At 72.3% G+C, this 57,267-nt stretch carries 53 protein-coding genes (1 of these 53 only partly in view); 11 read left to right on the top strand and 42 right to left on the bottom strand.

Annotated features, from left to right (window positions below):
• The 9 genes from trpA to hisI form a co-directional block, all read right to left on the bottom strand.
• Window positions 1–338, bottom strand: the 5' portion of a protein-coding gene (trpA, locus tag ACFF45_RS01330) for a tryptophan synthase subunit alpha (protein WP_381340705.1). It extends 481 nt beyond the left edge of the window; 338 of the gene's 819 nt are visible here — the first part of the coding sequence; it begins with the start codon at window positions 336–338; its stop codon lies beyond the left edge, outside the window.
• Window positions 335–1,621: a tryptophan synthase subunit beta gene (gene trpB, locus ACFF45_RS01325; protein ID WP_381340703.1), complete on the bottom strand. Its 1,287-nt coding sequence runs from the start codon at window positions 1,619–1,621 to the stop codon at window positions 335–337. Before trpB ends, trpA begins: the two co-directional genes overlap by 4 nt.
• Window positions 1,622–1,679: 58 nt before the next feature.
• Window positions 1,680–1,898: a tryptophan biosynthesis modulator TrpM gene (gene trpM / locus ACFF45_RS01320; protein ID WP_381340700.1), complete on the bottom strand. Its 219-nt coding sequence runs from the start codon at window positions 1,896–1,898 to the stop codon at window positions 1,680–1,682.
• Window positions 1,899–1,920: 22 nt separating this feature from the next.
• Complete coding sequence (gene trpC, locus ACFF45_RS01315; protein WP_381340697.1) at window positions 1,921–2,730, bottom strand: indole-3-glycerol phosphate synthase TrpC; 810 nt, start codon at window positions 2,728–2,730, stop codon at window positions 1,921–1,923.
• Window positions 2,731–2,920: 190 nt separating this feature from the next.
• Window positions 2,921–3,343, bottom strand: a complete 423-nt coding sequence (locus ACFF45_RS01310; protein WP_381340694.1) for a DUF2752 domain-containing protein — start codon at window positions 3,341–3,343, stop codon at window positions 2,921–2,923.
• A gap of 97 nt (window positions 3,344–3,440) precedes the next feature.
• A complete protein-coding gene (locus ACFF45_RS01305; RefSeq protein ID WP_381340692.1) occupies window positions 3,441–3,719 on the bottom strand; it encodes an HGxxPAAW family protein in 279 nt (92 codons plus the stop codon).
• Between the two features lie 213 nt (window positions 3,720–3,932).
• Window positions 3,933–4,586 (bottom strand): TIGR02234 family membrane protein, encoded by a 654-nt coding sequence (locus ACFF45_RS01300; RefSeq protein ID WP_381340689.1) that lies wholly within the window; start codon window positions 4,584–4,586, stop codon window positions 3,933–3,935.
• Between the two features lie 25 nt (window positions 4,587–4,611).
• Entirely contained in the window at window positions 4,612–6,117 is a 1,506-nt protein-coding gene (locus ACFF45_RS01295; RefSeq protein ID WP_381340686.1) for an anthranilate synthase component I, read from the bottom strand.
• An 11-nt stretch (window positions 6,118–6,128) separates the two neighbouring features.
• On the bottom strand, window positions 6,129–6,521 hold the full coding sequence (hisI, locus tag ACFF45_RS01290) for a phosphoribosyl-AMP cyclohydrolase (protein WP_381340683.1): 393 nt from the start codon (window positions 6,519–6,521) through the stop codon (window positions 6,129–6,131).
• A gap of 82 nt (window positions 6,522–6,603) precedes the next feature.
• On the opposite strand from hisI, the gene ACFF45_RS01285 reads away from it, so the two are divergent.
• The gene (locus ACFF45_RS01285; RefSeq protein ID WP_381340680.1) at window positions 6,604–7,239 is read left to right on the top strand and encodes a TIGR03085 family metal-binding protein; all 636 of its coding nucleotides are present in this window, start codon (window positions 6,604–6,606) and stop codon (window positions 7,237–7,239) included.
• 18 nt (window positions 7,240–7,257) lie between these two features.
• Here the strand turns inward: ACFF45_RS01285 and hisF are convergent, their stop codons facing one another.
• The 8 genes from hisF to hisD are packed head-to-tail and all read right to left on the bottom strand — an operon-like array spanning window position 7,258 to window position 12,975.
• Window positions 7,258–8,013 carry an imidazole glycerol phosphate synthase subunit HisF gene (gene hisF / locus ACFF45_RS01280; RefSeq protein WP_381340677.1) on the bottom strand — a complete coding sequence of 252 codons (756 nt, stop codon included), beginning with the start codon at window positions 8,011–8,013 and terminating at the stop codon, window positions 7,258–7,260.
• Window positions 8,010–8,414, bottom strand: a complete 405-nt coding sequence (locus tag ACFF45_RS01275) for a RidA family protein (RefSeq protein WP_381340674.1) — start codon at window positions 8,412–8,414, stop codon at window positions 8,010–8,012. The genes hisF and ACFF45_RS01275 overlap by 4 nt, the downstream gene beginning before the upstream one ends.
• Window positions 8,415–8,430: 16 nt before the next feature.
• Window positions 8,431–9,153 carry a bifunctional 1-(5-phosphoribosyl)-5-((5-phosphoribosylamino)methylideneamino)imidazole-4-carboxamide isomerase/phosphoribosylanthranilate isomerase PriA gene (gene priA / locus ACFF45_RS01270; RefSeq protein ID WP_381340672.1) on the bottom strand — a complete coding sequence of 241 codons (723 nt, stop codon included), beginning with the start codon at window positions 9,151–9,153 and terminating at the stop codon, window positions 8,431–8,433.
• Window positions 9,154–9,157: 4 nt separating this feature from the next.
• Entirely contained in the window at window positions 9,158–9,799 is a 642-nt protein-coding gene (hisH, locus tag ACFF45_RS01265; protein ID WP_381340669.1) for an imidazole glycerol phosphate synthase subunit HisH, read from the bottom strand.
• Window positions 9,796–9,960 carry a CG2302 family histidine operon protein gene (locus tag ACFF45_RS01260; RefSeq protein ID WP_381340667.1) on the bottom strand — a complete coding sequence of 55 codons (165 nt, stop codon included), beginning with the start codon at window positions 9,958–9,960 and terminating at the stop codon, window positions 9,796–9,798. Before ACFF45_RS01260 ends, hisH begins: the two co-directional genes overlap by 4 nt.
• On the bottom strand, window positions 9,957–10,550 hold the full coding sequence (hisB, locus tag ACFF45_RS01255; RefSeq protein ID WP_381340664.1) for an imidazoleglycerol-phosphate dehydratase HisB: 594 nt from the start codon (window positions 10,548–10,550) through the stop codon (window positions 9,957–9,959). The genes ACFF45_RS01260 and hisB overlap by 4 nt, the downstream gene beginning before the upstream one ends.
• On the bottom strand, window positions 10,547–11,653 hold the full coding sequence (locus ACFF45_RS01250; protein WP_381340661.1) for a histidinol-phosphate transaminase: 1,107 nt from the start codon (window positions 11,651–11,653) through the stop codon (window positions 10,547–10,549). Before ACFF45_RS01250 ends, hisB begins: the two co-directional genes overlap by 4 nt.
• The gene (gene hisD, locus ACFF45_RS01245) at window positions 11,650–12,975 is read right to left on the bottom strand and encodes a histidinol dehydrogenase (protein ID WP_381340658.1); all 1,326 of its coding nucleotides are present in this window, start codon (window positions 12,973–12,975) and stop codon (window positions 11,650–11,652) included. Before hisD ends, ACFF45_RS01250 begins: the two co-directional genes overlap by 4 nt.
• Before the next feature lie 185 nt (window positions 12,976–13,160).
• On the opposite strand from hisD, the gene ACFF45_RS01240 reads away from it, so the two are divergent.
• The 3 genes from ACFF45_RS01240 (at window position 13,161) to ybaK (ending at window position 16,127) form a co-directional block, all read left to right on the top strand.
• Window positions 13,161–14,741: an oxidoreductase gene (locus tag ACFF45_RS01240; RefSeq protein ID WP_381340655.1), complete on the top strand. Its 1,581-nt coding sequence runs from the start codon at window positions 13,161–13,163 to the stop codon at window positions 14,739–14,741.
• A 113-nt stretch (window positions 14,742–14,854) separates the two neighbouring features.
• A complete protein-coding gene (locus ACFF45_RS01235; RefSeq protein ID WP_381340653.1) occupies window positions 14,855–15,595 on the top strand; it encodes an LON peptidase substrate-binding domain-containing protein in 741 nt (246 codons plus the stop codon).
• A gap of 28 nt (window positions 15,596–15,623) precedes the next feature.
• Complete coding sequence (gene ybaK / locus ACFF45_RS01230) at window positions 15,624–16,127, top strand: Cys-tRNA(Pro) deacylase (protein ID WP_381340650.1); 504 nt, start codon at window positions 15,624–15,626, stop codon at window positions 16,125–16,127.
• Window positions 16,128–16,173: 46 nt separating this feature from the next.
• On the opposite strand, the gene ACFF45_RS01225 is transcribed toward ybaK, so the two are convergent.
• The 4 genes from ACFF45_RS01225 to ACFF45_RS01210 form a co-directional block, all read right to left on the bottom strand.
• Window positions 16,174–16,851: an AAA family ATPase gene (locus ACFF45_RS01225; protein ID WP_381340647.1), complete on the bottom strand. Its 678-nt coding sequence runs from the start codon at window positions 16,849–16,851 to the stop codon at window positions 16,174–16,176.
• Between the two features lie 34 nt (window positions 16,852–16,885).
• A complete protein-coding gene (locus ACFF45_RS01220; RefSeq protein WP_381340644.1) occupies window positions 16,886–17,707 on the bottom strand; it encodes an ABC transporter permease in 822 nt (273 codons plus the stop codon).
• 79 nt (window positions 17,708–17,786) lie between these two features.
• Entirely contained in the window at window positions 17,787–18,761 is a 975-nt protein-coding gene (locus ACFF45_RS01215; RefSeq protein ID WP_381340935.1) for an ABC transporter ATP-binding protein, read from the bottom strand.
• A 136-nt stretch (window positions 18,762–18,897) separates the two neighbouring features.
• Window positions 18,898–20,115 (bottom strand): NYN domain-containing protein, encoded by a 1,218-nt coding sequence (locus ACFF45_RS01210; RefSeq protein WP_381340642.1) that lies wholly within the window; start codon window positions 20,113–20,115, stop codon window positions 18,898–18,900.
• Window positions 20,116–20,346: 231 nt separating this feature from the next.
• Here ACFF45_RS01210 and ACFF45_RS01205 point away from each other — a divergent pair, with 231 nt between their 5' ends.
• Window positions 20,347–20,508: a hypothetical protein gene (locus tag ACFF45_RS01205; protein ID WP_381340640.1), complete on the top strand. Its 162-nt coding sequence runs from the start codon at window positions 20,347–20,349 to the stop codon at window positions 20,506–20,508.
• 128 nt (window positions 20,509–20,636) lie between these two features.
• Here ACFF45_RS01205 and dnaE read toward each other — a convergent pair whose 3' ends face one another.
• Complete coding sequence (gene dnaE / locus ACFF45_RS01200) at window positions 20,637–24,176, bottom strand: DNA polymerase III subunit alpha (protein WP_381340637.1); 3,540 nt, start codon at window positions 24,174–24,176, stop codon at window positions 20,637–20,639.
• Window positions 24,177–24,422: 246 nt separating this feature from the next.
• Between dnaE and ACFF45_RS01195 the strand changes: the two genes are divergently transcribed.
• The 4 genes from ACFF45_RS01195 (at window position 24,423) to ACFF45_RS01180 (ending at window position 29,395) form a co-directional block, all read left to right on the top strand.
• Window positions 24,423–25,775 carry a DUF2252 domain-containing protein gene (locus ACFF45_RS01195; RefSeq protein WP_381340634.1) on the top strand — a complete coding sequence of 451 codons (1,353 nt, stop codon included), beginning with the start codon at window positions 24,423–24,425 and terminating at the stop codon, window positions 25,773–25,775.
• Between the two features lie 79 nt (window positions 25,776–25,854).
• The gene (locus tag ACFF45_RS01190; protein ID WP_381340632.1) at window positions 25,855–26,550 is read left to right on the top strand and encodes a hypothetical protein; all 696 of its coding nucleotides are present in this window, start codon (window positions 25,855–25,857) and stop codon (window positions 26,548–26,550) included.
• A gap of 146 nt (window positions 26,551–26,696) precedes the next feature.
• On the top strand, window positions 26,697–27,497 hold the full coding sequence (locus ACFF45_RS01185) for a DsbA family protein (protein WP_381340629.1): 801 nt from the start codon (window positions 26,697–26,699) through the stop codon (window positions 27,495–27,497).
• A 236-nt stretch (window positions 27,498–27,733) separates the two neighbouring features.
• Window positions 27,734–29,395 carry an alkaline phosphatase D family protein gene (locus ACFF45_RS01180; protein ID WP_381340627.1) on the top strand — a complete coding sequence of 554 codons (1,662 nt, stop codon included), beginning with the start codon at window positions 27,734–27,736 and terminating at the stop codon, window positions 29,393–29,395.
• A 21-nt stretch (window positions 29,396–29,416) separates the two neighbouring features.
• Here the strand turns inward: ACFF45_RS01180 and ACFF45_RS01175 are convergent, their stop codons facing one another.
• Window positions 29,417–29,986, bottom strand: coding sequence for a dienelactone hydrolase family protein (locus tag ACFF45_RS01175; protein WP_381340624.1), 570 nt, complete (start codon window positions 29,984–29,986; stop codon window positions 29,417–29,419).
• Between the two features lie 107 nt (window positions 29,987–30,093).
• Between ACFF45_RS01175 and ACFF45_RS01170 the strand changes: the two genes are divergently transcribed.
• Window positions 30,094–31,215, top strand: a complete 1,122-nt coding sequence (locus tag ACFF45_RS01170) for a mechanosensitive ion channel family protein (protein ID WP_381340621.1) — start codon at window positions 30,094–30,096, stop codon at window positions 31,213–31,215.
• A gap of 316 nt (window positions 31,216–31,531) precedes the next feature.
• Here the strand turns inward: ACFF45_RS01170 and ACFF45_RS01165 are convergent, their stop codons facing one another.
• From ACFF45_RS01165 to ACFF45_RS01145, 5 genes are all read right to left on the bottom strand, one after another.
• On the bottom strand, window positions 31,532–33,118 hold the full coding sequence (locus tag ACFF45_RS01165; protein ID WP_381340619.1) for a Na+/H+ antiporter: 1,587 nt from the start codon (window positions 33,116–33,118) through the stop codon (window positions 31,532–31,534).
• Window positions 33,119–33,233: 115 nt separating this feature from the next.
• Entirely contained in the window at window positions 33,234–33,755 is a 522-nt protein-coding gene (locus ACFF45_RS01160; protein WP_381340616.1) for a GNAT family N-acetyltransferase, read from the bottom strand.
• Complete coding sequence (locus ACFF45_RS01155; protein WP_381340613.1) at window positions 33,752–34,696, bottom strand: RluA family pseudouridine synthase; 945 nt, start codon at window positions 34,694–34,696, stop codon at window positions 33,752–33,754. Before ACFF45_RS01155 ends, ACFF45_RS01160 begins: the two co-directional genes overlap by 4 nt.
• Window positions 34,697–34,760: 64 nt before the next feature.
• Window positions 34,761–35,432 carry a signal peptidase II gene (gene lspA, locus ACFF45_RS01150; protein ID WP_381340611.1) on the bottom strand — a complete coding sequence of 224 codons (672 nt, stop codon included), beginning with the start codon at window positions 35,430–35,432 and terminating at the stop codon, window positions 34,761–34,763.
• Between the two features lie 97 nt (window positions 35,433–35,529).
• Window positions 35,530–37,011 carry a TraR/DksA family transcriptional regulator gene (locus ACFF45_RS01145; protein ID WP_381340608.1) on the bottom strand — a complete coding sequence of 494 codons (1,482 nt, stop codon included), beginning with the start codon at window positions 37,009–37,011 and terminating at the stop codon, window positions 35,530–35,532.
• 599 nt (window positions 37,012–37,610) lie between these two features.
• Here ACFF45_RS01145 and ileS point away from each other — a divergent pair.
• Window positions 37,611–40,742: an isoleucine--tRNA ligase gene (ileS, locus tag ACFF45_RS01140; protein ID WP_381340605.1), complete on the top strand. Its 3,132-nt coding sequence runs from the start codon at window positions 37,611–37,613 to the stop codon at window positions 40,740–40,742.
• Between the two features lie 201 nt (window positions 40,743–40,943).
• Here the strand turns inward: ileS and ACFF45_RS01135 are convergent, their stop codons facing one another.
• From ACFF45_RS01135 to ACFF45_RS01070, 14 genes are all read right to left on the bottom strand, one after another.
• Entirely contained in the window at window positions 40,944–42,179 is a 1,236-nt protein-coding gene (locus ACFF45_RS01135) for a DivIVA domain-containing protein (RefSeq protein WP_381340603.1), read from the bottom strand.
• Window positions 42,180–42,232: 53 nt separating this feature from the next.
• Window positions 42,233–42,517 carry a YggT family protein gene (locus ACFF45_RS01130; RefSeq protein ID WP_007448661.1) on the bottom strand — a complete coding sequence of 95 codons (285 nt, stop codon included), beginning with the start codon at window positions 42,515–42,517 and terminating at the stop codon, window positions 42,233–42,235.
• Window positions 42,518–42,597: 80 nt separating this feature from the next.
• Complete coding sequence (locus ACFF45_RS01125; RefSeq protein ID WP_381340600.1) at window positions 42,598–43,239, bottom strand: cell division protein SepF; 642 nt, start codon at window positions 43,237–43,239, stop codon at window positions 42,598–42,600.
• Between the two features lie 129 nt (window positions 43,240–43,368).
• Entirely contained in the window at window positions 43,369–44,088 is a 720-nt protein-coding gene (locus ACFF45_RS01120; protein WP_381340598.1) for a YggS family pyridoxal phosphate-dependent enzyme, read from the bottom strand.
• 6 nt (window positions 44,089–44,094) lie between these two features.
• The gene (pgeF, locus tag ACFF45_RS01115) at window positions 44,095–44,826 is read right to left on the bottom strand and encodes a peptidoglycan editing factor PgeF (RefSeq protein WP_381340595.1); all 732 of its coding nucleotides are present in this window, start codon (window positions 44,824–44,826) and stop codon (window positions 44,095–44,097) included.
• Window positions 44,823–46,013, bottom strand: coding sequence for a cell division protein FtsZ (gene ftsZ, locus ACFF45_RS01110; protein ID WP_381340592.1), 1,191 nt, complete (start codon window positions 46,011–46,013; stop codon window positions 44,823–44,825). Before ftsZ ends, pgeF begins: the two co-directional genes overlap by 4 nt.
• A gap of 277 nt (window positions 46,014–46,290) precedes the next feature.
• A complete protein-coding gene (locus ACFF45_RS01105) occupies window positions 46,291–47,085 on the bottom strand; it encodes a cell division protein FtsQ/DivIB (RefSeq protein ID WP_381340590.1) in 795 nt (264 codons plus the stop codon).
• A gap of 26 nt (window positions 47,086–47,111) precedes the next feature.
• Window positions 47,112–48,209, bottom strand: a complete 1,098-nt coding sequence (murG, locus tag ACFF45_RS01100) for an undecaprenyldiphospho-muramoylpentapeptide beta-N-acetylglucosaminyltransferase (protein WP_381340587.1) — start codon at window positions 48,207–48,209, stop codon at window positions 47,112–47,114.
• A 6-nt stretch (window positions 48,210–48,215) separates the two neighbouring features.
• Complete coding sequence (gene ftsW / locus ACFF45_RS01095; protein WP_381340584.1) at window positions 48,216–49,571, bottom strand: putative lipid II flippase FtsW; 1,356 nt, start codon at window positions 49,569–49,571, stop codon at window positions 48,216–48,218.
• A 103-nt stretch (window positions 49,572–49,674) separates the two neighbouring features.
• On the bottom strand, window positions 49,675–51,105 hold the full coding sequence (gene murD, locus ACFF45_RS01090; protein WP_381340582.1) for a UDP-N-acetylmuramoyl-L-alanine--D-glutamate ligase: 1,431 nt from the start codon (window positions 51,103–51,105) through the stop codon (window positions 49,675–49,677).
• The gene (gene mraY, locus ACFF45_RS01085) at window positions 51,087–52,157 is read right to left on the bottom strand and encodes a phospho-N-acetylmuramoyl-pentapeptide-transferase (protein ID WP_381340932.1); all 1,071 of its coding nucleotides are present in this window, start codon (window positions 52,155–52,157) and stop codon (window positions 51,087–51,089) included. The genes murD and mraY overlap by 19 nt, the downstream gene beginning before the upstream one ends.
• Window positions 52,157–53,560 (bottom strand): UDP-N-acetylmuramoyl-tripeptide--D-alanyl-D-alanine ligase, encoded by a 1,404-nt coding sequence (locus tag ACFF45_RS01080; protein ID WP_381340578.1) that lies wholly within the window; start codon window positions 53,558–53,560, stop codon window positions 52,157–52,159. Before ACFF45_RS01080 ends, mraY begins: the two co-directional genes overlap by 1 nt.
• Before the next feature lie 28 nt (window positions 53,561–53,588).
• Window positions 53,589–55,244 carry a UDP-N-acetylmuramoyl-L-alanyl-D-glutamate--2,6-diaminopimelate ligase gene (locus ACFF45_RS01075; protein ID WP_381340576.1) on the bottom strand — a complete coding sequence of 552 codons (1,656 nt, stop codon included), beginning with the start codon at window positions 55,242–55,244 and terminating at the stop codon, window positions 53,589–53,591.
• Window positions 55,245–55,271: 27 nt separating this feature from the next.
• On the bottom strand, window positions 55,272–57,227 hold the full coding sequence (locus ACFF45_RS01070) for a peptidoglycan D,D-transpeptidase FtsI family protein (RefSeq protein ID WP_381340574.1): 1,956 nt from the start codon (window positions 57,225–57,227) through the stop codon (window positions 55,272–55,274).
• Window positions 57,228–57,267 lie beyond the last annotated feature (40 nt).

Raw genomic sequence — 57,267 nt, 5'->3', positions numbered from 1 at the left:
CCGTAGCGGTCGATGGGGTTCCAGTAGGTCATGACGAGGATCGGCTTGCCGGTGGCCTCGAAGGCCTCGCGGACCGTGCGCATCACGTCCGCGATCTTCACGCCGCCGCGCAGCGCGATGTCGTCCGCGGTCTGGATGACCGGGCCGTCCAGGACGGGGTCGCTGTGCGGCAGCCCGACCTCCATGACGTCGGCGCCGCCGTCGAGCACGGCCCGGATCGCCTCGATGCCGCCGTCCACGGTCGGGAACCCGGCCGGGAGGTAGGCGATGAGGGCGGAGCGGCCCTCGGACCGGGCCGCGGCGAGGGTGTCGCCCAGCAGCTGGATGTTCCCGCTCACTTGGCGTCCCCCTCGATCTCGGCGGTGTCGGTGTCCGCGTCGGCCGCGACCTCGGCGTCGGTGTCGTACAGGTCGAAGTAGCGGGCGGCGGTGTCCATGTCCTTGTCGCCGCGGCCGGACAGGTTGACCACGATCAGCCCGTCGGGGCCCAGTTCCCGGCCGACCTCCAGGGCACCGGCGAGCGCGTGGGCGCTCTCGATGGCCGGGATGATCCCCTCGGTCTGCGACAGCAGGCGCAGGGCCTGCATCGCGGCGTCGTCGGTGACCGCGCGGTACTCCCCGCGGCCGGTGTCCTTGAGGTAGGAGTGCTCGGGGCCGATGCCGGGGTAGTCGAGTCCGGCCGAGATCGAGTACGGCTCGGTGATCTGGCCCTCCTCGTCCTGAAGGACGTAGGACCGCGAGCCGTGCAGGATGCCGGGTTCGCCCGCGGTCAGGGTGGCCGCGTGCTCACCGGTCTGCACGCCGTGTCCGGCGGGCTCGCAGCCGATGAGGCGGACGTCCGGGTCCGGGATGAAGGCGTGGAACAGGCCGATGGCGTTGGAGCCGCCGCCGACGCACGCGACGGCGGCGTCCGGGAGGCGGCCGGCGCGCTCCAGGAGCTGGCGGCGCGCCTCGACGCCGATCACGCGGTGGAAGTCGCGGACCATGGCCGGGAAGGGGTGCGGGCCGGCGACGGTGCCGAACAGGTAGTGGGTGCGGTCGACGTTGGCGACCCAGTCGCGGAAGGCCTCGTTGATGGCGTCCTTCAGGGTGCGGCTGCCGGACTTCACGGCGATGACCTCGGCGCCGAGCATCCGCATCCGGGCCACGTTGAGGGCCTGGCGCCGGGTGTCGATCTCGCCCATGTAGATGGTGCACTCGAGGCCGAAGAGCGCGCAGGCGGTCGCCGTGGCGACGCCGTGCTGGCCGGCGCCGGTCTCGGCGATCACCCGGGTCTTGCCCATGCGCCTGGTGAGCAGGGCCTGGCCGAGCACGTTGTTGATCTTGTGGGAGCCGGTGTGGTTGAGGTCCTCGCGCTTGAGGAACACCCGGGCGCCACCGGCGTGCCGGGCGAACCGGGGCACCTCGGTGAGGGCGCTGGGGCGGCCGGTGTAGTGGACGAGCAGGTCGTCGAGCTCGCGCGCGAACTCGGGGTCGTGCTTGGCCTTGTCGTACTCGACGGCCACCTCGTCCACGGCGGCGACGAGCGCCTCCGGGATGAACTTGCCGCCGAACGCGCCGAAGTAGCCGTCGGCGCTGGGGACCCGGCCCTCCGGGTCGGGCACGAAGAACTCGCTGGGCATGCGGAAACCTCACGGTGAGTGTGGGGAACGACACTGTGCGCCGTGGGGGACGGGGAGGTCAGCCGGCCGCGGGCCGTGTGCGGCCCGTCGGGCGGCTCCCCGCGCCCCCGAGGGGGCGCTGCCATCGACGGCCGTTCACCTGCCCGGGTTCGTCACCGATGACGTACCGGACCCGGCGGCCGTGCACCCGGCGGGCGGGCGCGCGGCAGCCCCGGGGGCGGCAGCCGCGCGCGAGGCGGGCGTGCCGGTCCGGGGCGGAGGTCGTGGTCGGTGTCATCGCGGCCAAGCCTACCGGCGTGTCAGCTCCGGCCGTGCCGCAGTGCGGGGTGGGCGCCCGCGGCCACCAGATCGGACACCGCCGTCCTGGGGTCCTTGCCGGTGACGAGGGACTCGCCGACCAGGACGGCGTCGGCGCCCGCGTTGGCGTAGGCGATCAGGTCGTGCGGGCCGCGGATGCCGGACTCGGCGACCGTGACGATGCCCTCGGGGATCTCCGGGGCGACCCGCTCGAAGGTGCCGCGGTCGACCTCCAGCGTCTTGAGGTTACGGGCGTTGACACCGATGAGCTTGGCGCCCGCGTCGACCGCGCGGTCGACCTCCTCCTCGTCGTGCACCTCGACGAGCGGGGTGAGCCCGATGGACACCGCCCGCTCGATCAGGGACTCCAGGGCGGGCTGGTCGAGGGCCGCGACGATCAGCAGCACGAGGTCGGCGCCGTATGCCCGGGCCTCCCACAGCTGGTACGAGGTGACGATGAAGTCCTTGCGCAGCACGGGGATGTCCACCCGCGCGCGGACCGCCTCCAGGTCGGCGAGGGAGCCGCCGAAGCGGCGCTGCTCGGTGAGGACGGAGATGACGGCGGCGCCGCCCGCCTCGTAGTCCGCCGCCAGGCCGGCCGGGTCGGCGATCGCCGCCAGGGCGCCCTTGGAGGGGCTGGACCGCTTGACCTCGCAGATGACCTTGACACCGTCGCCGCGCAGGGCGGCCAGTCCGTCCTTGGTCGCGGGGGCCTTCGCCGCGCGCTCCTTGAGCTCGTCGAGGCTCACGCGCGCCTGCCGCTCCGCGAGGTCGGCACGGACTCCGTCGATGATCTCGTCGAGCACACTCACGCGAGTGGCCCCCTTCCAGACGGTTGACTGCTACAGCGCTTCGGCCTCGATCCGCGGGCCGCTCCCCCGGCCGGGGCCGGGGCGGGAACCGGGAACGGGAACCGGTGGTCACTGCGATGGTATCCGGAGCGGGGCGAAGGCCTCGCATCCGGTCGACGCCGATCCCACTACCTGGACCGCCGCCAGTTGATCAAGGATGGAGCCGGCCACCGAAGGGCAGGTTCCGGACAACGGTGAAGAGCAGCAGCAACGCGCCCGCCGTCCACAGGGACGCGGGCGGCGGGTCCAGGCGCAGCGGACGGCCGCGGACGGCGCGGACCACCCAGACGGTCCACACCACGGCGAAGCACACGTACCCGGCGACGGCCAGGGCGTTGGCGTGCAGCGCCGCCGGGAGGTCGCCGTGCACGACGGCGTGCGCGCTGCGCAGCCCGCCGCAGCCGGGGCAGTACAGGCCGGTGAACCGCAGCAGCGGGCAGACCGGGTAGTGGCCCGGTTCCTTGGGGTCCACGGCCCCCACGTAGGCGAAGGCGGCGGCGACGGCCGCGAGGACACCGGCCGGGGCGGCCAGCCGGCGTGCGGGGGTGCGGCGGTCGGGGTTCATGCCCCGCATTGTGCCGGGCCCGGGCCCGGGCACGCGCGAGGGGCGGCCCGGCGTCGCGCCGGGCCGCCCCTCGACGAGGTCGCGGCGGAAGGCCGTACGGGCCGGATCAGCTCTCGGCGGCGACCGGCTCGCGGGCGGTCACGGCCCGCGCGGGCTGCGCGCCGGAGGTCATCCTGAGGGGCTGCGCCTTGGGCGCGCCCAGGCCCATCGCGCGCATCACGCCGCCGACGACACCGCCCAGGACCACGATCGCCATGCCTGCCCAGAAGCCGAGCGGGAGGGCCATCACCATGAAGGCGCCCGCGACGCAGAAACCGATGAAGACGATGATGACACCGGTCCAGGCGGCGGGGGTGTGACCGTGCCCGTGGCTGCTGTCCGCCATTGCTTGCTCCTCGTTGCCGTATGCGTGGTCGAGCCTGACGCTCGTCGTCCCATTGTCCCGTACGCGTGCGCGTGCCCCGCGCGGGGGGCTGATGCCGGGTGCGTCTGTTTCGCCACACCGCGGCAGCCGGCCCCGGCCCGTCGCCAGGGGGCCGTCCCGTCGATCATGCCGGGCTCGCGGTGTCCGGATCCGGCCGGATCGACCGGAGGCCCCCTAGGCGGGTCCGGTGCCGGTCGGGTCCTCGCCGCGGTCCAGGGCCTTCCAGAGGTCCTCGGGCCGGTCGGGGTCGACGGCGGGTGCGCCGCCGCGGCGGGCGCTCGGGGCGACGTCCCGCTCGTAGCGGCCGGACATCGCGGGCCACAGGCGGCCGTAGCGCAGGGCGAGGAGCCCGGCGAGCAGGAGCAGGGCGCCGCCCGCGGCCGCGGCGTACGGCCACGCGGTGTGGGTGAGGGCCGCCACGGTGGCGGAGGTGTCGCCGGAGGCCTGCGCGGCCTTCTCGTCGAGCGCGGAGCGGTCGGAGGCGCCGGACAGCGCGGCGGCGACGGTGCCCGCGCCGCACAGCGCGAGCAGCCCGGCGACCAGCAGGCGGCCGGCCCGGCGGACGGCGAAGACGGCGACGAGCGCGGCCAGGCCCACGACGGCGAGGGCGGCGGGGACGCCGGTGACGTCGCTGCCCCGGGCGGTCAGCGGGAAGGCGCCGCCGGCCACCGACGCGGTGCCCTGCGACCACTGCTGTCGGGTGGCCAGCAGCGCCACGGCCGCGCCGAGCGCGCCGCACAGCAGGGCCAGGGCGAGACTCCGCCGCCCGGCGCGCGCGGAGGCGGGGGCTTCGGAACGGGGGTGAGGAGCAGCAGTCACGTACTCCACTATCGCCTGCCCCGGGGGTGCGGTGTCACCCGGGGTTCACGTGAGAAGCGCCCCATTGTCCGAGCCGGTTGGCCGTGTGCACCGCGCGCAGCACCGCCGCCGCCTTGTTGCGGCACTCGGTGTCCTCGGCGAGCGGGTCGGAGTCGGCGACGACGCCCGCGCCCGCCTGGACGTAGGCGGTGCCGTCGCGCAGCAGGGCGGTGCGGATGGCGATGGCGGTGTCGGAGTCGCCGGCGAAGTCGAGGTAGCCGACGCAGCCGCCGTACAGGCCGCGCCGGGACGGCTCCAGTTCGTCGATGATCTGCATCGCGCGCGGCTTGGGCGCGCCGGAGAGGGTGCCCGCCGGGAAGCAGGCCGTCAGCACGTCGAAGGCGGTGCGGCCCGCCGCGACCCGGCCGGTGACCGTGGAGACGATGTGCATCACGTGCGAGTACCGCTCGACGGACATGAAGTCGACGACCTCCACCGAGCCGGGCTCGCAGACCCGCCCGAGGTCGTTGCGGCCGAGGTCGACCAGCATCAGGTGCTCGGCGCGCTCCTTGGGGTCGGCCAGCAGCTCGTCGGCCAGCGCCTGGTCCTCGCGCGGGGTCGCCCCCCGGGGCCGGGTGCCGGCGATGGGGTGCAGCAGCGCCCGGCCGTCCTCGACCTTGACCAGCGCCTCGGGCGAGGAGCCGACGATGTCGAAGCCGTCGAGGCGGAGCAGGTACATGTACGGCGACGGGTTGGTCGCGCGCAGCACGCGGTAGACGTCCAGCGCGCTCGCCGTGCACGGCGTCTCGAACCGCTGCGAGGGCACGACCTGGAAGGCCTCGCCGGCCCGGATGCGCTCCTTGACGTCCTCGACGGCCGCGTGGAAGTCGGGGCCGCCCCACAGCGCGCTGTACTCCGGCAGCTCGGAGGGCGGCAGCACGGCCGGCGGCTGGGCCACCGCGCGCGTGAGGTCGGCCTCCATGGCGTCCAGGCGGGCCACGGCGTCGGCGTAGGCCTCGTCGACGCCGGTGTCGAGGTCGTTGTGGTTGATCGCGTTGGCGATCAGCAGGACGGCGCCCTCCCAGTGGTCCATCACCGCGAGGTCGCTGGTCAGCAGCATGGTCAGCTCGGGCAGCCGCAGGTCGTCCCGCTCGCCGGGGCCGATCTTCTCCAGGCGGCGGACGATGTCGTACCCGAGGTAGCCGACCATGCCGCCGGTGAACGGCGGCAGGCCCTCCTGGTGGGGCGTGTGCAGCGCCTCGACGGTGGCGCGCAGGGCGGCCAGCGGGTCGCCGTCGACGGGCAGGCCCACCGGGGGCCGGCCCAGCCAGTGCACGCGGCCGTCCCGTTCGGTGAGCGTGGCGGCGCTGCGGACGCCCACGAAGGAGTAGCGCGACCAGGAGCGGCCGTTCTCCGCGGACTCCAGCAGGAAGGTGCCGGGGCGCTCGGCGGCGAGCTTGCGGTACAGCCCGACCGGGGTGTCGCCGTCGGCCAGGAGCTTGCGGGTGACGGGGATGACGCGGCGGTCGGTGGCCAGCTTGCGGAACGTGTCGAGGTCCATGGCGGCCGCCCCTACCGGTCCCGGGCCGGTGTGCCGGGCCCGGAGTCCTTCAGCAGCACGTCGGCGTCGAAGCAGGTGCGCGCGCCGGTGTGGCAGGCGGCGCCGACCTGGTCGACCTGGACCAGGACGGTGTCGGCGTCGCAGTCGAGGGCGACGGACTTCACCCACTGGACGTGCCCGGAGGTGTCGCCCTTGACCCAGTACTCCCGGCGGCTGCGCGACCAGTACGTGCAGCGGCCGGTGGTCAGGGTGCGGTGCAGGGCCTCGTCGTCCATCCAGCCCAGCATCAGCACCTCGCCGGTGTCGTACTGCTGGGCGATGGCGGGCAGGAGTCCGTCCGCGCTGCGCCTGAGGCGCGCGGCGATCTCCGGGTCGAGGCTGCTGGGCGGCGGCGTACTGGTCATGCGTCTCATTGTGCCGCGCCGCACCGGCAGTCCCCCTGGCCGTCCACTGTGCGGTACGCGCCCCCGGTCGTAGGCTGACCCCATGTCGACCTTTGCCAAGCGTGAACGGCTTCTGCTCGCCGACCTCTTGGAGACCGCCGGGCCGGAGGCCCGCACCCTGTGCGAGGGCTGGCTGACCCGCGACCTGGCCGCGCACGTGGTCGTGCGCGAGCGCCGCCCGGACGCGGCCGGGGGCATGCTGATCAAGCAGCTCGCGCCACGCCTGGAGAAGGTGATGGAGGAGTACGCGGGGAAGCCGTACGAGGAACTGATCCAGCTGATCCGCACCGGCCCGCCGCGCTTCTCACCCTTCCAGCTCAAGCAGATCGACGAGATGTCGAACACGATCGAGTTCTACGTGCACACCGAGGACGTCCGCCGGGCGCAGCCCGACTGGACGACGCGTGAGCTCGACCCGGTCTTCCAGGACGCCCTGTGGTCGCGTCTGGAGCGCGTCGCCCGGCTGATGGGCCGCGGTGTCCCCACGGGCCTGGTGCTGCGGCGCCCCGACGGCCAGACCGCGGTCGCCCACCGGGGCACGCCGGTGGTCACGGTGACGGGCGAGCCGTCCGAGCTGCTGCTGTTCCTCTACGGCCGGCAGAGCGCCGCCAAGGTGGACGTGGACGGCGACGCGGAAGCGATCACCAGGCTGGAGGAGAGCAGGCAGCTCGGCTTCTGAGCCGGGCGGCGGCCCGGCTCACCGCACGGGGTGGCCCGCCGCCCGCAGGGTCTGCTTCACCTCACCGATCCGCAGATCGCCGAAGTGGAACACCGAGGCCGCGAGGACGGCGTCCGCGCCGGCCTCGACGGCCGGCGGGAAGTCGGCCAGCCGGCCCGCGCCGCCGGAGGCGATGACCGGCACGGTGACGTGCTTGCGGACCGCGGCGATCATCTCCAGGTCGTAGCCGTCCTTGGTGCCGTCCGCGTCCATCGAGTTGAGCAGGATCTCGCCCGCGCCCAGCTCGGCGGCCCGGTGCGCCCACTCGACGGCGTCGATGCCGGTGCCCTTGCGGCCGCCGTGCGTGGTCACCTCGAAGGACCCGCCCTGCGTGCGCCGCGCGTCGACCGACAGCACCAGCACCTGCCGCCCGAACCGCTCGGCGATCTCGCGGATCAGGTCGGGCCGGGCGATGGCGGCGGTGTTGACGCCCACCTTGTCGGCGCCGGCCCGCAGCAGCCGGTCCACGTCCTCGGCGGTGCGCACACCGCCGCCGACCGTCAGCGGGATGAACACCTGCTCGGCGGTGCGGCGCACCACGTCGTACGTCGTCTCGCGGTTGCCCGAGGACGCGGTGATGTCCAGGAACGTCAGCTCGTCGGCGCCCTCGGCGTCGTACACCTTCGCCATCTCGACGGGGTCGCCCGCGTCGCGCAGGTTCTGGAAGTTGACGCCCTTGACGACCCGGCCGTTGTCCACGTCCAGGCAGGGGATGACTCGGACCGCCAGGGTCATGACTGCTCGGCTCCTCTGCATGCCTCTACTTCGACTTCGACCAGGATGCGCGGGTCCACGAAGCCCTCCACCACCAGGAGGGTGGACACCGGGCGCACCGTGCCGAAGAGTTCCCTGTGGGCGCGGCCCACCTCGTCCACGTCCCGCTGATGCGTCAGGTACATGCGGGTGCGGATCACGGACCCGACACCGAGCCCGAACTCGGCGATCGCCTCGATCGCGCTGGTGAAGGCCACCTTGGCCTGCTCGTACGGGTCGCCCTCCCCGTACAGCACGCTGCCCTTGAAGGCCGTCGTGCCGCCCACCAGGACCCGGTCGCCCGCCGCGACGGCGTGTGCGGAACCGAAGGTCTCCTCCCAGGGGCTCCCGCTCCGCACCCGCCGTACGGCATCGGACGTCATGACACGGTGTCCTTGTTCACGAGGTGGCCTCCAGTGCCTCTTCCAGGGTGAACGCCTTCGCGTACAGCGCCTTGCCGACGATCGCGCCCTCGACGCCGAGGGGCACGAGCGCGGCGATCGCCCGCAGGTCGTCCAGCGAGGACACGCCGCCGGAGGCCACGACCGGGCGGTCGGTCGCCGCGCAGACGTTCTTCAGCAGTTCCAGGTTGGGGCCCTGCAGGGTGCCGTCCTTGGCGATGTCGGTGACGACGTACCGGGCGCAGCCCTCCTTGTCGAGGCGCTCCAGCGTCTCGTAGAGGTCGCCGCCGTCCCGGGTCCAGCCGCGGCCGCGCAGGGTCGTGCCGCGGACGTCGAGACCGACGGCGATCTTGGCGCCGTGCTCGGCGATGACCTTGGCGACCCACTCGGGGGTCTCCAGGGCGGCGGTGCCGAGGTTGACGCGGGTGCAGCCGGTGGCGAGGGCGGCGGCGAGGGTGTCGTCGTCGCGGATGCCGCCGGACAGCTCCACCTTGATGTCCATCGCCCCCGCGACCTCGGCGATCAGCGCGCGGTTGTCGCCGGTGCCGAAGGCGGCGTCCAGGTCGACCAGGTGCAGCCACTCGGCGCCCGACCGCTGCCAGGCGAGGGCCGCCTCCAGGGGGGAGCCGTACGAGGTCTCCGTGCCGGACTCGCCGTGCACCAGACGGACGGCCTGGCCGTCGCGGACGTCGACGGCGGGGAGGAGTTCGAGCTTGGCCATGTCTCTACAGGGTTCCGATCCAGTTGGTGAGCAGCTGCGCGCCGGCGTCGCCGGACTTCTCGGGGTGGAACTGCGTGGCCCACAGGGCGCCGTTCTCCACGGCGGCCACGAACGGTTTGCCGTGCGTCGACCAGGTCACCTTGGGGGCGGTCATCGTCGGGTTGTGCGTCGGGAGGGACCAGTCGTGGACGGCGTAGGAGTGCACGAAGTAGAACCGCGCGTCCGCGTCCAGGCCGGCGAACAGCTCGGAGCCGGCCGGTGCCTCGACGGTGTTCCAGCCCATGTGCGGCACGACGTCGGCCTGGAGCGGCTCGACCGCGCCGGGCCACTCGTCGAGGCCCTCGGTCTCGATGCCGTGCTCGATGCCCCGGGCGAAGAGGATCTGCATGCCGACGCAGATGCCCATCACCGGGCGCCCGCCGGCCAGCCGCCGGTCGACGATCCAGTCGCCGCGGGCCTCGCGCAGGCCGGTCATGCAGGCGGCGAAGGCGCCGACGCCCGGCACCAGCAGGCCGTCCGCGTTCATCGCCCGGTCGAAGTCGCGGGTTATCTCCACCTCGGCGCCCACGCGCGCGAGGGCGCGTTCGGCCGACCTCACGTTGCCGAAGCCGTAGTCGAAGACCACGACGCTCCTGGGAGCGCTCAATTCCACACCTCCAGCCGCAGGACGCCCGCGACCAGGCACATCGCGGCGCCGATGGAGAGCAGCACGATCAGGCCCGTGGGCATCCGCTGCTTGACGAAGGAGATGATGCCGCCGACCAGGAACAGGCCGACGACGATCAGCAGGGTGGAGGTGCCGGTCACAGCGCGCCCTTCGTGGAGGGCAGGATGCCGGCCGCGCGCGGGTCGCGCTCGGAGGCGTACCGCAGCGCCCGCGCGAGGGCCTTGAACTGGCACTCCACGATGTGGTGCGCGTTGCGCCCGTAGGGCACGTGCACGTGCAGGGCGATCTGCGCCTGGGCGACGAAGGACTCCAGGATGTGCCGGGTCATCGTGGTGTCGTACTCGCCGATCATCGGCGCCATGTTCTCGGGCTCGGTGTGCACGAGGTAGGGGCGGCCGGAGAGGTCGACGGTGACCTGGGCGAGGGACTCGTCCAGCGGGACCGTGCAGTTGCCGAAGCGGTAGATGCCCACCTTGTCGCCGAGCGCCTGCTTGAAGGCGGCGCCGAGCGCGAGGGCGGTGTCCTCGATGGTGTGGTGCGAGTCGATGTGCAGGTCGCCCTCGGTCTTCACGGTCAGGTCGAACAGACCGTGCCGGCCGAGCTGGTCGAGCATGTGGTCGTAGAAGCCGACCCCGGTCGACACGTCGGCCTTGCCGGTGCCGTCGAGGTCGATCTCGACCAGGACCGAGGTCTCCTTGGTCGTGCGCTGCACGCGTCCCACGCGGCTCATGAACTCTGCTCCTTCTTCAACTCACGGACCGCGTCGAGGAACGCGTCGTTCTCCTGCGGCGTCCCGGCGGTGACCCGCAGCCACCCCGGCACGCCGTTGTCCCGGACCAGGACGCCACGGTCGAGGATCCGGCGCCAGGCGTCGTGCGCGTCGGCGAACCGGCCGAACTGCACGAAGTTCGCGTCCGACTCGGTCACGTCGTAGCCGATCGCGCGCAGTTCGGCGACCAGCCGGTCACGCTCGGCCTTGAGCTGCTCGACGTACCCGAGCAGCGTGTCGGTGTGCTCCAGGGCGGCCAGGGCGGTCGCCTGGGTGACCGCCGACAGGTGGTACGGCAGCCGGACCAGCTGCACGGCGTCCACCACGGCCGGGTCCGCGGCGAGGTAGCCCAGGCGCAGACCGGCCGCGCCGAACGCCTTGGACATGGTCCGGGAGACCACCAGGTGCGGACGGCCCGCCAGCAGCGGCAGCAGCGAGTCGCCGTGGCTGAACTCGACGTAGGCCTCGTCCACCACCACCATCGACGGCTTCGCCGCCTGGGCGGCCTCGTACAGGGCCAGCACCGTCTCAGGCGGGACCGCGTTTCCGGTGGGGTTGTTGGGGGTGGTGACGAAGACGACGTCGGGCCGGTGCTCGGCGATCGCCCGCCGGGCGGCGGCGAGGTCGACGGTGAAGTCGTCGTCACGCGGACCGGAGATCCAGCCGGTGCCGGTGGAGCGCGCGATCAGGCCGTGCATCGAGTACGACGGCTCGAAGCCGATCGCCGTGCGGCCGGGTCCGCCGAAGGCCTGCAGCAGCTGCTGGATGACCTCGTTGGAGCCGTTGGCCGCCCAGACGTTCGCCGGGCCGACCGGGTGGCCGGCGGTCCTGGTCAGGTACTCGGCGAGCCGCGTGCGCAGCTCGACCGCGTCCCGGTCCGGGTAGCGGTTGAGGTCGCGGGCCGCCGCGCGCACCCGCTCGGCGATCCGCTCGACCAGCGGCTCGGGCAGCGGGTAGGGGTTCTCGTTGGTGTTCAGCCGTACCGGCACGTCCAGCTGGGGCGCGCCGTAGGGGGACTTGCCGCGCAGCTCGTCCCGTACGGGGAGATCGTCGATGCCGGTCACTTGCCCTCGGGAACCTTCCAGTCGAACCGGGCCTTGATCGCCGCGCCGTGCGCGGGCAGGTCCTCCGCCTCCGCCAGCGTCACCACGTGGTGCGCGACCTCGGCCAGCGCGTCCTTCGTGTAGTCGACGACGTGGATACCGCGCAGGAAGGACTGCACGGACAGGCCCGAGGAGTGGCAGGCGCAGCCGCCGGTGGGCAGGACGTGGTTGGACCCGGCCGCGTAGTCGCCCAGCGACACCGGCGCCCAGGGGCCGATGAAGATCGCGCCCGCGTTGCGGACCCGGTCGGCCACCGCGGCGGCGTCGGCGGTCTGGATCTCCAGGTGCTCGGCGCCGTACGCGTCGACGACCCGCAGGCCCTCCTCGACACCGTCGACCAGGACGATCGCCGACTGCCGGCCCTTGAGCGCCGGAACGATCCGGTCGTCGACGTGCCGGGTGGCCGCGACCTGCGGCTGGAGCTCCCGCTCCACCGCGTCGGCCAGCTCGGTCGAGTCGGTGACCAGGACGGCCGCCGCGAGCGGGTCGTGCTCGGCCTGGCTGATCAGGTCGGCGGCGACGTGCACCGGGTCGGCGCTCGCGTCGGCGAGGATCGCGATCTCGGTCGGGCCGGCCTCGGCGTCGATGCCGATCTTCCCGGTGAAGAAGCGCTTGGCGGCGGCGACCCAGATGTTGCCGGGGCCGGTGACCATGTTGGCGGGCGGGCAGGACTCGGTGCCGTAGGCGAACATCGCGACGGCGGTGGCGCCGCCCGCGGCGTACACCTCGTCCACGCCGAGCAGCGCGCACGCGGCGAGGATCGTCGGGTGCGGCAGCCCGCCGAACTCGGCCTGGGCGGGCGAGGCGAGCGCGACGGACTCGACGCCGGCCTCCTGCGCGGGCACGACGTTCATGACCACGGAGGACGGGTAGACCGAGCGGCCGCCCGGCGCGTACAGGCCGACGCGGTCGACCGGCACCCACTTCTCGGTCACCGTGCCGCCGGGCACCACCTGGGTGGTGTGCGGGGAGCGGCGCTGCGCGCGGTGGACCAGCCGGGCCCGCCGGATCGACTCCTCCAGGGCCGCGCGCACGGCCGGGTCGAGCTCCTCCAGCGCGCGGGCGAGCGCCGCCGGGGGGACCCGGACCTGGTCGAGTCTGACGCCGTCGAACTTCTCGGCGAAGTCGATCAGCGCCGCGTCGCCCCGATGATGCACGGCCTCGCAGATCGGACGCACCTTCTCCAGGGCGGCCTGAACGTCGAAGTCGGCTCGGGGCAGCAGGTCGCGCAGGGCGGGCCCTTCGGGGAGGGCGTCGCCGCGCAGATCGATTCGGGAGATCACGCACTCAATTCTCGCAGACCCGGACGCGGTGCCGTCCGCGCGTATCAGTGGCTGATACGAGACACCGGTCACGCCCCGTGCCGCCGCCGGGCAGACCGGTGGCACGCAGCGCGTTCGGGCCGTCACCCAGCGGGCATGAACGGCAGTACGAAACGACTGGGCAGCCGGGGAGGAGAGGGGACACCGTGACCGAGGGGGCCGGCATCCGGGACGGGGACCCGCCGGAGGACCTGACCGCCGCCGAGGCCGGCATGTGGCAGGCCTTCCGCAACGGCAGCGTGTACGACCTGAGCAGCGGGGACACGCTCGTCGACGATCCGCACGGGGGCCACCCGTGGGGCCCGGGGCGGACCGTGCGGGCGCGCATCGTGTGCTGGCTGCTGCTGGACGGGCCGCCCGCGCTCGCGGGCCGGGTCTCCGCGCTGAAGCTGACCGGGGTGCAGATCAGCGGCAGCCTGGACCTGGCGGGCGGCACCGTGGTGCCCTACGTCGAGCTGCAGGGGTGCCGTTTCGAGCGGGAGATCCTGATGCCGGAGGCCCAGTTCCGGACCGTGCGGCTGGTGAACTGCTCGGTGCCGCGGCTGGAGGCGGCCCGGGTGCACATCGAGGGCGATCTGCACCTGCCGCGCTGCCGGTTCCACAACGGCGTCCGGATCACCGACGCGCACATCGGCACCGACCTGCTGCTCAACCAGGCCGTCGTGTACCGGGACCGCACCGGCCGCTCGATCTCCGCGGACGGCCTGACCGTCGGCCAGGACCTGCAGGCCGAGATGCTGGAGTCGCACGGCGAGCTGAGCCTGCGCAGCGCCAAGGTGGGCGTCTCGCTCAGCCTGCGCGGGGCACGGCTGCGCAACCCGTACACCCGGCTCGCGCTGAACGCCCCGCAGCTGACCGTCGAGCGCACGCTGTACCTGTCCCCGGCCGGCGTCGGCGGGCCGCAGCTCGCCGGGCGCACCCCCGCGCGCGGGACGCGGGTCCAGCACTTCGAGTGCCAGGGCGGGGTGCGGCTGGACGACGGCCGGTTCGGGGACGCGGTCGACCTGGAGCGCGCCCGGTTCACCTTCACCGACGACCAGGAGCTGTCCCTGCGCCGGGTGCAGGTGCCCGAGCTGCGCTTCCTCGGGGAGCGCCCGCAGCGCGGCAGGGTGGTGCTGTCCGGCGCGCGGACCGTCAACCTGGTCGACCGGGCGGGCAGCTGGCCCGGGATCGGCAACCTCTACATGCGGGGGTTCACCTACGAGAACCTGGTGCCGCAGGGGGCGTTCCCGCTGGCCGAGCGGTTGACGTGGGTGGCCGCGGCGACCGCCGAGTACCACCCCGAGCCGTACGAGCGGCTCGCCGCCGTGCTGCGGGCGGGCGGCGAGGACGAGGACGCGCGCGAGGTGCTGCTCGCCAAGCAGCGCCGCCGCCGGGAGACCCTGCCGCCGGGCGGCAAGCTCTGGGGGTACGCGCAGGACCTGACAGTGGCCTACGGATACCGGCCGGGGCGGGCGGCGGTGTGGATGGCGGTGCTGTGGGCGGCCGGCTCGCTGGCCTTCGCGTCCGCCGGGCGGCCCCGGACGGGAGGCAGCGCCGGGGACCCGCCGTGGAATCCGGCGCTGTTCTCCCTGGATCTGCTGCTGCCGGTGATCGATCTGGGCCAGGTGGGGTTCTGGCACCTGGACGGCGGCTGGCAGTGGCTCGCCGCCGCGCTGGTGCTGCTGGGCTGGATACTCGCCACGACGGTGGCGGCGGGGGCGACCCGGCTGCTGCGGCGCAACTAGGGGTGTCCGGCGGGCCCCAGGGGGGTCCGGGCCGTCACCCCCGCCCGGTTCCGGGGCCCGGAGCGGGGGCGGGGCGGACGGGTACGGTCCGGCGCCCATTAGGCTCTTGCGTCGTGACCACCGTCCGGCTGCCGCTCTTCCCCCTGAACACGGTGCTGTTCCCGGGACTCGTGCTCCCCCTGAACGTCTTCGAGGAGCGCTACCGCGCGATGCTGCGCGCGCTGGTGAAGGCCCCCGAGGACACGCCGCGCCGCTTCGCCGTCGTGGCGATCCGCGACGGCCACGAGGTCGCGCCGAGCTCGCCCGGCATGCCCGACCCGACGGCGGTGCCGGAGCGGGGGGCGGCGGCCGGGTTCGGCGCCGACCCGGCCCGGGCGTTCCACGGCGTGGGCTGTGTGGCCGACGCGGCGACCGTCCGGGAGCGGGCCGACGGCACCTTCGAGGTCCTGGCGACCGGGACGACCCGGGTGCGGCTGCTGTCGGTGGACGCGTCGGGGCCGTACCTGACGGCCGAGCTGGAGGAGCTGGCCGAGGAGCCGGGCGACGAGGCGGGGGCGCTGGCCGAGGGGGTGCTGCGGGCGTTCCGGCAGTACCAGAAGCGGCTGGCGGGCGCGCGGGAGCGGTCGCTGTCCACCGGCGCGGAACTGCCGGACGAGCCGTCGGTGGTGTCGTACCTGGTGGCCGCCGCGATGATGCTGGACACCCCCACCAAGCAGCGGCTGCTCCAGGCGCCGGACACCGCCTCCCGGCTGCGCGACGAACTGAAACTCCTTCGCTCCGAGACCGCCATCCTCCGTACGCTGCCGTCGTTGCCGGCCGCGGAGCTGACGCGGGCGCCGACGAGCCTCAACTGACCTGCGAACGAGCTGGGGAACAGCCCGGATGGCGAAGAAGCCGAAGAAGAACCAGCAGCCCGGCGGCACGCCCGCGACGGTGGCGCTGACCGCGGCGGGCGTGGCCTTCACGGTCCACTCCTACGACCACGACCCGTCCCACCCCTCCTACGGGGAGGAGGCGGCGCAGGCCATGGGCGTCGCACCGGAGCGCGTCTTCAAGACCCTGGTGGCGGACGTCGACGGCACCCTGACGGTGGCGGTGGTCCCGGTGGCGGGCACGCTGGACCTGAAGGCGCTGGCCGCGGCCGTGGGCGGCAAGAAGGCGGCGATGGCGGACCCGTCCCTGGCCGAGCGCACCACGGGCTACGTCCGCGGCGGCATCTCCCCGCTGGGCCAGCGCAGGAGACTGCGCACGGTCCTGGACGCCTCGGCCGCCGGCCACGCCACGATCTGCGTCTCGGCGGGCCGCCGGGGCCTGGAGGTGGAACTCGCCCCCGGCGACCTGGCCGCGCTGACCGGAGCGGCCCTGGCGCCCATCGGCCGCGCGTGAGCACGCGTCGGGCCGTGCGCGGCCCGGGCGCCTGGCGCCCGGGGGACTACCGCGCCGCCCCGTACGGCCCGGGGGGCACCGGCTCCACCGGCTCGGGGTCCCGCGGCCCGAACAGCGCCATGAGCCCCAGGTGCACCAGCAGCGCCGAGAACGACCAGGCCAGCAGCGCGCCCTTCGCCGCCAGCCGCAACGGCGCCGGGAACGTCACGCCCCGGCCCACGTCCTTCGCGTGGGCCAGCACGTCCTGCGCGGGCCCGAGCCAGACGCCCAGCCGCCAGGCGAGCAGTGACCCGAGCAGACCGCCGACGCCCAGCGCCACCACGGCCGGCACACCGCCGCGCCGCCGCACCAGGAACACCGCCACCGCGCTCACCGCACCGAACGCCAGCGCGAGCAGAGTGAACGTTCCGTCGACGCCGACCGACTGCTCCCCCTCGGTGTCCTCGAGGTAGACCACCCACGCGCCGTTCACCACGTCACCGACGAGCGGCACGCGCGGCGCCAGCCGGCTCCACACCACCCCGAGCAGCGCCCCGCCCAGCACCAGGGCCACCGCGATCACCACGGCTTCCCGCAGCTCCGTCCGCAGACCGGGCCCGTCCTCGCCCTTGCCCCCGTGCGGATCCCCGGACGCGCCCACCGCGTGCCCGGCCCCGGCCGGGGGCCACGCGCTGTGCGAGGGCTGTTCGTGCGGCGGCGGAGGCGGTGTCAACGGTGCGGTCACCCTGACATCGTGCCAGGCCCGGCCGCGGGACGCGTCACCGGACGGCGGCCCGGCGGTACGCCCAGGTGGCCGCGGCCAGGGAGATCACCCCGACCCCGGCGCACACCGCCAGGTCCCCGGCCACCCGCGCCCAGTCGGGGTGCGCGGCGAAGGTCCGCGCGTACGCGTCCACGCCGTACGTCGACGGCAGCAGGTCGCGGGCGAACCGCACGATCTGCGGCATCCGGTCCGGCGGCAGCACGCCCAGCAGCAGCGCCGCCGACATGCCCAGCTGCCCCAGCAGCGTGGCCAGCTCCGGCCGCGGCGCGAGCAGCCCGCAGGCCGCCCCCAGCCCGGACAGCGCGGCCCCGGCCAGCGGGATCACCGCCAGCAGGATCCACAGGTTGCCCATCGGCAGGCCGAACAGCAGGCACCCGACGACGGCGGTCACCAGTGTCCCCGGCAGCGTGAAGGAGGCGTACGCCCCCGCGGCGCCCAGCACCACCGCGGCCGGCGGCACCGGCAGCGTGGCGTAGTGGTCGAGCCCGCCGGTGGCCCGCAGCTGCCCGAAGTACTGCGCCAGCAGGTTCAGCGCGACGAACGCGACGACCACGACCGACGAACCGGCGACGACGAAGTGCGCCTCGCCCCCGCCGTCCACGACGCCGCGCATCATGATCATGATGCCGACGGACTGGAAGGTCGCCACGAACAGCAGCGGGATGCGCGCCACTCGCGCCCGGGACAGCTGCGCCCGGTACACGGCCGCCAGCGACGGCCACAGCCGCGCGGGCGGCGCGAGCTCGGTCGCGGCCCGGGCCGCTGCGTCGGCGGCCAGGACACCGCCCGGCAGCACTTCTGCGGGTACGACACTCACGGCGCGCTGTTCCCCTTCCGCGGTTCCACTCCGGCGCTCCCCCCGTTCGGTACGGATGTGACGGCTCGGCGACTCGGGTTCATCCCTTGACCAGCCCCTGCCGCGCGGCCCCGCCCAGCGCCATGTACACGTCCTCCAGGCTCGGCGTGGTCAGCGTGAAGTCGTCCAGCGCGGCGAAGGCGGCCCCGCCGGTGACCGTCGAGACGACCGCGCGGGCCTCCTCCGGTGCCAGCCGCAGCGTCCAGCGCCGCCCGGCCTCCGCGACCCGGTCCCGCAGCGCGGCCACCTCGGGCACGTCCAGCGGCGCCCGCTCCCGCCACACCAGGTCGACCCGCACCTCACCGGCGACCCGTTCCTTCAGTCCGGCAGGCGTGTCGCAGGCGATCACGCGCCCCTGGTCCAGGACGGCGACCCGGTCGAGCACGGTCTCGGCCTCGATGACGTTGTGGGTCACCAGCACGACGGTGGTGCCGCGCTCGGCCCGCCGCCGGTCCACGGCGGCCCACACGGCCCGCCGGGCCACGGGGTCCATCGCCCCGGTCGGCTCGTCCAGCACGAGCAGCGGCCGCTCCCCGACGAGGACCGCGGCGACGCAGGCCAGCCTCCGCTGTCCGCCGGAGAGCCTCCTCAGCGGCCGCCCGGCGATCGCCGTGAGCCCCAGCTCCTCCAGGACGGCGTCCCGCTCGCCCCGCGCCCGCCGTGCGTCCAGCCCACGCAGCCGTCCGGTGGTCTCGGCGGCGAGGGACACGGTCAGCTCGTCCAGGGCGGTGGACTCCTGCCCGAGGTAGGCGAGGATCCGCGAGGCCCGCTCCGGGTGGCGCACGATGTCGTGGCCGAGGATCTCGACGCTGCCGCGGTCGGGCCGCATCAGTCCGGTCAGCTGCCGCACCAGGGTGGACTTGCCGGCCCCGTTCGGCCCGAGCAGCCCGAAGATCTCGCCCCGGCGCACGTCGAGCCGTACGTCGTCGGTGGCCCGCACCTGGGGCGTGCCCGGCGTGCCGCGCCGGCCCCGGACCGCCGGATAGGTCTTGGTCAGCCCGCGCACCGCACACACGACCTCACCACTGTCCCGGAAGGTCTGTGCCGCGCGCGTACTCACAAGGGACGAGACTACGGGGTCGGCGTCCCCGGCTCGCCCGCGGGGCCGCGTCCGGGGGGCGCCGGGCCGGCGGGGCCCGCCGCGCGCGGGCTCACTGCTCCCCGGCCGGGGCGGGTCCGGCCGCCGTCCGCACGTCGATCTCCCGCCAGAAACCGGCCCGGATCGCGTACCGGTCGTGCTCGTCGATCTGGTCGTCCTTGTGCGCGAGCAGACCGAAGCGGGCGGCATACCGCAGCAGCTCGCCGTCGATGCGGTGCGGGATGCGCGGATACATCCCGGACAGCTTCTGCAGGTGGCCCGGGTCACCCAGCCGGGACATCCACCGCCTCGCGAACACCTGTCCGACCTCGTACGGGTCGCCGCCGACCGTCGTGATGTCCTCCTCCCGGTCGGCCCACCGCTGCTCCGCCGTGGTCAGCTGCGCCAGCGTGGGCATCGAGGCGACCTCGGGCGGCTCCGCGGCGGCACCGGGGCGGTCCACCCAGCCCTTGTCCGAGGACCAGCGCAGGGTCGCGGTGGCGGGCTGGGGAGCCTGCGGCCCGTGCGCCCGCAGCGCGGCCAGGTCCTTGGGCGTCGGTACGCCCTTGGGTGCCGCGGCGCGCTCCTCGGCGCCGTTCGGCGCGGCGGCCGGCGCGGTGCGCGGCGGCTCCGGCGCGGGGCGTTCGGCCGCCGGGGCGAGCGCGGAGTCGGGCAGCGGCGCGGAGAGGATCGCGGCGATCTCCGGCCGCGGCGCGGGCGGCGGGGCGCACACCCCGCCCACCTCCTTGGCGCGTACGGCCTTGGTGATCCAGGTCCGGTCCAGCACGCGCCGCTCGTCGGCCTCGGCGACCAGGTCCTCGGACTGGTTGTAGTCGCCGTCGGCCGCCTGCACGGCCCACAGGTGCACGGCGACCCCGTGCTCCTTGGCGGCCATCATCCCCGGCAGCAGGTCGCCGTCGCCGGTGACCAGGACGATGTCGGAGCAGGCGCGGTTGCGGGCCAGTTCGGTGAGCTCGGCGTGCATCGCGGCGTCGACGCCCTTCTGGTTCCAGCGGCCGTCGCTGCGGGTGAGCGCGCCGAGCCGGACCGTGACCCGGGACATCACGCGCAGCCTGCGGTGCTCGGGCTGCGGGACCCGGTCGGGGGCGCCGTCGAACCAGTAGATGCGCAGCAGCGGCCGTTCCGTGTCGGACTCGGCGCGTTCGCGCAACCCCTGGATGAGCGCGGCGTGATCGACGCTGATCCGGGACCGTGAGGGCTCCCCGGCGAGGAGGCTGGCGGCGGCCCCCAGCAGATACCCGGCGTCCACCAGGACGACGCAGCGGTCCACGCGACTCACCCTCTTCCCGGGAGGTTTGCTTCCGGCTCGCTTCGAGTCTGCCCGACCACGCGGGGGTTAACGGCCCGAACTCGATCTTCGGCGTGGCGTGTGCGGGATTCGCGCTCCGTTCACACTCCGACGAGCCCTGTCACAGACGGTAATTGTCCGACATGCATCTGTTGTCAGCCTATGTGAATCTGGTCCCGGCCCTGGCCCCTAGATCCCACAGGAGGCACCACCATGGCCAAGAACAAGAACCGTGACCGTCAGCAGCAGACCGGCCGTGCCCAGCAGCAGCCGGAGCAGTCGGCGGCGGAGCCGATGTCGGAGCAGAACGCCGCGCAGCCCTCCCCGATGGACAGCGCCCGCAAGGGCCGGCAGAAGCGTTTCGGCCACAACTGACGCCCGCCCGGCGGGCCGTCGCGGTCCAGGAGGTCCGGAGCAGCTCCCCTGTTCCGGATGGCCCGGGCAGAGGACGAGGGGCGCATCCGGTGACGGATGCGCCCCTCGCGTACGTCGGGGGCCGGGCCTCAGCCGGCCAGACAGGACGGCCCGAGCAGCACCTTCAGGTCGCCGAACAGCGCCGGGTCGGGCTTCACGCGGTGCCGGTCCAGCCGCAGGACGGTCGTCCTCGTCGGCCCCTGGAGCTTGATCCGCACCTCGCTGTCGCCCTTGTGGTGGGTGAGGATCTCACCGAGCCGGCTGACCATGGGCGGAGTGACCTTCACCGCCGGGATGGTGAGCACCACGGGCGCGTTGGTGCCCGCGTTGGACAGGTCGGGCACCATCAGCTCCATCGCGACCAGCCGCGGCACGTCCTCCCGCTTGTCCAGGCGGCCCTTGACGAACACCACGGCGTCCTCGACGAGTTGGGTCGACACCAGCTGGTAGGTCGCCGGGAAGAACATGCACTCGATGGAGCCGGCGAGGTCCTCGACGGTGGCGATCGCCCAGGCGTTGCCCTGCTTGGTCATCTTGCGCTGCAGGCCGGAGATGATGCCGCCGATGGTGACGACCGCGCCGTCGCCGAAGTCACCGCCGGTGAGCTGGGCGATGCCGGCGTCGGCCTTGTCGGACAGCACGTGCTCCAGGCCGAAGAGCGGGTGGTCGGAGACGTACAGACCGAGCATCTCCCGCTCCTGGGCGAGCAGATAGGTCTTGTCCCACTCGTCCGGCGAGAACTCCACGTCCAGGCCGAAGCCCGGCTCGCCGCCGGCGTCGTCGCCCATCCCGCCGAAGAGGTCGAACTGCCCCTCCGCCTCCTTGCGCTTGACCGCGACCACGTTGTCGATCATCGGCTCGTACTGCGCCGTCAGGCCCTTGCGGGTGTGGCCCATGGTGTCGAAGGCGCCCGCCTTGATCAGCGACTCGGTGGTGCGCTTGTTGCAGACGACCGCGTCGACCTTGTCCAGGTAGTCGGGGAAGGAGGCGTACTTCCCCTTCGCCTTGCGGCACTTGATGATCGACTCGACGACGTTCGTCCCGACGTTGCGCACGGCGGACAGGCCGAAGAGGATCACGTCGTCGCCCTGTGCGGCGAAGTTCGACTCGGACTCGTTGACGTTGGGCGGGAGCACCCGGATGCCCATGCGGCGGCACTCGTTGAGGTAGACCGCCGACTTGTCCTTGTCGTCCTTGACCGAGGTGAGCAGCGCGGCCATGTACTCGGCCGGGTGGTTCGCCTTGAGGTAGGCGGTCCAGTACGAGACCAGTCCGTACGCCGCCGAGTGCGCCTTGTTGAACGCGTAGCCGGCGAACGGGACCAGCACGTCCCACAGGGCCTGGACGGCCTCGTCGCTGTAGTTGTTCTTGCGGGCGCCCGCCTGGAAGATGACGAAGTTCTTCTCCAGCTCCTCGGGCTTCTTCTTGCCCATCACGCGGCGGAGGATGTCGGCCTCGCCGAGCGAGTAGCCCGCGATGATCTGGGCCGCCTTCTGCACCTGCTCCTGGTAGACGATCAGGCCGTAGGTGACGTCCAGGACCTCCTTGAGCGGGGCCTCCAGCTCGGGGTGGATCGGGGTGATCTCCTGCTGGCCGTTCTTGCGCAGGGCGTAGTTGATGTGCGAGTTCATGCCCATCGGGCCCGGCCGGTACAGGGCCGAGACGGCGGAGATGTCCTCGAAGTTGTCGGGCTTCATCATGCGCAGCAGGGAGCGCATGGGGCCGCCGTCGAACTGGAAGACGCCCAGGGTGTCGCCGCGCTGGAGCAGTTCGAAGGTCGTGGGGTCGTCCAGCGGCAGCGACAGCAGGTCGATGTCGATGCCCTTGTTGGCCTTCACCATCTTGACGGCGTCGTCCATGATGGTGAGGTTGCGCAGGCCCAGGAAGTCCATCTTCAGCAGGCCGAGCGACTCACAGCTCGGGTAGTCCCACTGGGTGATGGTCACGCCGTCGGTGTGCCTGACCCAGACGGGGACGTGGTCCGTGATGGTCTCGCTGGACATGATCACGCCGGCCGCGTGCACGCCCATCTGCCGCACCAGGCCCTCGACGCCCTTCGCGGTGTCGATCACCTTCTTGACGTCCGGCTCGTTCTCGTACATCGCCCGGATCTCGCCCGCCTCCGAGTAGCGGGGGTGCTGCGGGTCGGTGATGCCGGAGAGCGGGATGCCCTTGCCGAGGACGTCCGGCGGCATGGCCTTGGTGAGCCGGTCGCCCATCGCGTACGGGTAGCCCAGCACGCGCGCGGAGTCCTTGATCGCGTTCTTCGCCTTGATGGTGCCGTAGGTGCCGATCATGGCGACCTTGTCGGCGCCGTACTTCTCCGTCACGTACCGGATCACCTCGACGCGCCGGCGCTCGTCGAAGTCGATGTCGACGTCGGGCATGGAGATGCGCTCGGGGTTGAGGAACCGCTCGAAGATCAGGCCGTGCGGGATCGGGTCGAGGTCGGTGATGCCCAGGGCGTAGGCGACGATCGAGCCGGCCGCGGAGCCACGGCCGGGGCCGACCGCGATGCCCTGCTTCTTGGCCCACATGATGAAGTCGGCGACCACGAGGAAGTAGCCGGGGAAGCCCATCGAGATGATCGTGTCCATCTCGTACTCGACCTGCTGCATGCGGTCGTCCGGGATGCCGTCCGGGAAGCGGCGGTGCATGCCGCGCAGGGTCTCCTCGCGGAACCAGCTGACCTCGGTGTAGCCCTCCGGGATGTCGAACCTCGGCATCAGGTCGCGCTTCTCGAACATGCCCGTGGTGTCGACCATCTCGGCGATCAGCCGGGTGTTGGCGCAGCCCTCCTGCCAGGCGTCCGAGGAGTCGATGGCGTACATCTCGTCCGTGGACTTCAGGTAGTAGCCGGTGCCGTCGAACTTGAAGCGGTCCGGGTCGGAGAGGTTCTTGCCGGTCTGGATGCACAGCAGCGCGTCGTGGGCGCCCGCCTCGTGCGCGTACGTGTAGTGCGAGTCGTTGGTGACCAGCGGCGGGATGCCGAGCTTGCGGCCGATCTCCAGCAGGCCGTCGCGGACCCGGTGCTCGATCTCGATGCCGTGGTCCATCAGCTCCAGGAAGTAGCGGTCCTTGCCGAAGATGTCCTGGTAGTCCGCGGCCGCCTTCAGGGCCTCGTCGACATGGCCGAGGCGCAGCCGGGTCTGCACCTCGCCGGAGGGGCAGCCGGTGGAGGCGACGATCCCCTCGGACCACTGGGCGATGGTCTCCTTGTCCATCCGGGGCCACTTCTGGAGCCAGCCCTCGGCGTACGCGTCCGAGGACAGCCGGAAGAGGTTGTGCAGGCCCGTGCTGTTCACGGCCCACATCGTCTTGTGCGTGTAACCACCCGAACCGGAGACGTCGTCGCGCTTCTGGTGCGGCTGGCCCCACTGGATCTTGCGCTTGTTGCGCCGGGACTCGGGGGCCACGTACGCCTCGATGCCGATGATCGGGGTCACACCGGCCTTCTTCGCGGAATGGAAGAAGTCGTACGCGCCGTGCAGGTTGCCGTGGTCGGACATGGCGATGTGCGTCATGCCCATCTCGTTGCACGCGTTGAACATGTCCTTCAGCCGCGCGGCACCGTCCAGCAGCGAGTACTGGGTGTGGACGTGCAGGTGCGTGAACGGCGGCTTCGACACGGCTGCGGCCTCCAAGGGAAGGGTGTGACGACGGGGGTCCGACGGGCTGCGGACAGTCTGGGGGACAGCGTCGAAGTCTATGCCTCGCGGCTGACAGCCGGGCGGAGGACCGCGGCGCGAGGCGCCTCGACGCGGGGTGGAGGCCGGGCGACGGGCGGGCACTCCGGCGTACCGTCGGACGTTGAAGGAGACGGAGCGGAGACTCCGCCCAGGTCAGGCACCGTGCGCACCAGGAGGCACCCAGCGATGTCGTTCCCGCAGCTCGACGACGAGCAACGCGGTGAGGAGATCCTCGCCGTCTTCGACACCGCCTTCGGCGAGCTGCTCGCCGCCGACCCGGCCGCGTTCCGGGTGAAGTTCCGGAAGATGGCGGCCTCGGCCTTCGCCTTCTACCGGGGCACGGCGTGCCTCTTCTACCACGACCTGGACAAGGAGGACGCCGGCCGGGCCACCGGCGGGGCGGCGGCCGGGCCGTTCCTGGACGAGCGCACCTCGCGGGTGTGGATCCACGGCGACCTGCACGCGGAGAACTTCGGCACCTACATGGACTCGCACGGCCGGCTGATCTTCAACGTCAACGACTTCGACGAGGCGTACGTCGGCCCCTTCATCTGGGACCTGAAGCGCTTCGCCGCCTCCGTCGCCCTCATCGGGTACGCGAAGGCGCTCAGCGACGAGCAGATCACCGAGCTGGTGACGGTCTACGCGGCCGCCTACCGCGAGCGCGTGCACGCGCTGGCCACCGGCGCCAAGAGCGACGAGGTGCCGCCGTTCACCCTGGACACCGCCGGGGGGCCGCTGCTGGACGCGCTGCGCGTCGCCCGCTCGCTGACCCGGTTCGGGCTGCTGGACTCGATGACCGAGATCCGTGACTTCGAACGCAGGTTCGCCCCCGGCGGCGGCTCCCTGGAGCTGGACGCGGCCACGCGCTACAAGGTGCTCGCCGCGTTCGACGGCTACCTGGAGACACTCCCGGAGTCCTCGCTGGCCCGCCCGGACTCGTACCGGGTGAAGGACGTCGTGGGCCGCCGCGGCATCGGCATCGGCTCGGCCGGCCTGCCGTCGTACAACATCCTGCTGGAGGGCAACAGCGACGCCCTGGAGAACGACGTGGTGATCTACGTCAAGCAGGCCCAGACCCCGGCCGTCTCCCGGCACATCACGGACCCGGCGATCCGCCAGTACTTCCAGCACGAGGGCCACCGCACGGTGCTCTCCCAGCGCGCCCTGCAGGCCCACGCCGACCCCTGGCTGGGCTGGACCGAGCTGGACGGGGCGGGCCAGCTGGTCGCCGAGGTCTCGCCGTACGCCGTCGACCTGGACTGGGGCGACATCGACGACCCGGAGGAGATCGCCTCGGTCGTCGCCGACCTGGGCCGGGCCACGGCCACCATGCACGCGGCCGCCGACGACGAGTCCGGCCACTCCGAGCTGGTGCCGTTCTCCACGGAGCGGGCGATCGACGCGGCCCTCGCGGGCGACGAGGACGGCCTCGCGCCGCTCCTGGTCGACTTCGCACACACCTACGGCGCACGCGCGCGTGCCGACCACCAGATCTTCGTCGACCTCTTCCGCAACGGCCGGATCCCCGGCCTGTGACCGTCCACCGGCCGCCCCAGGACTTCACAGCGACTCTTTAGGGGTCGCTTACCGGAGTCCGTGACACACTCTCCCCGCTATGGACATATCCGGGACACAGCTCAGAGCCGTACGCGCGGCGCTGTTCACGGCGATCGTCGTGACGCTCAGCACCGCGTCGCACGTGCTGCTGTCCCGGGTCCCGCTGCCGCTGGGCACGGTCGCGGCGATCGCCGCCGCCGTGTTCGTCATCGCGTACGCCCTGGCCGGCCGGGAGCGCGGCTTCGGCCGGATCGCCGCGCTGCTGATCCCGCTGGAGCTGGCCGCCGACACGGTGTTCACCGCCGGCCAGCACGCCTGTTACGGCCGGACGGGCGGCCCGGTCGCGGGCCCGCTGCGCTCGGTCGGCCTGGACGTGCTCTGCGGCGGCGGCGAGGTGGGCACGCCGCTGGCGCGGATGGCGGGCACCACCGGCACCGACCGGCTTGCCGCCGTCCTCGCGCACGCGCACCCGGGGACCGCCTGGCTGCTGCTCGGCGTCCACGTCGGCGTGGGCCTCATGGCGGCGGCCTGGCTGCGCCGCGGCGAGCGGGCCCTGGCCCAGCTGCTGAGCGCGGTGGCCGCGACCACGTTCCGGCCGCTGCTGCTGGCGGTCGCCGCCCGGACGGTCCGGCCCGCGGCACCGGCCCCCCGGCTGCCCCGCCCCGCGCGCCGTACGGCACCCGCGCGCGACCTGCTCCTGACCCACTCCCTGGGACGGCGTGGCCCGCCGTGCTCCCTCGCTCCGGCCGTCTGAACGGCCCACCGCCGGCCGCCGGCCGAGCGGCCCCGGACCTGAGCGGCACCCGGACCGCCGCCCGAGCACGGCGCCCCGAGCACGACCCACATCCCTCACACGTATCCCGCGTACGACATGTGCGCGTCCCACACGGAGATATCACCATGAGCAAGCGGAACAGCCAGGCGGCGAAGAACGCGGCCCGAGAGCGGCTGCGGGCCGAGCGCGAGCGTGACGCCAAGCGGGCCAAGGTCAAGCGTCAGATCGTCGTCGCCTGCTCGGTCGTCGGCGTCCTCGCGGTGGCCGGCGGCATCGGTTACGCCGTCGTGCGGTCCGGCGAGCCGACCGCCTGGGAGGCGGCCGCCGACGCCACGGTCGTCGCCCCGGCCAACACCTCCGGCGAGAACGGCACCACCGTCCTGCTCGGCGACTCCACGTCCGACAACGTCGTCCACCTCTACGAGGACCCGCGCTGCCCGGCCTGTGCCTCCTTCGAGCAGACCGTCGGCGAGACCGTCAACAAGGGCATGGAGGACGGCGACTACAAGCTCTCCTTCACCCTCGGCACCTTCCTCGACGGCAACCTCGGCGGCGAGGGCTCCAAGAACGCCCTGAGCGCGCTCGGCGCCGCGCTGAACGTCAGCCCCGAGGCGTTCCTGGAGTACAAGACCGCGCTGTACTCGGCGGAGTACCACCCGGAGGAGTCCAGCGACGAGTTCGCCGAGGACAGCTACCTGATCGAGGTGGCGGACACGGTGGACGCGCTGAAGAACAACAAGAAGTTCCAGGACGCCGTCGAGCAGGGCACCTACGACGCCTGGGCGGTGAAGATGAGCGACTCCTTCGACGACACGAAGGACGTCACGTCGACCCCGACCATAAAGATCAACGACAAGGTGATCGAGAACCCGAGCACCGTCGCCGAGTGGGAGACGGCTCTCAAGGACGCGGGCGTCACCGAGTAACGCGGCCGAAGTGACGCGGTCGCGAAGTGACGCGGTCGCGAAGTGACAAGCTCACGGAGCAACAAGCCCAGGGTGCAACACGCTCCCGGAGCAACACGGTCACGGAGCGACGCTCCGTCAGGCGGTGACGCCGTACGGAAGCGCGGCGGAAGAGCGGGCGAACTCTTGCGAGTTCGCCCGCTCCTGCCGTACGCGTCCCTTACCGAAAGCGCTACCGCTCAGTAATCTCATCGCCCGTGACCAGTCGCCACAGATCCCACACCAGCCCCGACATCCCCGCTCCGCGCCGCCGTACGGTCGTCAAGGCGGCCGCCGCCGGAGCCGTGCTCGCCGCCCCGCTGGCCGGCGCCCTGCCCGCCCGCGCGGCCGCCGAGACCCCCGCCTTCCTGCACGGCACAGCCTCCGGTGACCCGCTCCCGGACGGCATCCTGCTGTGGACCCGGGTGACGCCCACCGCCGAGGCGACGCCCGGCTCCGGGCTCGGCCCGGACACCGAGGTCAGCTGGACCGTGGCCACCGACAGGGCGTTCACGCACGTCGTGGCCAGGGGCTCCACCGTCGCCACCGCCGCCTCCGACCACACGGTCAAGGCCGACGTCCGCGGCCTCGCGCCCGCCACCGACTACTGGTTCCGCTTCTCGGCCGGCGGCACCGACTCCCCGGCCGGCCGCGCCCGCACCGCCCCCGCCGCCGACGCGGCGGTCCCGGGCCTCCGCTTCGGCGTCGTCTCCTGCGCCAACTGGGAGGCGGGGTACTTCGCCGCGTACCGCCATCTCGCCGCCCGCGGCGACCTGGACGCCTGGCTGCACCTCGGCGACTACCTCTACGAGTACGGCGCCGGCGAGTACGGCACCCGGGGCACCTCCGTGCGCTCGCACGCCCCCGCGCACGAGATCGTCTCCCTCGCCGACTACCGCGTCCGGCACGGCCATTACAAGACCGACCCCGACCTCCAGGCGCTGCACGCCGCCGCCCCGGTCGTCGCGATCTGGGACGACCACGAGATGGCCAACGACTCCTGGTCCGGCGGCGCCGAGAACCACACCGAGGGCGCGGAGGGCGCCTGGTCCGCCCGTCAGGCCGCCGCCAAGCAGGCCTACTTCGAGTGGATGCCGGTGCGCCCGGCCGTCGCCGGCACCACCTACCGCCGGCTGCGCTTCGGCAAGCTCGCCGACCTCTCCCTGCTCGACCTGCGCTCGTTCCGCTCGCAGCAGGCATCCCTCGGCGACGGCGACGTGGACGACCCGGACCGCACCCTCACCGGGCGCGCCCAGCTCGACTGGCTGAAGGCGGGCCTGGCGTCCTCCGACACCACCTGGCGGCTGGTCGGCAACTCGGTGATGATCGCGCCGTTCGCCGTCGGCTCGCTCTCCGCCGAGCTGCTGAAGCCGCTGGCCCAGTTGCTCGGCCTGCCCCAGGAAGGCCTGGCCGTCAACACCGACCAGTGGGACGGCTACACCGACGACCGCCGCGAACTCCTCGCCCACCTGCGGTCGAACGCGATCCGCAACACGGTCTTCCTCACCGGCGACATCCACATGGCGTGGGCCAACGACGTGCCGGTGAACGCCGGGACCTACCCGCTGTCGGCGTCCGCCGCCACCGAGTTCGTGGTCGCCTCGGTCACCTCCGACAACCTCGACGACCTGGTGCAGGTCGCCGAGGGAACCGTCTCCGCCCTCGCCTCGCCGGTGATCCGCGCGGCCAACCGGCACGTCCACTGGGTCGACACCGACCGGCACGGCTACGGCGTCCTGGACATCACCGCCGAGCGCGCGCAGATGGACTACTACGTCCTCTCCGACCGCACCGAGCCCGGGGCGACCGCCTCCTGGAGCCGCTCCTACCGCACGCGCAGCGGCACGCAGCAGGTCGAGCGGACGTACGACCCGGTGTAGCCACCGGCCGACGACCGCGGTTCAGAGGCTGTCGAGGAAGCCGAGCGCCACCCGCCAGGTGGCCTCGGCCGCCTCCTCGTCGTAGTCCGGCAGTTCGGGGTCGGTGTACAGGTGACCCGCCCCGGCGTACCGGTAGACCTCCACGTCCGCACCGGCCCGGCGCATCTGCAGGTACCAGGCGCTCAGCCAGTCGTCCGTCTCGAACACGTCCGGCTCGGCGACGTGCAGCTGCACCGGCAGGCCGTCCACCGAGGCGTTCGGCGCCAGGTCCGACGTGCCGTGCAGGAGCAGCAGTCCGCGCGCCCTGTCGTCGCCCAGCGCGAGGGTCTGCGCGACCGAGGCGCCGAGCGAGAAACCGGCGTACACCAGTCCCCGCTCCGAGTAGGGCGCGGCGGCCAGCACGGCCCGCTTCAGCAGCTCGTCCTTGCCGAGCTCCTCCTCGAACTCCAGGCCCTCCTCGACCGTCTCGAACGTGCGCCCGTCGAAGAGGTCCGGCGTCCACACCTCGTGGCCGGCCGCGCGCAGCCGGTCCGCCGCGGCGCGCACCGCCGGCCCGAGGCCGTAGGTCGAGTGAAACAGCATGACGTTCATGGGGCCATGGTGCCAGCCGGGTACGACATCGCAGGCCGGGGGCACTACCCCGATCCGCCGCGAAGTCACATGTTCACTGCCCCCCGTGACTGGTTACGTTCGAGGGCATGGAGAACCTGCTCCGCCCCCTGATAGTCATCGGCGGCTCGATCCTGCTCGGCCTGGTCATCGGCTGGGCCACGGACCGGCTGCTGCGCAAGGCCGACGAACGACACCCGGAGACCCCGCTGTGGGGCCTGCTGCGCCGCGGCCGCATCCCCTACCAACTGGTGCTGTGCGCGGCCACCCTGCGAGGGTCGTACGACGAGGCCCAGCTGCTCCAGGACCACCACGTCGGCGTCGGACGGACGCTCACGCTGGTCCTGATCGGATCGGCCGCCTGGCTGGTGATCCGGATCGCGGCGGCGGTCGTCGAGACGTCCTACTCGCGGTACGCCAACGGCCGTGCCCGGCGCGACCCGGCCCGGGTCCGCCGGGTCCGCACCCAGGTGACGCTGATCACACGGGTGGTCACGGCGATCGTCGGGGTGATGGCCATCGCGTCGATGCTGCTGACGTTCCCGGCGATGCGCGCCGCGGGCGCCTCCCTGCTGGCCTCGGCCGGCATCCTCGGCATCGTCGCCGGTGTGGCCGCGCAGTCGACGCTGAGCAACATGTTCGCGGGCCTGCAGATCGCGTTCGGCGACATGGTGCGCATCGGGGACACGGTCGTGGTCGACGGCGAATGGGGCACCGTCGACGAGATCACGCTGACGTACCTCACGGTCCGCACCTGGGACGAGCGCCGGGTCACGATGCCGGTGTCGTACTTCACGTCCAAGCCGTTCGAGAACTGGTCGCGCGGCACCCCGCAGATGACCGGCGTCGTGTACTGGCACCTCGACCACACGGCCCCGGTGGCCGCGATGCGCGACCGGCTCCGCGACATCCTGCGCGAGTGCCCCGCCTGGGACGGCCGCGCCTACGGCCTGGACGTGACGGACACCACGCCCAACACCATGGAGGTGCGGGCCCTGCTGACGGCGAAGGACGCGGACGACGTCTGGACGGCACGGGTCACGGTCCGCGAGCGGATGATCGCCTGGCTGATCAAGGAACACCCGTACGCTCTCCCCCGGGTCAACACGGCGGACGCGACCCTTGCCCCCGGCCCCAACGGCCACCGCCGCTCCCCCGACGGCACGGCACCCCGCCGAGCCGTCGAGACCCCGAGGCCGGACCGAGGCTGACCCCTCTCCCCTCCCGCCCGCCACCACGGCGCCGGGACCCAGGTACGGCACGCGACCGCGAGCGGCACGCCGTCGGCGCTGCCCGTACGCACCCGCACCTCACGACGCCGGGCCTCCCCCACACCCGCGCCACCGCCACCGCATCGGGGGCCCCGCGCACCCGCGCGGCCACGACACCGGGTCCCCACGCACCCACGACGGCGGGCAGCCGCCTACGGCGCCCGGTCCCCGCCTACGGCGCCCGGTCCCCGCGGGCGACGCCCGCCTCCTGCCCGGCCCGAAACGGGTGGTGCGCGGGTGGGAGAGGAAACCCCGCTCATCGCAGACTGCGGACGTCCAGCTGCCGCAGCACCCGGTCCACCACCTCCGGATCGGCCCCCACCTCACTCCGCGCGGCCAGCACCTCGTGCCGCGCCGCACTCAGCATCTCCCCCTCGATCCGCCGCAGCCGCCGCACCCGCCGCACCCGCCGCTCGTGCCCCTCGCGCCGCTCGTCTGCCCCCAGCTCCGGACTGATCCGCCACCCGATGTCCGACGCCCACCGCAGCATCCGCTCGGACACCTCGTCCGGCAGCTCCTCCCCCTCCTCGATCTCCCGCAGCCGGCGCTTCGCCGCCTTCGCGGCCCGCACCGCCAGCGCCCGCTCGGACTCCTTCTCGCGCGCCGTGTCCGCCCGCACTCCCAGCCGCCGTACCAGCCACGGCAGGCTCAGCCCCTGCACCACCAGCGTCACCATGATCACCGCGAACGCGAGGAACACGATCTCGTCCCGGTGCGGGAAGGGCGCCCCGCTCTCCGTCTCCCGCGGAATCGCCAGCGCCAGCGCCACGGACGCCACCCCCCGCATCCCCGACCACCACATCACCACGGTCTCGCGCCAGCTCGTCGGGATCTCCTCGTCGTAGTCCCGCCGGGCGTGCAGCCGCTGGGTGAGCCAGGTGGCCGGCAACAGCCACAGCAGCCGCACCAGTACGACGACCCCCACGATCGCCGCCGACCACCCCAGCAGTTCGCCCCACCGCCCGGACGCGGTCCGGATCGCGTTGTGCAGCTCCAGTCCGATCAGCCCGAACGCGACCCCGGTGACGAGCGTGTCCACGATGTCCCAGAAGGTGTGCCCGGCGAGCCGCGTCATCACGTCGTCGGGGTCACTGGCGTACTCGGCGAGGAACAGCGCGGTGGTGAGCACGGCGAGCACCCCGGAGCCGTGCAGCTCCTCGGCCAGCACATAGGCGGCGTACGGCACCAGCAGCGTCAGGCTGATCTGGAGGGTGGCGTCGCCGAGCACGTCCATCAGCCGGTTCGCGCCCCAGCCGAGCGCGAGTCCGACGGCCACCGCGACCACGGCGGACAGCACCAGCTGCCCGCCGGCCTGCCACGGGGAGAACGTGCCGCTCACGGCCGCCGCGATCGCCACGTGGTAGAGCACGATGGCCGTCACGTCGTTGAACAGCCCTTCGCCCTCCAGGATCGACACCAGCCGCCGGGGCAGGCCCAGCTGCCCCGCTACGGCGGTGGCGGCGACCGGATCGGGCGGGGCGACCAGCGCCCCGAGCGCCACGGCGGCGGCGACCGGCAGCCCGGGCACGATCGCGTGGGCGACGGCGGCCACACACATCGTGGTGACGAACACCAGCGCCACGGCCAGCAGGAGGATCGGCCGGACGTTGGCCGCGAACTGCCGCCAGGAGGTGCGCCGCACGGCGGCGTAGAGCAACGGCGGCAGCAGCAGCGGCAGGATCAGATCCGGCGGGATGTCGACGTTCGGCACGAAGTCGAGCAGCGCCAGCACGATGCCCAGCAGGGTCATCAGCACCGGCGCCGGCAACCGCAGCCGGTCCCCGACCGGGACGCTCACCACGGCCCCGAGCAGCAGCACGAACAACAGGGCCAACTGATCCACGGTCAGCACTCCGAGCTCTGGACGGTCGAACCCCCACCGAACGGTCAACCCCCCGCCAACCGCTCACAGGTGCCGAACGGCCAACCCCGACCGGCCGCTCACACCTGACGAACGGTCAACCCCCGGCCGACCGCTCAAGCCCGCCGAGCGGTCCGCCCCGCGCCGGACGCCGGAGCGAGCGCCGCATCGCCCGGTGCGCCATCCCCGCGTCGGAGAACTCCGGCCCGTACGCCACATACCCCAGCCGCTCGTAGAAACCCAGCGCGTGCGTCTGCGCGTGCAGATCGACGGCCGCCAAGCCGCGCACGCGGGCCGCGTCCTCGATGGCCCGCACCAGCGCGCCCCCGACACCGAGCCCCCGGGACTCCCGCGTCACCGCGAGCCGCCCGAGCGACCCCACCTCCGGGTCGCCCCCGGTCCTGGCCGCCGCCGCGGGACCGTACAGCAGCCGCCCGGTCCCGAGCGGCACGCCGTCCGCGCGCACGGCCAGCACATGCAGCGCGGTCGCGTCGTGGGCGTCGTACTCCACGTCCTCCGGTACGCCCTGCTCGGCGACGAAGACCTCCTTGCGCACGGCGAAGCACGCCTGGCGGTCGGGCTCCTCCTCGGCGACCCGCACGACGTACCCGGCGCTCATCCGTAGGTCTCCTCACGCACCTTGTCCAACGCGTCCTGCAGATCGTCCGGGTAGTCGCAGGCGAACTCCACCCACTCGCCGTCCCCGGGGTGCTCGAAGCCCAGCCGCACGGCGTGCAGCCACTGCCGGGTCAGCCGCAGCCGCTTGGCGAGCGTCGGGTCGGCGCCGTACGTCAGGTCGCCGACGCAGGGGTGGCGGTGGGCGGCCATGTGCACCCGGATCTGGTGGGTACGGCCCGTCTCCAGCTTCACGTCGAGCAGCGAGGCCGCGCGGAACGCCTCGATCAGGTCGTAGTGCGTGACGGACGGCTTGCCGTCGGCGGTGACCGCCCACTTGTAGTCGTGGCTGGGGTGACGGCCGATGGGCGCGTCGATGGTGCCGCTGGTCGGGTCGGGGTGGCCCTGGACGAGGGTGTGGTACCGCTTGTCGACCGTGCGCTGCTTGAACTGCCGCTTGAGCGAGGTGTACGCGCGCTCGGACTTGGCGACCGCCATCAGCCCCGAGGTGCCGACGTCGAGCCGGTGCACGATGCCCTGCCGCTCGGCCGCGCCGGACGTGGAGATCCGGTACCCGGCCGCCGCCAGGCCGCCGATGACCGTCGGCCCGGTCCAGCCGGGGGAGGGGTGCGCGGCCACGCCGACCGGCTTGACGATGACGACCACGTCCTCGTCGTCGTGCACGATCTCCATGCCCTCGACCGGCTCGGCCACCACCTGTACCGGCGGGGCCGCCTGCGGCATCTCGACCTCCAGCCAGGCGCCGCCGCGCACCCGCTCGGACTTGCCGACCGCCGTGCCGTCGACCAGCACCTTGCCCGCCGCGGCGAGCTCCGCGGCCTTCGTGCGGGAGAAGCCGAACATGCGGGAGATGGCGGCGTCGACGCGCTCGCCCTCCAGGCCGTCCGGCACGGGCAGGGTACGGATCTCGGGAATCGTGCTCACCCGTCGAGTATGCCGGACGGGTCCGACACCGCCGTACGCCAGCCCGCGCCCGGCCGTCCGGCGGTCAGTCCTTGTGGACCGTGCCGTCCGGGTCGAGGCCCTTGAAGGACAGCAGCACGATCAGGATGCCGCCGCACACGATCGCCGAGTCGGCGAGGTTGAAGACGGCGAAGTGCTTGGGTGCGATGAAGTCGATGACCGCGCCCTCGAAGACGCCCGGGGAGCGGAAGATCCGGTCGGTGAGGTTGCCGAGCGCGCCGCCGAGCAGCAGGCCCAGGGCGATCGCCCAGGGCAGGCTGTACAGCTTGCGGGCGAGCCGCGCGATCACCACGATCACCGCCGCCGCGATCACCGTGAAGATCACGGTGAAGGCCTCGCCGAAGCCGAACGCGGCGCCCGCGTTGCGGATGGCCTCGAAGCGCAGCCAGTCCCCGATGATCTCGACCGGCTCGTGGTGCTCCAGCTTGGCGACCACGATCATCTTGCTGATCAGATCGAGGGCGTACGCGAATCCGGCGACCGCGAACAGCACGGCGATCCGGCGCCGGCCCCGGGGCCGCTCGGCCGGGGCGTCCACCGTGTCCACCGCGTCCGTGCCGGACCCGTCGGCCGGGCTCCGTGCCGCCTCGGCGCCGGACCGTTCCTGCGGCGCGGCGTCGTCGCCGGGCCGCTGCTGCCCGGCCCGCGCCGCGTCCGGGCTGCCCGGCGTACCGATGATGCGCTCCGCCTCTGCCACGTGAGTCCCTCGACCTAGGTGCCTGACTGAGCACGAGGGTACGGCACGCCGTGGACGACGCACGTGCTCAGGAGGCATTCGGCGGCATCGGGGCCGGTCAGTACCGGCGCTCCTGCTTCTGCTTGCACTCGACGCACAGCGTGGCCCGCGGAAAGGCCTGCATACGGGCCTTGCCGATGGGGTTGCCGCAGTTCTCGCAGAGGCCGTACGTGCCGGCGTCGAGGCGTTGCAGGGCGTGCTCGGTCTGGGTGAGCATCTCCCGTGCGTTGGCGGCGAGGGCCAGTTCGTGCTCGCGCGTGATGTTCTTGGCGCCGGTGTCGGCCTGGTCGTCGCCGGCGCCGTCGCCGGAGTCCCGCATCAGGCCGGCCAGGGAGGCCTCCGCGTTGGCGATCTCGGTGCTCAGCCGCTCCGTCTCGGACGCCAGCTCCCCGCGGGCCTCCGCGACCTCGTCCGGGGTCCAGGGGTCCTCACCGGGGCGCACCGCGAGGTCGCCCGGCTCCGCCGCGGCGACGCGTGCCTTGGGTACGGCGGTCTTCGCCGTCGTGGCCTGCCCAGGGGTCTTCTTCGCAACCACCGTCGTGGCTCCCGTCTGCTTCGCGGCCCGCGCCGCGCCCGCCTTCTTGCCCGTACTCCCGCCCGCCCCCTCCTGGGCGCGCTCCCCCTCCCCCGCACCGCCCGCCTCCGGCGCCACGGTCCCCGCCTCAACAGGCCTCTCCACGACGGCCTCCTCCCCCTTCCCCCTGGACACCGCCTCCTCGCCCGCCGCCGACTTCTTGGCGGGCGGAGCCTTCCTGGCCGACACCCCCTTCCCGGCAGCCCCCTCCCCGACCGTCACCTTCTTGTGCCCGGCAGCCGTCTTGTGCTCGGCATCCCTGCCGGACGCCGTCCTCTTTCCCCCGGCCGCCTCCATCGCCACGGCCTTCTCCGCCGAGGCTCCCTTCCCGGACGCCGCCTTCTTGGCGGCTACGGCCTTCTTGCCCGGGACCGGCTTCTCGGCCCCCGCCTTCTTGGCCGACACCGCCTTCTGCGCGGCGCCCTCCCCAGCCGCCGCCTTCTTCCTCGGGGCCTCCGCCGCCGCCTTCTTCCTCGGGGCCTCCGCCGCCGCGGCCTTCTCGGCAACGGTCTTCTTTGCGACGGCCTCCTCGGCGACAGCCTTCTTGGCGACGGTCTTCTCGGCGACAGCCTTCTTGGCGACGGTCTTCTTCACGACGGACTTCTTGACGGCGGGCCCCTTGGTGGCAGGCTCCCCGACGGCGACCTTCTTGGCGACTGCTTTCTTGGCGGCGGTCTTCTTGGCGGCAGCCACCTCGGCGGCGGCCTTCTTCCCGACCGCCTTCTCGGCCACCGCCTTCTCGGCCTTCTCGGCCTTCTCGGCCACCACCTTCTTGGCAGGCGCTGCCGCGGGCGCCCCCCGCACCTTGCGCACCGCCTTGCCCACCGCACGCTTCGCGGCCGACGCCACCCCCTGCGTGCTCTTCTCGCCGTCCGACCCCTTGGCCGCTCCCGTGACCGCACCGCCGGAGGCGCGCGCGGACCCACCGGACGCCGACTGCTGTACGGCGGTCTTGTTCGCCACCATGGCCGCGGCCCCTTCACATATTGTGATCTTGCACGCGAAATCGTGCTGGGACGATAAATCGACTCAGGTCCCACGGCAACGGGGCACGCCGCCCGAATCGCCCGCCCCGCGGCCGCCACGCGGCCGGCATGCATGCGTTGTGCCCAGCTCCCCGCCGGGTAATCCGCCGAGCCGGACATCAGAGGATCCAAAGTAACATCACTGACCAATCGGGTTATATTACACCGACTCCTCCTGCCCCACCCCCCTCCGGAAATCCGGTCGGCCGCCGTCCGCCCCGCGCCGTACACTGGGCGGAGCGAAAAGCGTGGATGGGGACGAGTAGCGGCGTACGCAGCCCAGAGCGACCCGGGGACGGTGGAAGCCCGGGGGCGAGCGCGACGTGAAGATCACCCCGGAGCCGCCGGAAGAAAGCCCCGCCCCAGTGGCAGGGCCGGTAGAACCGGCATCGCGGCCCCAATGAGGGGGCTCACCGAGGCACGGCAGTGCGTCGGCGGGCCAAGGAGGGTGGTACCGCGGGAGCGCGCCGAAGGCGGCGTACGGAAACGTAGCTCTCGTCCCTCCGGACGGAAGGCAGCAAGTCCGCCGGAGGAAGATCGATGACGACGTACCGACAGGTGCCCGCCCAGGTCGACCTGCCCGCCCTTGAGCACGCCGTGCTCGACTTCTGGCGCGAGCAGAAGATCTTTGCCAAGAGCCTGGAGCAGTCCGAGGGCCGCCCCGAGTGGGTGTTCTACGAAGGCCCCCCCACCGCGAACGGCATGCCGGGCGCCCACCACATCGAGGCGCGCGTCTTCAAGGACGTCTTTCCCCGCTTCCGCACCATGCGCGGCTACCACGTGGCCCGCAAGGCCGGCTGGGACTGCCACGGCCTGCCGGTGGAGCTGGCGGTGGAGAAGGAGCTGGGCTTCTCCGGCAAGAAGGACATCGAGGCGTACGGCATCGCCGAGTTCAACGCCAAGTGCCGCGAGTCCGTGCTCCGCCACACCGACGCCTTCTCCGAGCTGACCACCCGCATGGGCTACTGGGTCGACCTCGACGAGGCGTACGTGACCATGGAGCCCGAGTACATCGAGTCGGTCTGGTGGTCGCTGAAGGAGATCTTCAAGAAGGGCCTGCTGGTCCAGGACCACCGCGTCGCCCCCTGGTGCCCCCGCTGCGGCACCGGTCTGTCCGACCACGAGCTGGCCCAGGGCTACGAGACGGTCGTCGACCCCTCCGTCTACGTCCGCTTCCCCCTGACCTCCGGCCCGCTGGCCGGCCGCGCCGCGCTCCTGGTGTGGACGACCACCCCGTGGACCCTCGTCTCCAACACGGCCGTCGCCGTCCACCCCGAGGTCACCTACGTCGTCGCGACCGACGGCGAGGAGCAGCTCGTGGTCGCCGAGCCGCTGGTCGAGAAGGCCCTCGGCGAGGACTGGCAGACCACCGGGCAGAGCTTCACCGGCGCCGAGCTGGAGCGCTGGACGTACCAGCGCCCCTTCGAGCTGGTGGAGTTCCCGAGCGAGGCCCACTTCGTCGTCAACGCCGAGTACGTCACCACCGAGGACGGCACCGGCCTGGTCCACCAGTCCCCCGCCTTCGGTGAGGACGACCTCAAGGTGTGCCGCTCCTACGGCCTGCCGGTGGTCAACCCGGTCCGCCCGGACGGCACCTTCGAGGAGGACCTGCCCCTCGTCGGCGGCGCCTTCTTCAAGAAGGCCGACGAGAAGCTCACCGAGGACCTCGGCGAGCGCGGCCTGCTCTTCAAGCACCTGCCGTACGAGCACAGCTACCCGCACTGCTGGCGCTGCCACACCGCGCTGCTCTACTACGCGCAGCCGTCCTGGTACATCCGCACCACGGCCGTCAAGGACCGCCTCCTGGCGGAGAACGAGCGGACCAACTGGTACCCGGACACGGTCAAGCACGGCCGCTTCGGCGACTGGCTGAACAACAACATCGACTGGGCCCTGTCCCGCAACCGCTACTGGGGCACCCCGCTGCCGATCTGGCGCTGCGAGGACGACCACCTCACGGTCGCCGGCTCCCGCGCCGAGCTGACCGAGCTGACCGGCACCGACCAGTCCGGCCTCGACCCGCACCGCCCGTACATCGACGAGGTCACCTTCGCCTGCCCGCAGTGCCAGAAGACGGCGACACGCGTGCCGGAGGTCATCGACGCCTGGTACGACTCGGGTTCCATGCCGTTCGCGCAGTGGGGCTACCCGTACAAGAACAAGGAACTCTTCGAGTCCCGCTACCCGGCGCAGTTCATCAGCGAGGCCATCGACCAGACCCGGGGCTGGTTCTACACGCTGATGGCGGTCGGCACCCTGGTGTTCGACAAGTCGTCGTACGAGAACGTCGTCTGCCTCGGTCACATCCTCGCCGAGGACGGCCGGAAGATGTCCAAGCACCTGGGCAACATCCTCCAGCCGATCCCGCTCATGGACCAGCACGGCGCGGACGCGGTCCGCTGGTTCATGGCGGCCGGCGGCTCCCCGTGGGCGGCCCGCCGCGTCGGTCACGGCACCATCCAGGAGGTCGTCCGCAAGACGCTCCTCACCTACTGGAACACGGTCGCCTTCCAGGCCCTGTACGCCCGCACGTCGAGCTGGGCCCCGTCCGAGGCCGACCCGGCCCCGGCCGACCGCCCGCTGCTCGACCGCTGGCTGCTGTCCGAGCTGCACGCGCTGACCGACCAGGTGACCCGTTCCCTGGAGGTGTACGACACCCAGCGCGCCGGCAAGCTGCTGTCGGCGTTCGTCGACGACCTGTCCAACTGGTACGTGCGCCGCTCCCGGCGCCGCTTCTGGCAGGGCGACAAGGCGGCGCTGCGCACGCTGCACGAGGTCGTCGAGACGGTCACGAAGCTGATGGCGCCGCTGACCCCGTTCATCACCGAGCGGGTCTGGCAGGACCTGATCGTGCCGGTCACGCCCGGAGCGCCGGAGTCGGTGCACCTGTCCTCCTGGCCGGAGGCGGACCTGACCGCCATCGATCCCGAGCTGTCGAAGCAGATGGTGCTGGTGCGCCGCCTGGTGGAGCTGGGCCGCGCCACGCGCGCGGAGTCGGGCGTCAAGACGCGTCAGCCGCTGAAGCGGGCGCTGATCGCCGTGACCGGTTTCGACGCCCTCTCCCCCGAACTGCACACCCAGATCACGGAGGAGCTGAACGTCGAGTCGCTCGCCTCGCTGAGCGAGGTCGGCGGCTCCCTGGTCGACACCACGGCCAAGGCCAACTTCCGTGCGCTGGGCAAGCGGTTCGGCAAGCGCGTCCAGGACGTCGCCAAGGCCGTGGCGAACGCCGACGCGGCCGCGCTCTCCCTCGCCCTGCGCGAGGGCACGGCGTCGGTCGAGGTCGACGGCGAGACGATCACCCTGGCACCGGACGAGGTCATCATCACGGAGACCCCGCGCGAGGGCTGGTCGGTGGCGTCGGACTCGGGTGCCACGGTCGCCCTCGACCTGGAGATCACCGAGGAGCTCCGCCGCGCGGGCCTCGCCCGGGACGCGATCCGCCTGATCCAGGAGGCCCGCAAGAACAGCGGCCTCGACGTGGCCGACCGCATCGCACTGCGCTGGACGGCGACGGACCCGGCGACGATCGCCGCCCTCACCGACCACGCCACGCTGATCGCCGACGAGGTCCTGGCGACGGACTTCGCCCAGGGCGAGGCGGACGGGGGCTTCGGCGCCCCGTTCACGGACGAACCCCTGACGCTCACCTTCCGACTGCGCAAGGCGTAGCGCTCGCCCGGAGGTCAGGGCCCGCCAGGAAAATCCTGGCGGGCCCTGACCTCCGGCGTTGCGTACACCCACACAACTGCACCCACACGCGCGCACTTACGGCATATACCGTGAACACGCGTAGCAAAAGGGCGGGGCCCCGGATACCGATCCGGGGCCCCGCCCTGAACGCCGCCGATGTCTACGCCGTACTACGTGCCGTCAGTTGTCGTCCTCGTCGATGAGGAAACCGCGCATCGGCGAGGGAGCCTGACCCATCGGCGACGGGCCCTGCGGCCGCACCGGAGCCATCGGCTGGGTCATCGCCGGGGACATCTGCTGCTGACTGCCGTAGGAGGGAGCGGCCGGTGAGGGGGCGCCGCCCATCGCCTGGCTGCCGCCGTAGGACGGGGCACTCGCGCCGGCCGGGGCCATGGAGGGCGCCGGGGACGGCGGGAGGGACGCGGTCGCCGGCGTGCGCGGCGGGGCGAGCGAGTCGTCCGCCTGGGTCTCCAGCTGACGCAGCTGCGACTCCAGGTAGGACTTCAGGCGCGTGCGGTACTCCCGCTCGAAGCCGCGCAGGTCCTCGACCTTGCGCTCCAGCGTGGCGCGGGCGGACTCCAGCGAGCCCATCGCGACGCGGTGCTTCTCCTGGGCGTCCCGCTCCAGCGCGTCGGCCTTGGCGCGGGCGTCCCGCTCCAGGCCCTCGGCGCGCGAACGAGCCTCACCGACGATCTTGTTGGCCTCGGAACGGGCCTCCGCGATCGCCTGGTCGGCGGTCTGCTGGGCCAGCGACAGAACGCGCGCGGCGCTGTCGCCACCGGGGCCCTGGCCGGGCATACCGGGACCACCCATCGGACCGCCCATGGGACCCGGGCCCATCTGACCCTGCATCGGCCCCTGGCCCATCGGGCCGGGACCCTGCGGACCCTGACCGCCGGGACCGGCGGGCAGCTGCGGCGCACCGCTCGGCAGCTGGGGCGGGCCACCCATGGGGCCACCCATCTGCTGCTGCGGCGGGCCCGATATGCCGGCGGGTACGGGAGCGCCGGGACCGCGCATGCCCTGCTGCGGCATGCCCTGCTGGGGCATACCCTGCTGGGGCATGCCACCCTGCTGGGGCATACCCTGCTGCGGCATGCCACCCTGCTGGGGCATACCCTGCTGCGGCATACCACCCTGCTGAGGCATACCCTGCTGCGGCATACCGCCCTGCTGAGGCATACCCTGCTGCTGGTCCTGCCCCTCCGGAGGCTTGCGCATGTTCTGCTGGTTCTGGGCGGCGGCGCGGGTGGCCGCGGCCAGCTTGGCGCGCAGGTCCTCGTTCTCGCGGAGCAGACGGGTCAGCTCGGCTTCGACCTCATCGAGGAAGGCATCGACCTCGTCCTCGTCATAGCCTTCTCGGAGGCGGACGGTCGTGAACTGCTTGTTCCGCACGTCCTCGGGGGTCAACGGCATCTCTTCACCTCAACGTAGTCGTCGGCATTCGGCAAGACCGTAGTTCACATCGCTCACAGCCGGCTCACGATCGAGATCAGGATGTAGACGATGATCATCAGTACGAAGAAGGACAGGTCGAGCGCCACGCCCCCGAGACGCAGCGGCGGGATGAACCGCCGCAGAAGCTTGAGCGGTGGATCGGTGACAGTGTAGGTGGCCTCCAGAACGACCACCATCGCCTTGCCGGGTTGCCATGAGCGGGCGAACTGGAAGACGTAGTCCATGACCAACCGGAAAATAAGCACGATGAGGAAGCACATCAGCGCGATGTAGACGACATCCAGGACCACGCTCATGACCCGTGCTTCCCTCTCCCCTGATCCGTGCTCTGGGTACTGCTCGGTGATGCTTGCACTGCTGTTTCCGGTCGTGCGTCTCAGCTCTGGTTGAAGAACCCGCCCTCTGCGATGCGGGCCTTGTCCTCCGCCGTGACATCGACGTTAGCAGGAGACAACAGGAAGACCTTCTGCGTCACCCGCTCGATACTGCCGTGAAGACCAAACACCAAACCCGCCGCAAAGTCGACAAGTCGCTTGGCGTCTGTGTCGTCCATCTCAGTCAAGTTCATGATCACGGGGGTGCCTTCGCGGAAGTGTTCCCCGATGGTACGGGCTTCGTTGTAGGTCCGCGGGTGGAGCGTGGTGATCCGGTACGGCTCTCGTTCCGACACGACCTTGGGCATGATCACCGGCGCGTTCTTCTCCAGGCTCTGACGTTCTTGTGTGATGGATGCCACGGGCGCGATGCGCGCCGGACGTCCGGATTCCGCGGGGAGCGAAGGGATGCGGGAGACCGGCTCGCGGGGTGCCGGAGGCTGCACCACTCGCACCGATTCGTCCCTTTGGGGCTGATGTGCACTGTGGGACTGGTGCGACGACTCGTGCCGCCGGTGGTCCCGTTCGGGCTCCGGGTCGAGTTCCGGTTCGAAGTCGTCGTCGGGGTCGAATCCCCGGCCGTCGTACCCATCGTCCTCCACGAGGCCGAGGTAGACCGCCATCTTGCGCATCGCGCCGGCCATGCTCTGAGTCCTCCGCTCTGTGGTGGATCGGCTGACGACTGCCAAGTGCCCGCGATCCACGAGGTCGTTACGCCCGCCCTGCGACGGCAATGACCATATTTTCTGCTGTGGTCCGACTTCTTGGCGACGTTACCCGAGCCTGGGGCGGACTCCGAGTACCGCGGTGCCGACGCGCACATGTGTCGCTCCGGCGGCCACGGCCTGCTCGAGATCCGCACTCATCCCTGCCGAGACCATGGTGGCAGCCGGATGGGTCCGGCGCAGGTCAGTCGACAAATCCATCATCCGCTCGAACGCCGCCCGTTCGCGCCCCGCGTACTCCCCGGTGAGCGGCGCGACGGTCATCAGCCCGTCCATCCGCAGCCCCGGGGACCCGGCCACGAGGTCCGCCAACTCCGCGATCCCGCCCGGCGCCACGCCGCCCCGCTCGCCCCGCGCGCTCTCGCCGGCGTCGAGCGCGACCTGGATCAGGCAGCCCACCTCGCGCCCGGCGCGCACGGCCTCCCGGGAGAGAGTTGTGACAAGCCTGGAACGATCGACGGACTGTACGACATCCGCGTAACCGACCACGGAACGCACCTTGTTGGTCTGCAACTGTCCGACGAAGTGCCACGCAAGCGGCAGATCCGAACATTCCGCGGCCTTGGGCGCCGCGTCCTGGTCACGGTTCTCGGCGACGTGACGCACACCGAGTTCCGACAGGATCCGCACGTCGGCCGCGGGGTACGTCTTGGTTACCACGATCAGGGTCACCTCCTCGCGCGGCCGCCCGGCGGCCGCGCAGGCGGCGCCGATACGTTCCTCCACCGCCGCCAAATTTCCGGCGATTTCATCCTTACGGTCCGTCATGTCCCATCAGTCCAGCCACACATAGCCCGCGAGCCGACCGGTGGTGCGGTCGCGGCGGTACGAGAAGTGGTCGCCCGACTCCCGGGTGCACACCGTCGACTGCGCCCGGTCGCGCACCCCGAGCCGGGTGAGCTGGGCGTGCACGCCGGCGGCCACGTCGACCGCGGGCGTGCCCCAGCTCGTCTCGGCGTACGCCTCCGGCTCGGCGGCGGCCACCTCGGCGCGCATCGCCTCCGGCACCTCGTAGCACCGGCCGCACACGGCGGGTCCGGTGCGGGCCACGATCCGGTCCGGCTCGGCGCCCAGTTCCGTCATCGCGCGCAGCGCGGCCGGTACGACGCCCGCCACCATGCCGGGCCGGCCCGCGTGGGCCGCGGCGGCGACCCCGGCGACGGGGTCGGCGAGCAGCACCGGCAGGCAGTCGGCGGTGAGCACGGCGAGGGCGAGGCCGCGCCGCCGGGTCACGATCGCGTCGACCGAGGGCACGGGCGTGCCGGGGTCCCAGGGTCCGTCGACCACGGCCACGTCGTCGCCGTGCACCTGGTTCATCCACACGACCCGGCCGGGGTCGAGTCCCAGGGACTTGGCGGCCAGCTCCCGGTTGGTCCGTACCGCCTCGGGGTCGTCGCCGACCGCCCCGCCCAGGTTGAGCTCCTCGTACGGAACGGCGCTCACCCCGCCCCACCGGTCGGTGAAGGCGAAGTGCGCGCCGCTCGCGGTGTCGCGCTGTCCTATCACTTCAGGAAGTCCGGTACGTCCAGCTCCTCGGCCGCGCTGTCCGTGTAGGAGCGCGACGGCGGGACCGGCGGCGGCGCCTGGATCTCGCTCACCGGCTCGGGCGCGGGCTCCGGCTCCTCCTTCGGCTTGACGCTGCCGAGGGCGCCGAAGGACGGACGGGACTCGGGCTGCCGCACGGGGGCCGGCTCCTCGCGCTTGGCGGAGGACGAGCCGAGGACGTTGTCCCGGCGGGCGGGGGGCTGGCCCCCGTCGAAGCCGGCCGCGATCACGGTGACGCGGACCTCGTCGCCCAGGGCGTCGTCGATGACCGCGCCGAAGATGATGTTGGCCTCGGGGTGGGCGGCCTCGCTGACCAGCTGGGCGGCCTCGTTGATCTCGAACAGGCCGAGGTCGGAGCCGCCGGAGATGGAGAGCAGCACACCGCGGGCGCCGTCGATGGACGCCTCCAGCAGCGGCGAGGAGATCGCCATCTCGGCCGCGGCCACCGCGCGGTCGTCGCCGCGGGCCGAGCCGATGCCCATCAGGGCCGAACCGGCCTCGGACATGACCGACTTGACGTCGGCGAAGTCGAGGTTGATGAGGCCGGGGGTGGTGATGAGGTCGGTGATGCCCTGGACACCGGAGAGCAGGACCTGGTCGGCCGACTTGAAGGCGTCCAGGACCGACACCTGGCGGTCGGAGATGGACAGCAGCCGGTCGTTCGGGATGACGATGAGGGTGTCGACCTCTTCGCGGAGCTCGGCGATGCCGTCCTCGGCCTGGTTGGCCCGGCGCCGTCCCTCGAAGGTGAACGGGCGGGTGACCACGCCGATGGTCAGGGCGCCCAGGGAGCGCGCGATGTTGGCCACGACGGGCGCGCCGCCGGTGCCGGTGCCGCCGCCCTCACCGGCCGTCACGAAGACCATGTCGGCCCCCTTGAGGACCTCCTCGATCTCCTCGCGGTGGTCCTCGGCGGCCTTGCGGCCGACGGCCGGGTTGGCTCCGGCGCCGAGTCCGCGGGTGAGTTCCCGGCCGACGTCGAGCTTCACGTCGGCGTCGCTCATCAACAGCGCCTGCGCGTCGGTGTTGATGGCGATGAACTCGACGCCCTTGAGACCGACCTCGATCATCCGGTTGATGGCATTGACACCACCGCCGCCGACACCGATGACCTTGATGACTGCGAGGTAGTTCTGCGGTGCTGCCACGTCGAAGGCCTCTCGCCTCGAATTACGTGCCGTCGTCCCGCGGTGCCCGCGGTCCGACGACTGATGCCGAATGGGACGGTCCGTAGTGCCGACCCGAACCCTAACGCTGAAGTTTAGGGTTACCAGTGTGTCTGTTCCCTGGAGTCTTCTGAACAGGACACTAAGTCGACAAGTGGCGCGCGTACAACGAACACGCCGAACCTCCCGTTTTTCTTTTCACCCTATGTGATCAGCCGTAGCGCTGCCCAGCCAGGGTGCTGGCCTGCGCGGATGTGCGTCAACTCCCTGATGACGCGGGGGCGGTGGGGACGCTGACGTCGAAGTGCCGGGCGCCCGGAGCGGCTTTCATGAGAGCGGTGAGCGTGCGGGCCTTCGCCTGCCCCTTCTCGCCGCTCCCCCAGGCGACGGTGCGCCCGCCGCTCAACTCCAGCGAGATGTCGTCGTACGAACCGACCTTGACGACCCGGGTCTGGCGGGCGACCGCGGCCGGCACGGCGCCGGCGACCCGGACCGCCTCGCGCACCAGGCGGCTCTCGCCGAAGCGGCGGTGGCTGGCCGCGGCCGAACCCGACCGCGACGTCGTCAGTTGCAGGAGCGGAACACCTTTCGGCGCCTCCGACACCGTGGCGAAGCGGACACCCTCGTCGTCCACTTCCACGAACGCGGAGCCCCTCTCGACCACCAGCACCGGCGTCCGCTCGGTGACTTCCAGGCCGATGTCATGAGGCCAGGAACGGACCACCTGAACCCCGTCGATACGGGGCAATTCTCGGCGCAGTCGCGCCTCGATCCCGTCCGTGTCGACGGACACGAGCGGCGCTCCGGCGGGAACGTCGGCCACGTCGCGCACCTGCGCGGGCGACAGGACGCGGGTGCCGGAGACGGTCACGCGCTCCACGCGCGTCCACTGCGAGCCGTACAACAGCCAGCCGATACCGGCGCCCAGAGCCGTGAGGACGAGCGCAAGAATGATGATCTTACGAAGCCTGGGCGGTCGCCACCGCCGGAGGAGGGGCGGGCCGGACGACTCCTGCTGGCGTGCACCGCGCTCGGCGGTGGTCGGTCCGGCCACGCTCCCTGCCTTCCGTTCAGATGTGCCTAGGGGTGTGCACGGTTCGCGGCGATCGCCTCGTACACCATGCCGACGAGGAGTTCGTCGGCGTCCCGGCGGCCGAACTCACCGGCGGCGCGGGACATCTCGTACAGCCGGTGCGGGTCGGCGAGCACCGGCAGCACATTCTGCTGCACCCACTCCGGGGTGAGTTCCGCGTCGTCGACCAGCAGTCCGCCGCCGGCCTTGACCACCGGCTGGGCGTTCAGCCGCTGTTCGCCGTTGCCGATGGGCAGCGGGACGTAGGCGGCCGGGAGCCCGACGGCGGAGAGTTCGGCGACGGTCATCGCGCCCGCGCGGCAGAGCATCATGTCGGCCGCGGCGTACGCGAGGTCCATCCGGTCCAGGTAACTTACCGGGATGTACGGGGGCATCCCCGGCATCTGGTGCACCTGCGGCAGTTCGTTCTTCGGGCCGACCGCGTGCAGGATCTGGATCCCGGCCTGCTGAAGCCACGGGGCGACCTGCTGGACCACCTCGTTGAGCCGGCGGGCGCCCTGCGAGCCGCCGGAGACCAGCAGCGTCGGCAGGTTGGGGTCGAGACCGAACGCCGCGCGCGCCTCGGGCCGCACCGCGGCCCGGTCCAGGGTGGCGATGGAGCGGCGCAGCGGGATGCCGATGTAGCGGGCGCCCCGCAACTTGCTGTCGGGCGTGGAGACGGCCACCTGGGAGGCGTACCGTGAGCCGATCTTGTTGGCCAGGCCGGGGCGGGCGTTCGCCTCGTGGATCACGATCGGCACACCGAGCCGCTTGGCGGCCAGATAGCCGGGCAGCGCCACGTAGCCGCCGAAGCCGACCACGGCGTCCGCCTTGGTGCGCTCCAGGATCTGCTCGGCCGCCTTGATCGTGCCGCGCAGCCGGCCCGGGACGGTGATCAGCTCGGGCGTGGGCTTGCGCGGCAGCGGGACGGCGGGGATGAGCGCCAGCTCATAGCCGCGCTCCGGGACGAGCCGGGTCTCCAGGCCGCGCTCCGTGCCCAGGGCCGTGATCCCCACCGTCGGGTCCTGCCTGCGCAGGGCGTCCGCGAGGGCGAGCGCGGGCTCGATGTGGCCGGCGGTCCCCCCACCAGCGAGTACGACATGCACCGAAATTCACCGCTCTCCGGACGAGCGCGCCGCGGCGCGCCGTCGCATCGTGTTCCAACTCCGGGGACTCCGGTTCGACGCAGTACCCCCAGCACCCCGCTTTCTACCAAAGCGGGGTTGCCGCATCGCAAGCGCCGCCCGCGCAGCGGGCTCGTCGCGTGCGAAGGCGATCAGCAGCCCGATGGCGAACATGGTCGGCAGCAGGGCGGATCCTCCGTAGGAGAACAGCGGGAGGGGGACGCCGGCGATCGGCAGCAGGCCGAGCACCGCACCGATGTTGATCACGGCCTGGGCCGTGATCCAGGTGGTCACGCCTCCCGCGGCGTACCTGACGAAGGGGTCCTCCGTGCGTCCGGCCACGCGGATGCCCGCATAGCCTAGAGCGGCGAAGAGGGCGAGCACCGACAGCGTCCCCGCCAGGCCCAGTTCCTCACCGGTGACGGCGAAGATGAAGTCGGTGTGCGCTTCGGGGAGTTGACCCCATTTTTCCACACTCGCGCCGAGCCCCGAACCGAAGAGTCCGCCGGAGGCCAGGGCGTAGATGCCGTGCACGGCCTGCCAGCAGGAGCCGTCCGGGCCCATCTCGGAGGCGCCGATGCAGCGGAACCGGTCCAGCCGGTTGGAGCTGCTCCGGATGAGGATCGTGCCGAGCACCGCGGCGACCCCCAGCACACCGACGAACAGCCGGGTCGGGGCGCCCGCCAGCCACAGCAGGCCGAACAGGATCGCGGTGAGGATGATCGCGGTGCCCATGTCGCCGCCGAGCATGATCAGGCCGAGCACCATGAACGCCACCGGGACCAGCGGCACCAGCATGTGCTTCCACTGCGCGAGCAGGTTGCGGTCCTGCTTGCGGGCGAGCAGGTCGGCGCCCCACAGCACCAGGGCCAGCTTGCCGAACTCGCTGGGCTGGATCTGGAAGGAGCCTCCGACGGCGATCCAGTTCTGGTTGCCGTTGACGGCCATCCCTATCCCCGGCACCTGCACCAGGGCCATCAGGAAGACGGCACCGGCGAGGATCGGGTAGGCCAGCGCCCGGTGCAGCCGCACGGGCATCCGGGCGGCGGCGAACAGCAGCACCGCGCCGATGACCGCGGCCAGCAGCTGCTTGCGGAAGAAGTACGACCCCGGCAGGGACATCTGCAGCGCGGTGATCTGCGAGGCCGAGTAGACCATCACCAGGCCCAGCACGGTGATCAGCAGGCTGCCGCCGAGGATCAGGTAGTACGCCGTCAGCGGGCGGTCCCAGGCCTTGCGCGCGCGGGTGGAGAACCGCACGAAGGGGTTCTCCCGCGGCGGCCGGGGAGCGGGCGGGCGGGCGGCCCGCGCGAGCGGAGGACGTCCTGTACGGCTGCCGGGCATCACCGGCTCCCCGCGCCGGGCAGCCGCCGACCGAACCCGAGCCACATCCGAGTCACCGTCCCTCCATGGGTCCCGCAGCGTCCGCCGTGGCCGCGACCCGCCGTCAGGCGCCCGCGCCGAGTTCGCGAACCGCCTCCGCGAACGCGTCTCCCCGCTTGGTGTAGTTGGCGAACATGTCCATCGAGGCACAGGCCGGTGCCAGGAGCACCGTGTCCCCGGCGACGGCGAGCCGCCGGGCCTCGCGGACCGCCGCGAGCATCGCCCCAGTGTCGGTCCGGTCGAGGTCGACGACGGGTACTTCCGGGGCGTGTCGCGCAAGGGCGTCGCGGATCAGGGCCCGATCCGCGCCGATCAGGACGACGCCGCGCAGCCGCTTCGCCGAGTTGGCGACCAGCTCGCCGAAGGTCGCCCCCTTGGCCAGTCCGCCGGCGATCCACACGATCGAGTCGTACGCCGCCAACGAGGCCTCGGCGGCATGGGTGTTGGTCGCCTTGGAGTCGTTGACGTAGGAGACCCCGTCCACGTCGGCGACGTGCGCGATGCGGTGGGCGTCCGGGGTGAAGGCCCGCAGCCCGTCCCGGACGGCCGTGGCGGGCACGCCGTAGGCGCGCGCCAGGGCCGCCGCGGCAAGGGCGTTGGCGATGTTGTGCGGGGCCGGCGGGTTGACGTCGGAGACCTCGGCCAGCTCCTGGGCGTTCTTGTGCCGGTCCTCGACGAAGGCGCGGTCGACCAGGATGCCGTCCACGACGCCGAGTTGGGACGGCGCCGGGGTGCCGAGCGTGAAGCCGATCGCCCGGCAGCCCTCCTCGACGTCCGCCGCGCGCACCAGGTCCTCGGTGGCCCGGTCGGCGGCGTTGTAGACGCAGGCGACGCGATTGCCCTGGTAGATACGGCCCTTGTCGGCGGCGTACGCCTCCATCGAGCCGTGCCAGTCGAGGTGGTCGGGGGCGAGGTTCAGCACCGCGGCGGAGTGGGCGCGCAGGGAGGGCGCCCAGTGCAGCTGGTAGCTGGACAGCTCGACGGCGAGCACGTCGTAGCGCTCCTCGCCGAGCACCGCGTCCAGCAGCGAGACGCCGATGTTGCCGACGGCGGCGGTGCGCAGCCCGGCGGCGCGCAGGATCGAGGCCAGCATCTGGACGGTCGTCGTCTTGCCGTTGGTGCCGGTGACGGCGAGCCAGGGTGCGGCGTCCGGGCCCCGCAGCCGCCAGGCGAGTTCGACGTCGCCCCAGACCGGGACACCCGCCTGGGCCGCCGCCGTGAACAGCGGCTTGTCCGGCTTCCAGCCGGGCGCGGTGACGATCAGCTCGGTGCCCTCGGGCAGGGTCGCCCCGTCGCCGAGGCGGACGGTGACACCGAGCGCCTCCAGTTCGGCGGCCTGGGCCCGGGCGCGCTCGTCGGCGCCGTCGTTGACGACGGTGACGTGCGCGCCGAGGCCGTGCAGGACCTTGGCCGCCGGGACGCCGGAGACGCCGAGCCCGGCGACGGTGACGTGCTTGCCCTTGAGCTCCGAGGAGGTCACTTTTCCGCTGCCCATCCCGCATAGAAGAGGCCCAGTCCGACAATCACACAGATGCCCTGAATGATCCAGAAGCGGACCACGACCAGGACTTCGGACCAGCCCTTGAGTTCGAAGTGGTGCTGGAGTGGCGCCATCCGGAAGACGCGCTTGCCGGTGAGGCGGAACGAGCCGACCTGGATGACCACCGACATGGTGATCAGCACGAACAGACCGCCGAGGATGGCCAGCAGCAGCTCCGTACGGGAGCAGATGGCCAGACCGGCCAGCACGCCGCCGAGCGCCAGCGAGCCGGTGTCCCCCATGAAGATCTTGGCCGGCGAGGTGTTCCACCACAGGAAGCCGAGGCAGGCGCCCATCAGCGCGGAGGCGACCACCGCGAGGTCCAGCGGGTCCCGGACCTCGTAGCAGGCGCCCGGGTTGGTGAGGGTGCCCGCGTTGGCGCAGGACTCCTGGAACTGCCAGACGCCGATGAAGGTGTAGGCGCCGAAGACCAGCACGGAGGCGCCGGTGGCGAGACCGTCGAGACCGTCGGTGAGGTTCACGCCGTTCGACATCGCCAGGATCATGAACAGCGCCCAGACCACGAACAGCACCGGGCCGATCGTCCACCCGAAGTCGGTGATGAACGACAGCTTGGTGGAGGCCGGGGTGTTGCCGCGGTTGTCCGCGAACTGGAGCGACAGCACCGCGAAGGCGATGCCGACGATCAGCTGCCCGGTCATCTTCGCCTTGGCCCGCAGGCCCAGCGAACGCCGCTTGACGATCTTGATGTAGTCGTCCAGGAAGCCGACCAGGCCCATGCCGGCCATCAGCCCGAGCACCAGCAGACCCGAGAAGGTCGGCGAGTAGCCGGTGATCAGCTTGCTCAGGAAGTACGCGGCGATCGTCGCCAGGATGAAGGCGATACCGCCCATCGTCGGCGTACCGCGCTTGCTGTGGTGCTCGCGCGGGCCGTCGTCGCGGATGTACTGGCCGTAGCCCTTGCGGGCCAGGAGCTTGATCAGCAGCGGGGTGCCGATCAGCGTCAGGAACAGGCCAATGACTCCCGCGAACAGGATCTGCTTCATCATCGGGCGGAAACCTCACCCTCGGCACCCGCGAGCAGCGCCTCGGCGACGCTCTCCAGGCCGACCGAACGGGACGCCTTCACGAGGACGACATCCCCCGGGCGCAACTCGCTGCGCAACAGGTCGACCGCCGCCTGTGCGTCGGACACGTGCACCGACTCCTCACCCCACGAACCCTCGTTATATGCGCCCAGTTGCAGCCAGGCGGCTTCCCTGCCCCCGACCGCGACGAGCTTGCTGACGTTGAGCCGGACGGCGAGCCGCCCGACCGCGTCGTGCTCGGCGAGCGCCTCGTCCCCGAGCTCGGCCATCTTGCCGAGCACCGCCCACGTACGACGTCCCTTGCCGATGGCCACGAGCGCGCGCAGCGCGGCCTTCATGGACTCGGGGTTCGCGTTGTAGGCGTCGTTGACGACCGTCACGCCGTCCGGGCGCTCGGTGACCTCCATGCGCCAGCGGGAGAGGGAGCCTGCCCCGGAGAGCGCGGTGGCGATCTCTTCCGCGGACATGCCCAGCTCATGGGCGACGGCGGCCGCGGCGAGCGCGTTCGACACGTGGTGCTCACCGTACAGGCGCATGGTCACATCACTGCACCCGGAGGGTGTGTGAAGGGTGAAGGAGGGCCGGCCGGACTCCGCCAGGTGCACGTTCTCGGCGCGTACGTCCGCTTCGTCGGTCTCGCCGAAGAGGATCACCCGCGCCTTGGTCCGCGACGCCATGGCGCGGACGAGGGGGTCGTCGGCGTTCAGGACGGCCGTGCCGTCCTCGGGGAGCGCCTCGACGAGCTCGCCCTTGGCCTGCGCGATCTGCTCGCGGCCGCCGAACTCGCCGATGTGCGCGGTGCCCACGTTGAGCACCACGCCGATCCTCGGGGGGGTCAGGCCGGTCAGGTACCGGATGTGGCCGATGCCGCGCGCACCCATCTCCAGCACCAGGAACCTGGTCTCCTCGGTGGCGCTGAGGGCGGTCAGCGGCAGCCCGATCTCGTTGTTGAACGATCCGGGCGTCCACACCGTCGGCGCCTTGCGCTGGAGCACCTGCGCGATCAGGTCCTTGGTGCTGGTCTTGCCCGCGGAGCCGGTGAGTGCCACGAGGGTGGTGCCGAGCTTGCGCACGACGTGCCGGGCGAGGGCGCCGAGGGCCGTCTGGACGTCGTCCACGACGATCGCGGGCACGCCGACGGGCCGCTGCGCGAGCACCGCGACCGCGCCCGCGTCGACGACCTGTGCCGCGAAGTCGTGGCCGTCCACGCGCTCGCCGGCGAAGGCGGCGAACAGACTGCCGGGCACGACCTCGCGCGAGTCCCGGACGACCGGTCCGGTCACCTGTGCCGACGGATCCGGTATGTCGTGCGTCTGCCCGCCGACGGCTTCCGCGATCTCGGCGAGAGAGAGGGCGATCACAAGTTCATCCCCTGGGTCTTCTGGATTTTCATCCCTGGGTTTTCTGGATTGCTGCGCGCAGCACCTGGCGGTCGTCGAACGGACGGACCACCCCGGCGACGTCCTGGCCCTGCTCGTGGCCCTTCCCCGCGACCAGCACCGTGTCCCCGGGCCGCGCCCGGCCGACGGCGGCGGCGATGGCGGCGGCCCGGTCCTCGAAGAGCAGCACCTCGCCGCGTTCGTGCGCCGGCACCGCGGCCGCGCCCCGCAGCATGCTGGCGAGAATCGCGAGGGGGTCCTCGGAGCGGGGGTTGTCGGAGGTCAGCACGGCCGTGTCGGAGAGCCGGGCCGCGGCGGCGCCCATCGGGCCCCGCTTGGTGGTGTCCCGGTCGCCGCCGCAGCCGAGCACGACGTGCAGCCGGCCCTTGGTGACCTTGCGCAGCGCCTTGAGGACCGACTCGACCGCGTCCGTCTTGTGGGCGTAGTCGACGACCGCGAGGTAGTCCTGGCCGGCGTCCACCCGCTCCAGCCGGCCCGGCACGCCCGGTACGGCGGCGATGCCGTCGGCCGCGGTCTGCGGGTCCAGGCCGGCGGCGGCGAGGGCGACGATCGCGGCGAGCGTGTTCGCCACGTTGAACGGGCCCGGCAGCGGCGAACTGGCGCTGATCCGCTCGCCGCCGGGCCCGTGCACGGTGAACGGCGAGTCCAGCGGGCCGACCTCGACGCCCTCGGCGCGCCAGTCGGCGTCCGGGTGCCCCTCGGCGGAGTAGGTGACGACCGGGACGCCGGCCTCGCGGGCGAGCCTGCGGCCGTACTCGTCATCGATGTTGACCACGCCGAGCCTGCTGCGTTCCGGCGTGAACAGCTGCGCCTTGGCCCGGAAGTAGTCCTCCATGTCGGAGTGGAACTCCATGTGCTCCGGGCTGAGGTTGGTGAACACCGCGACGTCGAAGACGCAGCCGTCGACCCGGCCGAGGACCAGCGCGTGGCTGGAGACCTCCATGGCGACCGCCTCGACGCCGCGCTCGCGCATCACCGCGAACAGCGCCTGGAGATCGGTGGCTTCGGGCGTGGTGCGCTCCGACTTGATCCGCTCGTCGCCGATCCGGGTCTCGACCGTGCCGATCAGCCCGGCCGGACGGCCCGTCCTCAGACCGCCCTCGACGAGATAGGCGGTGGTGGTCTTGCCGGAGGTGCCGGTGATGCCGATCTGGAGCAGCTCGCGGCCGGGGTGGCCGTAGATCGTCGCCGCCAGTTCGCCCATCCGCGCGCGCGGGTCGTCGACGGTGAGCACCGGCAGGCCGGTGGCCGCGGCGCGTTCGGTGCCGGCCGGGTCGGTCAGCACGGCGGCGGCGCCGAGGCCGACGGCCTGGGTGACGAAGTCGGCACCGTGCGCGCGGGCGCCGGGCAGGGCGGCGTACAGGTCGCCCGGGCGGACGGCGCGCGAGTCGTGGGAGATGCCCGTGACCCCGGCGGCCCCCTCCGGCGCGGTGACACCCAGCTGGCCGGCGAGGTCCGCGAGGGGTGTGGCGGAGACCCGTTCCGGCCTGGGCGGTCCCGGGTGGGTCACGGGAGCGTCCTGCTGGGTGGTTGGGGACTGATCAGCGTGTGGCACGGCGGTGAGCGTACCGGGCGCACCCGCTCCGGAGCGAAGCGAGGGGCGGGGGGTGCCGTGGTTCCCGGGATCGGGGGTGATCGTTGTCACGGATGGTTCCTGGATGCTCGGTGCTGCTCAGGGCGTGAAGGTGACCGGGTAGTTGGCGGGCTCGGCTCCGGTCGGGGGGATCTGCAGGGTCTTCAGGGCGAACTCCATCACCTGCTTGTAGACCGGTCCGCAGATCTGGCCGCCGAAGTAGCTGCCCTCGGTGGCGTTCTGGATGGCGCAGTAGACGGTGACGCGGGGCTGGTCCGCGGGGGCGAACCCGGCGAACGACGACGTGTAGCCGCGGTACTTGCCGGTGGCCGGGTCCACGCGGTTGGCGGTGCCGGTCTTGCCCGCGACCCGGTAGCCGGGGATGCGCGCCTTGGTTCCGGTGCCCTCCTCGTCGTCGACGACCGACTCCAGCATCCGGGCCAGCGTCGTGGCCGTCCGCTCGCTCACGACCCGCGTCTTCTCGGGCTCGGGGGCGGGTGTGAAGCGCCCGTCCGGCCCCTTCGTGCCGCGTACGAGCGTGGGTTCGACGCGGACGCCGCCGTTGGCGATGGTCGAGTACACGGAGGCGGCCTGCATCGCGTTGATGGAGACGCCCTGACCGAAGGGAATCGTGTACTGCTGGGAGGTCGACCACTGGTCCGGCGGCGCGAGGATGCCCTTGGTCTCGCCGGGGAAGCCCAGCCCGGTGTAACTGCCGAGGCCGAACTTGCGCAGGTAGGTGTACAGCACGCGGTTGGCCTCGGCCTGGGTCCTGCCGAGCTGTCCGGTGGCCAGGATGGTGCCGATGTTGCTGGACTTGGCGAGCACGCCGTTGAGCGTCAGGTACCAGGTCGGGTGGTCGACGTCGTCCTGGAACAGCCGGTCGCCCCGGTGCAGCCGGTTGGGCACGACCACGTGCGTCTGCGGCGTGGCGGCGTTCTCCTCCAGGACGGCGGCCATCGACATGACCTTGGCGGTGGAGCCGGGCTCGTAGGCGTCCTGGAGGGCCGCGTTGCCCATGGCGGTGGCGTCCGCCGTGGACAGGTCGTTGGGGTCGAAGCCGGGCGAGTTGGCCATGGCGAGGATCTCGCCGGTGCGGGTGTCCTGCACGATCACGTAGCCGCGGTCCGCCTCGGACTCCTCCACCTGCTCGGTGATGGCGTTCTGCGCGGCCCACTGGATGTCGCGGTCGATGGTCATCTCGATGTCCGAGCCGGGCACCGCGGGCGTCTCGGTGGAGCCGGCGGTCGGCACCTGCAGGCCGCCGGACTGGGCGTAGCGGATCTTGCCGTCCTCACCGGCCAGCTGACCGTTCAGCTGCTGCTCGATGCCGCCGCCGCCCTTGCCGTCGGCGTTCACCCAGCCCAGTATCCCGGCGGCCAGCTCGCCGTTGGGGTACACGCGCTTGCTGCTGGGTTCGGCCAGCACGCCGGCGAGGACGTTGACGGTGCTCCGGTCGGTCTCCGCCTTGGCGGCGAGCGCGGTCCGCAGGTCCTTGATCTGCCTCCAGACCTGCGGGGTCTGCCGCCCGGCCAGCTTGACGTAGCGCAGCTTCTTGTCCTCGGGCCGCAGTTTGCCGACGAGTTCGGCCTGGTCCTCGCCGAGGATGGGCGCGAGCAGCGCCGCCGCCTGCTCGGGCCCGTCACCGATCTTGAGCTGCTCGCGGGTGAACAGCGTGGGGTCGGCGGTGATGTCGTACGCGTCGACGCTGGTCGCCAGGGCCACACCGGCGCGGTCGGTGATCTGGCCGCGCTGGGCGGCGAGGGTGTGCACGACGTAGCGGTTCTGCTGGGCCTTGGCGGCGTACGCGCTCGCGTCGACGGCCTGCACCTGGAGCAGCCGGACGACGAAGACCAGCAGGACGAGGGTGAGCGCGAAGCCGATCAGGCGCAGCCGGGGGCGGGGGCTGCCGAGGCGGATCCCGCGCGGGGCCCCCGGACGGGGCGGGGCCGGGCGGCGCGCCGGGCGGGCTCCGGGGCCGGGGCGCCGGCCTGCGGAGCGGTCGGGCCGCGCGGGTCCGCGCACGCGGCGGCGCGGCGTTTCCCTGTCGGTCACTTCCGTCACCTGCCCGGGGGTGTGGTCGGGAGGGGGGCGG

This window comes from Streptomyces cinereospinus, from assembly GCF_042430725.1.
Classification (GTDB): Bacteria; Actinomycetota; Actinomycetes; order Streptomycetales; family Streptomycetaceae; genus Streptomyces; species Streptomyces cinereospinus.
Note: the sequence above shows the minus strand (reverse complement) of the source record. Positions and strands in the feature narration are given on the sequence as shown.

Excerpts from the sequence above, each read along its gene's own strand:
- ACFF45_RS01205 (WP_381340640.1), top strand. The coding sequence starts at position 20,347 with ATGGCCAAGAACAAGAACCGTGACCGTCAGCAGCAGACCGGCCGTGCC.
- ftsW (WP_381340584.1), bottom strand. The coding sequence starts at position 49,571 with ATGCCCGGCAGCCGTACAGGACGTCCTCCGCTCGCGCGGGCCGCCCGC.
- hisI (WP_381340683.1), bottom strand. The coding sequence starts at position 6,521 with ATGACCAGTACGCCGCCGCCCAGCAGCCTCGACCCGGAGATCGCCGCG.
- ACFF45_RS01135 (WP_381340603.1), bottom strand. The coding sequence starts at position 42,179 with ATGCCGTTGACCCCCGAGGACGTGCGGAACAAGCAGTTCACGACCGTC.
- murD (WP_381340582.1), bottom strand. The coding sequence starts at position 51,105 with ATGGGCAGCGGAAAAGTGACCTCCTCGGAGCTCAAGGGCAAGCACGTC.
- ACFF45_RS01190 (WP_381340632.1), top strand. The coding sequence starts at position 25,855 with ATGGACATATCCGGGACACAGCTCAGAGCCGTACGCGCGGCGCTGTTC.
- ACFF45_RS01160 (WP_381340616.1), bottom strand. The coding sequence starts at position 33,755 with ATGAGCGCCGGGTACGTCGTGCGGGTCGCCGAGGAGGAGCCCGACCGC.
- ybaK (WP_381340650.1), top strand. The coding sequence starts at position 15,624 with ATGGCGAAGAAGCCGAAGAAGAACCAGCAGCCCGGCGGCACGCCCGCG.
- ileS (WP_381340605.1), top strand. The coding sequence starts at position 37,611 with ATGACGACGTACCGACAGGTGCCCGCCCAGGTCGACCTGCCCGCCCTT.
- mraY (WP_381340932.1), bottom strand. The coding sequence starts at position 52,157 with ATGAAGCAGATCCTGTTCGCGGGAGTCATTGGCCTGTTCCTGACGCTG.
- ACFF45_RS01175 (WP_381340624.1), bottom strand. The coding sequence starts at position 29,986 with ATGAACGTCATGCTGTTTCACTCGACCTACGGCCTCGGGCCGGCGGTG.
- ACFF45_RS01295 (WP_381340686.1), bottom strand. The coding sequence starts at position 6,117 with ATGGACCTCGACACGTTCCGCAAGCTGGCCACCGACCGCCGCGTCATC.
- ACFF45_RS01285 (WP_381340680.1), top strand. The coding sequence starts at position 6,604 with ATGTCGACCTTTGCCAAGCGTGAACGGCTTCTGCTCGCCGACCTCTTG.
- ACFF45_RS01195 (WP_381340634.1), top strand. The coding sequence starts at position 24,423 with ATGTCGTTCCCGCAGCTCGACGACGAGCAACGCGGTGAGGAGATCCTC.
- ACFF45_RS01310 (WP_381340694.1), bottom strand. The coding sequence starts at position 3,343 with ATGCGGGGCATGAACCCCGACCGCCGCACCCCCGCACGCCGGCTGGCC.
- ACFF45_RS01185 (WP_381340629.1), top strand. The coding sequence starts at position 26,697 with ATGAGCAAGCGGAACAGCCAGGCGGCGAAGAACGCGGCCCGAGAGCGG.
- ACFF45_RS01305 (WP_381340692.1), bottom strand. The coding sequence starts at position 3,719 with ATGGCGGACAGCAGCCACGGGCACGGTCACACCCCCGCCGCCTGGACC.
- ACFF45_RS01120 (WP_381340598.1), bottom strand. The coding sequence starts at position 44,088 with ATGACGGACCGTAAGGATGAAATCGCCGGAAATTTGGCGGCGGTGGAG.
- trpB (WP_381340703.1), bottom strand. The coding sequence starts at position 1,621 with ATGCCCAGCGAGTTCTTCGTGCCCGACCCGGAGGGCCGGGTCCCCAGC.
- ACFF45_RS01145 (WP_381340608.1), bottom strand. The coding sequence starts at position 37,011 with ATGGTGGCGAACAAGACCGCCGTACAGCAGTCGGCGTCCGGTGGGTCC.
- priA (WP_381340672.1), bottom strand. The coding sequence starts at position 9,153 with ATGGCCAAGCTCGAACTCCTCCCCGCCGTCGACGTCCGCGACGGCCAG.
- ACFF45_RS01125 (WP_381340600.1), bottom strand. The coding sequence starts at position 43,239 with ATGGCCGGCGCGATGCGCAAGATGGCGGTCTACCTCGGCCTCGTGGAG.
- ACFF45_RS01130 (WP_007448661.1), bottom strand. The coding sequence starts at position 42,517 with ATGAGCGTGGTCCTGGATGTCGTCTACATCGCGCTGATGTGCTTCCTC.
- ACFF45_RS01170 (WP_381340621.1), top strand. The coding sequence starts at position 30,094 with ATGGAGAACCTGCTCCGCCCCCTGATAGTCATCGGCGGCTCGATCCTG.
- trpM (WP_381340700.1), bottom strand. The coding sequence starts at position 1,898 with ATGACACCGACCACGACCTCCGCCCCGGACCGGCACGCCCGCCTCGCG.
- hisF (WP_381340677.1), bottom strand. The coding sequence starts at position 8,013 with ATGACCCTGGCGGTCCGAGTCATCCCCTGCCTGGACGTGGACAACGGC.
- ACFF45_RS01275 (WP_381340674.1), bottom strand. The coding sequence starts at position 8,414 with ATGACGTCCGATGCCGTACGGCGGGTGCGGAGCGGGAGCCCCTGGGAG.
- hisB (WP_381340664.1), bottom strand. The coding sequence starts at position 10,550 with ATGAGCCGCGTGGGACGCGTGCAGCGCACGACCAAGGAGACCTCGGTC.